The 57,671-nt window shown below is 52.0% G+C and carries 52 protein-coding genes and 1 tRNA gene (2 of these 53 only partly in view); 36 read left to right on the forward strand and 17 right to left on the reverse strand.

The features are described 5' to 3' along the window. Positions 1-511 carry the 5' portion of a DegT/DnrJ/EryC1/StrS family aminotransferase gene (locus tag ABDW36_RS18565; RefSeq protein ID WP_343703426.1) on the reverse strand. 617 nt of this gene lie to the left of the window's left edge, so only the first 511 of its 1,128 coding nucleotides appear in the window; the start codon lies at positions 509-511; the stop codon falls past the left edge of the window. 101 nt (positions 512-612) lie between these two features. Here ABDW36_RS18565 and ABDW36_RS18570 point away from each other — a divergent pair, with 101 nt between their 5' ends. After that, on the forward strand, positions 613-1,878 hold the full coding sequence (locus tag ABDW36_RS18570) for a glycosyltransferase N-terminal domain-containing protein (RefSeq protein WP_343703427.1): 1,266 nt from the start codon (positions 613-615) through the stop codon (positions 1,876-1,878). Here the strand turns inward: ABDW36_RS18570 and ABDW36_RS18575 are convergent. Beyond that, the gene (locus ABDW36_RS18575) at positions 1,848-2,672 is read right to left on the reverse strand and encodes a hypothetical protein (protein ID WP_343703428.1); all 825 of its coding nucleotides are present in this window, start codon (positions 2,670-2,672) and stop codon (positions 1,848-1,850) included. The genes ABDW36_RS18570 and ABDW36_RS18575 overlap by 31 nt on opposite strands. An 89-nt stretch (positions 2,673-2,761) precedes the next feature. Here ABDW36_RS18575 and ABDW36_RS18580 point away from each other — a divergent pair, with 89 nt between their 5' ends. Continuing rightward, the gene (locus ABDW36_RS18580) at positions 2,762-3,331 is read left to right on the forward strand and encodes a thymidine kinase (RefSeq protein ID WP_343703429.1); all 570 of its coding nucleotides are present in this window, start codon (positions 2,762-2,764) and stop codon (positions 3,329-3,331) included. A 77-nt stretch (positions 3,332-3,408) separates the two neighbouring features. Continuing rightward, positions 3,409-3,888, forward strand: a complete 480-nt coding sequence (locus ABDW36_RS18585) for a GtrA family protein (RefSeq protein WP_343703430.1) — start codon at positions 3,409-3,411, stop codon at positions 3,886-3,888. Between the two features lie 352 nt (positions 3,889-4,240). Here the strand turns inward: ABDW36_RS18585 and accC are convergent, their stop codons facing one another. Beyond that, entirely contained in the window at positions 4,241-5,731 is a 1,491-nt protein-coding gene (gene accC / locus ABDW36_RS18590) for an acetyl-CoA carboxylase biotin carboxylase subunit (protein WP_343703431.1), read from the reverse strand. Between the two features lie 37 nt (positions 5,732-5,768). On the opposite strand from accC, the gene ABDW36_RS18595 reads away from it, so the two are divergent. The 4 genes from ABDW36_RS18595 to ABDW36_RS18610 all read left to right on the forward strand — a co-directional run bounded on the left by ABDW36_RS18595 (position 5,769) and on the right by ABDW36_RS18610 (position 8,990). Beyond that, a complete protein-coding gene (locus ABDW36_RS18595; RefSeq protein ID WP_343703432.1) occupies positions 5,769-6,431 on the forward strand; it encodes a heme exporter protein CcmB in 663 nt (220 codons plus the stop codon). A 145-nt stretch (positions 6,432-6,576) separates the two neighbouring features. Further along, complete coding sequence (gene ccsA, locus ABDW36_RS18600; RefSeq protein ID WP_343703433.1) at positions 6,577-7,242, forward strand: cytochrome c biogenesis protein CcsA; 666 nt, start codon at positions 6,577-6,579, stop codon at positions 7,240-7,242. Further along, positions 7,235-7,492, forward strand: coding sequence for a CcmD family protein (locus tag ABDW36_RS18605; RefSeq protein ID WP_343703434.1), 258 nt, complete (start codon positions 7,235-7,237; stop codon positions 7,490-7,492). Before ccsA ends, ABDW36_RS18605 begins: the two co-directional genes overlap by 8 nt. 61 nt (positions 7,493-7,553) lie before the next feature. Then, complete coding sequence (locus tag ABDW36_RS18610; protein WP_343703435.1) at positions 7,554-8,990, forward strand: Glu/Leu/Phe/Val dehydrogenase; 1,437 nt, start codon at positions 7,554-7,556, stop codon at positions 8,988-8,990. Positions 8,991-9,123: 133 nt separating this feature from the next. Here ABDW36_RS18610 and ABDW36_RS18615 read toward each other — a convergent pair whose 3' ends face one another. Further along, positions 9,124-9,612 (reverse strand): type I restriction enzyme HsdR N-terminal domain-containing protein, encoded by a 489-nt coding sequence (locus ABDW36_RS18615; protein ID WP_343703436.1) that lies wholly within the window; start codon positions 9,610-9,612, stop codon positions 9,124-9,126. A 64-nt stretch (positions 9,613-9,676) separates the two neighbouring features. On the opposite strand from ABDW36_RS18615, the gene ABDW36_RS18620 reads away from it, so the two are divergent. The 4 genes from ABDW36_RS18620 (at position 9,677) to ABDW36_RS18635 (ending at position 14,105) form a co-directional block, all read left to right on the forward strand. Next, positions 9,677-10,447, forward strand: a complete 771-nt coding sequence (locus tag ABDW36_RS18620) for an AMP nucleosidase (protein ID WP_343703437.1) — start codon at positions 9,677-9,679, stop codon at positions 10,445-10,447. Further along, positions 10,444-12,174 (forward strand): ABC transporter ATP-binding protein, encoded by a 1,731-nt coding sequence (locus tag ABDW36_RS18625; RefSeq protein ID WP_343703438.1) that lies wholly within the window; start codon positions 10,444-10,446, stop codon positions 12,172-12,174. The genes ABDW36_RS18620 and ABDW36_RS18625 overlap by 4 nt, the downstream gene beginning before the upstream one ends. Before the next feature lie 66 nt (positions 12,175-12,240). Next, positions 12,241-13,290 carry a tRNA preQ1(34) S-adenosylmethionine ribosyltransferase-isomerase QueA gene (queA, locus tag ABDW36_RS18630; RefSeq protein WP_343703439.1) on the forward strand — a complete coding sequence of 350 codons (1,050 nt, stop codon included), beginning with the start codon at positions 12,241-12,243 and terminating at the stop codon, positions 13,288-13,290. A 140-nt stretch (positions 13,291-13,430) separates the two neighbouring features. After that, the gene (locus ABDW36_RS18635) at positions 13,431-14,105 is read left to right on the forward strand and encodes a 2-C-methyl-D-erythritol 4-phosphate cytidylyltransferase (RefSeq protein WP_343703440.1); all 675 of its coding nucleotides are present in this window, start codon (positions 13,431-13,433) and stop codon (positions 14,103-14,105) included. Positions 14,106-14,141: 36 nt separating this feature from the next. On the opposite strand, the gene ABDW36_RS18640 is transcribed toward ABDW36_RS18635, so the two are convergent. Next, on the reverse strand, positions 14,142-15,113 hold the full coding sequence (locus tag ABDW36_RS18640; protein WP_343703441.1) for a Gfo/Idh/MocA family oxidoreductase: 972 nt from the start codon (positions 15,111-15,113) through the stop codon (positions 14,142-14,144). Positions 15,114-15,205: 92 nt separating this feature from the next. On the opposite strand from ABDW36_RS18640, the gene ABDW36_RS18645 reads away from it, so the two are divergent. Further along, positions 15,206-17,221: a gliding motility-associated C-terminal domain-containing protein gene (locus tag ABDW36_RS18645; protein ID WP_343703442.1), complete on the forward strand. Its 2,016-nt coding sequence runs from the start codon at positions 15,206-15,208 to the stop codon at positions 17,219-17,221. 8 nt (positions 17,222-17,229) lie between these two features. Here ABDW36_RS18645 and radC read toward each other — a convergent pair whose 3' ends face one another. Continuing rightward, a complete protein-coding gene (gene radC / locus ABDW36_RS18650) occupies positions 17,230-17,979 on the reverse strand; it encodes a DNA repair protein RadC (protein ID WP_343703443.1) in 750 nt (249 codons plus the stop codon). A gap of 164 nt (positions 17,980-18,143) precedes the next feature. Here radC and ABDW36_RS18655 point away from each other — a divergent pair, with 164 nt between their 5' ends. The 4 genes from ABDW36_RS18655 (at position 18,144) to ABDW36_RS18670 (ending at position 21,183) form a co-directional block, all read left to right on the forward strand. Further along, complete coding sequence (locus ABDW36_RS18655; protein WP_343703444.1) at positions 18,144-19,091, forward strand: ribose-phosphate pyrophosphokinase; 948 nt, start codon at positions 18,144-18,146, stop codon at positions 19,089-19,091. Positions 19,092-19,127: 36 nt separating this feature from the next. Next, positions 19,128-19,718 carry a 50S ribosomal protein L25 gene (locus tag ABDW36_RS18660; protein WP_343703445.1) on the forward strand — a complete coding sequence of 197 codons (591 nt, stop codon included), beginning with the start codon at positions 19,128-19,130 and terminating at the stop codon, positions 19,716-19,718. 85 nt (positions 19,719-19,803) lie between these two features. Continuing rightward, the gene (gene pth, locus ABDW36_RS18665) at positions 19,804-20,379 is read left to right on the forward strand and encodes an aminoacyl-tRNA hydrolase (RefSeq protein WP_343703446.1); all 576 of its coding nucleotides are present in this window, start codon (positions 19,804-19,806) and stop codon (positions 20,377-20,379) included. A gap of 192 nt (positions 20,380-20,571) precedes the next feature. After that, a complete protein-coding gene (locus ABDW36_RS18670; RefSeq protein WP_119078683.1) occupies positions 20,572-21,183 on the forward strand; it encodes a fumarylacetoacetate hydrolase family protein in 612 nt (203 codons plus the stop codon). Between the two features lie 56 nt (positions 21,184-21,239). Here ABDW36_RS18670 and ABDW36_RS18675 read toward each other — a convergent pair whose 3' ends face one another. After that, positions 21,240-21,674: a MarR family winged helix-turn-helix transcriptional regulator gene (locus tag ABDW36_RS18675; RefSeq protein WP_343703447.1), complete on the reverse strand. Its 435-nt coding sequence runs from the start codon at positions 21,672-21,674 to the stop codon at positions 21,240-21,242. A gap of 69 nt (positions 21,675-21,743) precedes the next feature. Between ABDW36_RS18675 and ABDW36_RS18680 the strand changes: the two genes are divergently transcribed. Then, a complete protein-coding gene (locus ABDW36_RS18680; protein ID WP_343703448.1) occupies positions 21,744-23,816 on the forward strand; it encodes a thiamine pyrophosphate-dependent enzyme in 2,073 nt (690 codons plus the stop codon). A gap of 85 nt (positions 23,817-23,901) precedes the next feature. Here the strand turns inward: ABDW36_RS18680 and ABDW36_RS18685 are convergent, their stop codons facing one another. After that, positions 23,902-26,328: a TonB-dependent receptor gene (locus ABDW36_RS18685; RefSeq protein ID WP_343703449.1), complete on the reverse strand. Its 2,427-nt coding sequence runs from the start codon at positions 26,326-26,328 to the stop codon at positions 23,902-23,904. A gap of 85 nt (positions 26,329-26,413) precedes the next feature. Further along, positions 26,414-26,677: a hypothetical protein gene (locus ABDW36_RS18690; RefSeq protein WP_343703450.1), complete on the reverse strand. Its 264-nt coding sequence runs from the start codon at positions 26,675-26,677 to the stop codon at positions 26,414-26,416. 53 nt (positions 26,678-26,730) lie between these two features. On the opposite strand from ABDW36_RS18690, the gene ABDW36_RS18695 reads away from it, so the two are divergent. Continuing rightward, entirely contained in the window at positions 26,731-27,294 is a 564-nt protein-coding gene (locus ABDW36_RS18695) for a hypothetical protein (protein WP_343703451.1), read from the forward strand. A 42-nt stretch (positions 27,295-27,336) separates the two neighbouring features. On the opposite strand, the gene ABDW36_RS18700 is transcribed toward ABDW36_RS18695, so the two are convergent. After that, a complete protein-coding gene (locus ABDW36_RS18700; protein ID WP_343703452.1) occupies positions 27,337-28,110 on the reverse strand; it encodes a MerR family transcriptional regulator in 774 nt (257 codons plus the stop codon). Positions 28,111-28,200: 90 nt separating this feature from the next. Here ABDW36_RS18700 and ABDW36_RS18705 point away from each other — a divergent pair, with 90 nt between their 5' ends. The 4 genes from ABDW36_RS18705 to ABDW36_RS18720 all read left to right on the forward strand — a co-directional run bounded on the left by ABDW36_RS18705 (position 28,201) and on the right by ABDW36_RS18720 (position 31,932). After that, positions 28,201-28,962: an NIPSNAP family protein gene (locus ABDW36_RS18705; RefSeq protein ID WP_343703453.1), complete on the forward strand. Its 762-nt coding sequence runs from the start codon at positions 28,201-28,203 to the stop codon at positions 28,960-28,962. 120 nt (positions 28,963-29,082) lie between these two features. Further along, complete coding sequence (locus ABDW36_RS18710) at positions 29,083-30,000, forward strand: ROK family protein (RefSeq protein WP_343703454.1); 918 nt, start codon at positions 29,083-29,085, stop codon at positions 29,998-30,000. A gap of 13 nt (positions 30,001-30,013) precedes the next feature. Then, entirely contained in the window at positions 30,014-31,159 is a 1,146-nt protein-coding gene (locus tag ABDW36_RS18715; RefSeq protein WP_343703455.1) for an MFS transporter, read from the forward strand. A gap of 11 nt (positions 31,160-31,170) precedes the next feature. Further along, positions 31,171-31,932: a sugar isomerase domain-containing protein gene (locus ABDW36_RS18720; protein ID WP_343703456.1), complete on the forward strand. Its 762-nt coding sequence runs from the start codon at positions 31,171-31,173 to the stop codon at positions 31,930-31,932. Between the two features lie 58 nt (positions 31,933-31,990). Here the strand turns inward: ABDW36_RS18720 and ABDW36_RS18725 are convergent, their stop codons facing one another. Together ABDW36_RS18725 and ABDW36_RS18730 are read right to left on the reverse strand one after the other, a co-directional pair. Beyond that, positions 31,991-33,841, reverse strand: coding sequence for a M56 family metallopeptidase (locus ABDW36_RS18725; RefSeq protein ID WP_343703457.1), 1,851 nt, complete (start codon positions 33,839-33,841; stop codon positions 31,991-31,993). Positions 33,842-33,861: 20 nt separating this feature from the next. After that, on the reverse strand, positions 33,862-34,254 hold the full coding sequence (locus ABDW36_RS18730; protein ID WP_343703458.1) for a BlaI/MecI/CopY family transcriptional regulator: 393 nt from the start codon (positions 34,252-34,254) through the stop codon (positions 33,862-33,864). A 190-nt stretch (positions 34,255-34,444) separates the two neighbouring features. Here ABDW36_RS18730 and ABDW36_RS18735 point away from each other — a divergent pair, with 190 nt between their 5' ends. After that, a complete protein-coding gene (locus ABDW36_RS18735) occupies positions 34,445-34,915 on the forward strand; it encodes a group II truncated hemoglobin (RefSeq protein ID WP_343703459.1) in 471 nt (156 codons plus the stop codon). A 103-nt stretch (positions 34,916-35,018) separates the two neighbouring features. Further along, positions 35,019-35,092 (forward strand) — tRNA-Met (locus ABDW36_RS18740). Positions 35,093-35,421: 329 nt separating this feature from the next. On the opposite strand, the gene ABDW36_RS18745 is transcribed toward ABDW36_RS18740, so the two are convergent. Then, a complete protein-coding gene (locus ABDW36_RS18745; protein WP_343703460.1) occupies positions 35,422-36,618 on the reverse strand; it encodes a serine hydrolase in 1,197 nt (398 codons plus the stop codon). Between the two features lie 354 nt (positions 36,619-36,972). Here ABDW36_RS18745 and ABDW36_RS18750 point away from each other — a divergent pair, with 354 nt between their 5' ends. From ABDW36_RS18750 to ABDW36_RS18780, 7 genes are all read left to right on the forward strand, one after another. Next, positions 36,973-37,533 carry an RNA polymerase sigma-70 factor gene (locus ABDW36_RS18750; RefSeq protein WP_343703461.1) on the forward strand — a complete coding sequence of 187 codons (561 nt, stop codon included), beginning with the start codon at positions 36,973-36,975 and terminating at the stop codon, positions 37,531-37,533. Between the two features lie 164 nt (positions 37,534-37,697). Continuing rightward, positions 37,698-38,639, forward strand: a complete 942-nt coding sequence (locus ABDW36_RS18755) for a FecR domain-containing protein (protein WP_343703462.1) — start codon at positions 37,698-37,700, stop codon at positions 38,637-38,639. Between the two features lie 255 nt (positions 38,640-38,894). Then, positions 38,895-42,158 (forward strand): TonB-dependent receptor, encoded by a 3,264-nt coding sequence (locus tag ABDW36_RS18760; RefSeq protein WP_343703463.1) that lies wholly within the window; start codon positions 38,895-38,897, stop codon positions 42,156-42,158. Positions 42,159-42,304: 146 nt separating this feature from the next. Further along, entirely contained in the window at positions 42,305-42,805 is a 501-nt protein-coding gene (locus tag ABDW36_RS18765) for a discoidin domain-containing protein (RefSeq protein ID WP_343703464.1), read from the forward strand. A 37-nt stretch (positions 42,806-42,842) separates the two neighbouring features. After that, positions 42,843-43,946 (forward strand): PKD domain-containing protein, encoded by a 1,104-nt coding sequence (locus ABDW36_RS18770; protein WP_343703465.1) that lies wholly within the window; start codon positions 42,843-42,845, stop codon positions 43,944-43,946. A gap of 41 nt (positions 43,947-43,987) precedes the next feature. Next, the gene (locus tag ABDW36_RS18775; RefSeq protein ID WP_343703466.1) at positions 43,988-47,092 is read left to right on the forward strand and encodes a TonB-dependent receptor; all 3,105 of its coding nucleotides are present in this window, start codon (positions 43,988-43,990) and stop codon (positions 47,090-47,092) included. 11 nt (positions 47,093-47,103) lie between these two features. Beyond that, positions 47,104-48,819, forward strand: a complete 1,716-nt coding sequence (locus tag ABDW36_RS18780; protein WP_343703467.1) for a RagB/SusD family nutrient uptake outer membrane protein — start codon at positions 47,104-47,106, stop codon at positions 48,817-48,819. A gap of 82 nt (positions 48,820-48,901) precedes the next feature. Here ABDW36_RS18780 and ABDW36_RS18785 read toward each other — a convergent pair whose 3' ends face one another. From ABDW36_RS18785 to ABDW36_RS18800, 4 genes are all read right to left on the reverse strand, one after another. After that, positions 48,902-50,020 (reverse strand): serine hydrolase domain-containing protein, encoded by a 1,119-nt coding sequence (locus ABDW36_RS18785; protein WP_343703468.1) that lies wholly within the window; start codon positions 50,018-50,020, stop codon positions 48,902-48,904. A gap of 188 nt (positions 50,021-50,208) precedes the next feature. Then, on the reverse strand, positions 50,209-50,991 hold the full coding sequence (locus ABDW36_RS18790; protein WP_343703469.1) for a TlpA disulfide reductase family protein: 783 nt from the start codon (positions 50,989-50,991) through the stop codon (positions 50,209-50,211). 93 nt (positions 50,992-51,084) lie between these two features. Beyond that, positions 51,085-51,483, reverse strand: coding sequence for a hypothetical protein (locus ABDW36_RS18795; RefSeq protein ID WP_343703470.1), 399 nt, complete (start codon positions 51,481-51,483; stop codon positions 51,085-51,087). 97 nt (positions 51,484-51,580) lie between these two features. Continuing rightward, positions 51,581-52,459 (reverse strand): AraC family transcriptional regulator, encoded by an 879-nt coding sequence (locus ABDW36_RS18800; RefSeq protein ID WP_343703471.1) that lies wholly within the window; start codon positions 52,457-52,459, stop codon positions 51,581-51,583. Positions 52,460-52,638: 179 nt separating this feature from the next. Here ABDW36_RS18800 and ABDW36_RS18805 point away from each other — a divergent pair, with 179 nt between their 5' ends. From ABDW36_RS18805 to ABDW36_RS18825, 5 genes are all read left to right on the forward strand, one after another. Beyond that, a complete protein-coding gene (locus tag ABDW36_RS18805) occupies positions 52,639-53,859 on the forward strand; it encodes an enolase C-terminal domain-like protein (protein WP_343703472.1) in 1,221 nt (406 codons plus the stop codon). Positions 53,860-53,865: 6 nt separating this feature from the next. After that, positions 53,866-55,500, forward strand: a complete 1,635-nt coding sequence (locus tag ABDW36_RS18810; RefSeq protein WP_343703473.1) for a sodium:solute symporter — start codon at positions 53,866-53,868, stop codon at positions 55,498-55,500. Positions 55,501-55,516: 16 nt separating this feature from the next. Further along, a complete protein-coding gene (locus tag ABDW36_RS18815; protein ID WP_343703474.1) occupies positions 55,517-56,839 on the forward strand; it encodes an alpha-L-fucosidase in 1,323 nt (440 codons plus the stop codon). 9 nt (positions 56,840-56,848) lie between these two features. After that, positions 56,849-57,262: an L-rhamnose mutarotase gene (locus ABDW36_RS18820; protein WP_343703475.1), complete on the forward strand. Its 414-nt coding sequence runs from the start codon at positions 56,849-56,851 to the stop codon at positions 57,260-57,262. 85 nt (positions 57,263-57,347) lie between these two features. Continuing rightward, positions 57,348-57,671, forward strand: partial view of a glycoside hydrolase family 95-like protein gene (locus tag ABDW36_RS18825; protein ID WP_343703476.1) — the start only. It continues 1,899 nt past the right edge of the window; 324 of the gene's 2,223 nt are visible here — the first part of the coding sequence; the start codon lies at positions 57,348-57,350; its stop codon lies off the right edge, out of view.

Genomic DNA, 57,671 nt, shown 5'->3' on the forward strand with positions numbered 1-57,671 from the left:
CCTTTGTGGTATAATGGCTGCCAATGGCTTGTGCATTGTCTTCGATCACATACAGCCCGTGGCGGTTGGCGATATCCATGATAGCTTCCATGTTGGCGCTGTGGCCGTACAGGTGCACCGGTACAATGGCCCTGGTTTTGGGCGTGATGGCCTTTTCTATGGCCTGCGGGTCTATGCAGTAGGTTTGCGGGTCAATATCCACAAATACCGGTTTGAGGCGCAGCAGTGCAATCACCTCAGCGGTGGCAATAAAAGTAAAAGAAGGAGTGATCACTTCATCGCCAGGTTCCAGCCCCAGCGCCATCATGGCTATTTGCAGCGCATCGGTGCCATTCGCGCAATTGATCACATGCTTTGAGCCCAGGTATTGGCCCAGCTCCTGGGCAAACTGTTGTACCGGGGCGCCGTTGATAAAGGCGGCGCTTTCCAGCACGTCCTGGATGGCAGCGTCAACCTGCGGTTTAATTTTGCTGTACTGGCGTTTCAAATCCACCATCTGAATAGGAACCATGAAGGATATCTTTTTTTGAGTCCGCAAATTTACAAATTTTGAGTTAGGCAGTAGGACTATCTTTGTGAGGTAACCGATTTACTGAGTTAAGGATCAATTCTGTGGATTTATCGCTTTTTTTATATAACACCGGCATCCGCCTTTACCAGGCCGCCGTACGTCTTTCAGCTTCCATAGGGAAGAACAGGAAGGCGCAGCAGTGGCTGGATGGCCGCAACAATAGCTGGCCCGCCCTGAAAGCGGTGGTGCAGGGCCCTGAGCCCGTCATCTGGGTGCATGCCGCCTCACTCGGAGAGTTTGAGCAGGGCCGGCCCGTGCTGGAAGCCATGCGGAAGGCCTACCCGGCACATAAAATATTGCTGTCCTTCTTTTCCCCCTCCGGCTACGAAGTAAGGAAAAACTACCCCGGGGCGGATTACGTTTGTTACCTCCCGCTTGATACAGCCGCCAATGCCGCCGCTTTCCTGGATATTGTGCAGCCCCGGCTGGCGGTTTTCATCAAATACGAGTTCTGGTACCATTACCTGAGCGCCCTGTATGCCCGGAAAGTGCCCGTGATACTGATTTCCGGCATCTTCCGCCAGCAACAGGTGTTCTTCAAATGGTACGGCGGCCTCTTCCGCAGGCTGCTCCGGCAAATGGACCATCTGTTTGTGCAGAACGAAGCTTCGCTGACGCTGTTGCATAACATTGGCATTCAGCATGTAACGCTGGCGGGAGATACCCGTTTTGACCGCGTGTGGGCCCTGCGGCAGCAACCCGTGGCCCTGCCGGAAATAGAAAGGTTCATTACCGGCCCCAAAGTGCTGGTGGCCGGCAGCACCTGGCCGGCAGATGAAGAGCTGCTGGCGGCATGGTGGTACGATGGCGGGCAGGAAGGCCGTCAGCTGATCCTTGCCCCGCATGAAATAAATGAGGCCCACCTCCGGGACATTACCCGCCTTTTCCCTGACGCGGTGCTGTATTCCGCCTTTGCCGGCGGGCAGGCCCCCGGAAGCCGTGTATTGGTCATAGATAATGTGGGCATGCTGTCCGCACTTTACCGGTACAGCAGCATCTCTTATGTAGGGGGCGGTTTCGGGAAGGAAGGCATCCACAACCTGCTGGAGCCGGCCACGTACGGCAAGCCGGTGCTCATTGGCCCCATCTATCACCAGTTTAACGAGGCGGAAATGCTGGTACACCTGCGCGGCGCCATAGTGGTAACAGACGTGGCTTCATTGCGGCGCAGCATTGAAGCGCTGAACGATGCGTATTATTATCAGCAGGTAACAGAAATAACCGGGCGTTTTGTAGAAGAACACCAGGGCGCTACGGAAAAGATCATGCGGTATATTCAGGAAAAACGTTTCCTGACGAGTGAATAGAAGTGCTTCACCAGCTGGTCATTTTCGTTCCAGCCCAGTTTGATCTTCAGCTCCCGCTCTATCCAGTACACGGCTTCCTGCAGGGAAGTGCTCTCATTGATGGTTTTAACAGAGCGTTCGTACATGGTTTTATCTCCACGGAAGAGCTCTTGTATGAACTGGAACTTGTCGTTGATGCCGATGGCGTTTTTCAGGTCGTTCACGCCCATGCCGCCCAGCTTTTCTCCCAGCTCTATTTTGCCGGCGGAGCGCAGGGAATCATTGAGAGAAGGGGCGTGTTTGCCCACCAGCTCATTCAGTTCCTGGCGGATGTTGCCGTTGTCTTGCCCGTTTTTTGGCGGAGGGGGTGGGTCAAAGAGAGTGGCGGCTACCGGTTTTTCCTTCACCGGCACCCGGTCTGGCGCATATCCGTTCCCGTTTGCGGCGGGCGGGGCTTCTTGTGGAGCTGTTGCTGAAGGCGCTTTCTCCGGCGCGGCCGCGGCAGGTGCGGAAAATGCTTTTTCCGGTGGCGGGGGCGGTGCGGCAGGCGCAACTGGCGTTGGCTCCGGCGCAGGGCGGGATGTTGCCGCTGCTTCCGGGGGCGGAGCGGGCGCCGGCTTCTCCAGCACAGGCGCATGAGCAGGCATAATGACCGCTACATGGCCATTGCCCCTCAGTTCCTGCTGCTTCTGCATATTGCGCTGGTGGAGTATTTCCGCCTGCAGCAATTGTGTATAGTAGGATATGGTTTGCAAACCCGCATTGGAATTTTTTAATTCCTGCAGTTTGTCAATTAATGCACTTATCTTTTCCATGCCTTAATTGTTAACGCCGTCTGTAAGAAATTATTTTATTTGCACTAAGTTATACTTTTTTAACAACTTAATAATCAAAATACTATAATATGTTTATTGAACCTTCTCTTACAGGAGGTCGCCGGGGATGGATAGAAGTGATCTGCGGGTCTATGTTTTCCGGTAAAACGGAAGAGCTGATACGCCGGCTCAAAAGGGCGCGTATCGCCAACTTGTCTGTAGAGATCTTCAAACCGGCCATAGACACCCGCTATGATGAACAGAACATCGTCTCTCATGATGAAACAAAGATACTGTCTACGCCGGTGGAAAGTTCCCAGCAAATATTGTTGCTGGGGCAGGGGGTAGATGTAGTAGGCATAGATGAGGCGCAGTTCTTTGACATGGAGCTGCCCGCGGTATGTGACCAGCTGGCCCAGAGCGGCATCAGGGTCATTGTTGCCGGGCTGGACATGAACTACCAGGGAATGCCCTTTGGCCCTGTGCCGGCGCTGCTGGCCCAGGCGGAATACATCACCAAGCTGCATGCCGTTTGCGTGCAATGCGGCAATATTGCCTCCCATTCTTTCCGCAAAAGCGCCAACACCAGCATGGTGCTGCTCGGAGAAAAAGACCTGTACGAGCCGCGTTGCCGGTATTGTTATCACAACGTACCCTGAGAACATGCATATTGTTAAAATCCACCTGTAATCCCCTTTATTTAGCAATTCATTCGTAGCTTTGCCGCGTTTTCAGCATGAAGCAGTTGATCATCGATATACTGGCATTTTTTTACAAGCCTTTTGCGAAAATCATGCCTTTCCAGACCTTCCGCTACCTGGCCTGCGGGGGCGGCAACACGCTGCTGGATATTTTCCTGTTCTTTATCTGCTACAATTTTGTCCTCAACAAAGAAATGGTGCATCTGCCGTTCATTACGGTAAGCCCGCATATTGCGGCCGTGCTGCTGGCGTTTTTTGTTAGTTTTCCCACCGGTTTCCTGCTGAACAAATACATTGTATTCTCCGAGTCTAACCTCCGCGGGCGTACGCAGCTGGTGCGCTACTTCATACTGGTAGGCGTTTGCCTGCTGTTCAACTATGTGTTTATGAAGGTATTTGTGGAATATTGCCGGTTTTACCCCACCATTGCCAAAATTCTCACCACCATACTGGTGGTATGTTTCAGCTACATCACACAAAAGAAATTTACGTTCAAGGTAAAGGCGGAACCCTGAGGGGCGTTTGTGCCTTGCCGTAAACAGCCCTTCAGGGTGCTGTTTTTGCAGGCCTGTGCCCGCTGATGTATATCCGGAGCAGACCTGTTTTCCTTGACTGTAGCGGGTTTGAGAGGTGTTTTACGACTAAGATGCCCATCTGGGGCCGTTTTGAACGAAGAAGTAACGAAGGAGTAACGAACAAGTAACGAAGGAGTAACTTTTCGGTACTTGTTCGTTCGTCTCCGGGGGAAGGTTCGTTATTCCTTCGTTCAAAAAGGTGTTTATCCCGGTCTTTTCCGCTGTTTCCATCAAAAAACGTTCTGAGGGCGGTTATTGCAGCCTGGTACCGGGTAAGGCCGCTCCGGGGGACCTACCGCAGTTTTCTCCGCTGTTTCCACCGGGAGAGGCCATTTTGGGCCCCATTGGCCACGGGCGTTTGCGGTTTTACCGCTTGCTGCCACAGCTGCGCCGCCAGTATGGCCGCCGCCTTTTCTTCGGTCTCATTTTGCCCGGTGAGCGCCTGGGGGGTGAAGTACTTGCCAATGAAATTGGTATCGAACTGGCCGTTGATGAAAGCGGGGTGTTGCAGCGCCCATTTGCCGAAGGGAAGGGTGGTACGGATGCCGGTAACATGGTATTCGTCTATGGCCCGCAGCAGCCGCAGCCTCGCTTCTTCGCGGCTGGCGCCCCAGGCAATGAGCTTGGCTATCATGGGGTCATAAAAAATGGGGATGTCCATGCCCTGCTCGTAGCCATCGTCTACCCGCACGCCGTAACCCTGCGGGCGGATGTAAACGTCCAGGCGGCCGGTGTCTGGCAGGAAGTTATTGGCGGGGTCTTCCGCGCAGATGCGCAGCTCTATGGCGTGGCCGTTGATCTGCAGCTGCTGCTGGGTGATGGAAAGCTTTTCGCCGCGGGCTATCCTGATCTGCTCTTTTACGAGGTCAAGCCCGGTGATCATTTCCGTAACCGGGTGCTCTACCTGCAGGCGGGTGTTCATTTCCAGGAAATAGAAATTCAGCTGCTCGTCTACCAGGAACTCTACGGTGCCGGCGCCGTAATAGTCACAGGCCCGGGCCACATCTACCGCGCATTTGCCCATGGCCTCCCGGATGGCCGGGGTGAGCACGGAGGAGGGGGCTTCTTCTATCAGTTTCTGGTGGCGCCTTTGAATGGAGCATTCCCTTTCAAACAGGTACACACAGTTGCCATGCTGGTCTCCCAGCACCTGTATCTCAATATGGCGCGGTGCGCCCACATATTTTTCAATGAATACGGCATCATCCCCAAAGGCGCTGAGGGCCTCGCTTTTAGCCAGGCGCACCTGCTCTTCCAGCTCAGATTCCTGCTGTACCACCCGCATGCCTTTGCCGCCGCCGCCGGCAGACGCTTTGATCAGGATGGGGAAGCCGGTCTTTTTCACCACTTCTCGTGCTTCATCGATGCTGCGGAGCGGGGTTTCCGTGCCGGGCACCATGGGTACGCCAAAGCGTTGGGCGGCCTGCTTGGCCGCCAGTTTGCTGCCCATTACCTCAATGGAAGATGGGGAAGGGCCTATGAATACCAGGCCGGCGTCTTTCACCGCCTGTGCAAATTTTGCGTTCTCGCTGAGAAAGCCGTAACCGGGGTGTATGGCATCCGCACCGGTGCTCCGGGCCGCGGCTATGATCTTGTCTGCCAGCAGGTAACTCTGGCTGCTGGGGGCCGGGCCTATGCACACTGCTTCGTCTGCATACTGCACAAAAGGCATGTTCCGGTCTGCTTCTGAAAACACCGCTACAGTGGCTATTCCCATTTCCCTGGCTGAACGCATCACGCGCAGCGCTATCTCTCCGCGGTTGGCAACTACAATTTTTTGCATACGCGAATATAAACCAAACGAAGTTATCTTTGCCGGCGTGAAAAGTTCTCTTTCCCGCATAGCGGCCCTGGTCAAAAAAGACCTCCTGCTGGAGTGGCGGCAGCGCCATGCCCTGTTCGGCATACTGCTGTACGTGTTTTCCACCGTGTTCGTGATCAACCTGATGGTAGGCCAGCCGGAGGAAAGGATATGGAACGCCATGTTCTGGGTAGTGCAGCTGTTTGTATGCGTAAATGCCGTGGCCAAGAGCTTTTTGCAGGAAAACCGGGGCCGCCTGCTGTATTATTATTCGTTGGTGCATCCCCGTTATTTTATCACGGCCAAGCTCATTTATAACCTGCTGCTGATGACGGTCATGAGCCTGGTATCTTACATCTGCTGCATTATTTTCCTGGGCAACCCCCTTATTCACCCCCTGTATTTCCTGGGCGTGGTGGTGCTGGGCGGCATCAGCCTGTCGCTCCTTTTTACCATGCTGGCGGCCATTGCCGCCCAGGCCAGCCAGAACGCGGCCCTGATGGCCATCATGGGGTTCCCCCTCATTATGCCGGTGCTGATGCTGCTGGCCAATATTTCACGCAGCGCTTTCATACCCGTTGTGCAGCCGGGCCTGCCGGGCATGTTCCTGCTGCTGGGGGGCATGGACGTGCTGGTGATAGCCCTGGCCCTCATCCTTTTTCCCTATCTCTGGAAGGAATAGCCATGCTTTTTTTAACAAAAAGGCGCCGGTGATAGCAATTTTTCAAGCATTCCGCATTCCGCGCCGCTAAACATCAAAATCCCTTTTTCGCTTTGCCGTTAACGCTAAAACCTGTAGGTTTGCCTCCACATATTTCTTTAGAACAATGGCTAAACATTGGTGGAAAATTCTGGCGGTAGTACTGCTGCTGTATGTTATCATCGGCGGTTTTTTGATAAAAGTGCCTTCCATCGGCAATAACCAGCAGGCGGCGCGCAGCATTTTCTTTCACTTGCCCATGTGGATGAGCATGTACACGCTCTTCTCCATCTCAGTGGTCAATTCCATCTGGTACCTTTCCTCCAATGACCTCCGGCGGGATATCCGCGCTTCCAGCGCAGCCAGCGTGGGCGTGCTCTTTGGGGTGATGGGCTTCCTCACCGGCATGCTGTGGTCTACCTACACCTGGGGCGGCACCATCGTAAATGATCCCAAACAAATGACCACCGCCATTGCCCTCGCCATTTACATGGCTTACCTGGTGCTCCGGCTTTCCTTTACCGATCTTGACAAAAGGGCCCGCGTATCCGCCATCTTCAACGTATTTGCCTTTGCCTTGCTGATACCGCTTACCTATATCATCCCGAGAATGGTGGAGTCTTTACACCCCGGCAGCGCCAGCAGCCCGGGTTTCAGCTCCCAGGATACGGCCGGCACCATTAAAATGGTACTGTGGCCTGCCTTCATCGGGTGGACCTTGCTGGGCATCTGGATCTATACCTTAAGGAACCGTTTTAAAAGACTCGAATTAAAAAATATTCTTCATGGCTAACAGATGTAGCTTTTTACTTTTTGCCGGCCTGATGTTTCTCTGTACCGCTGTTTTTGGCCAGGATACCACCGCCCGCGTTATAGACGGCGCTACCCAGCAGCAAAACACCGAAACCGGCGCCGTCAATGAATTTTTCAGGAGCAACTCAAAAATTTATGTGGCCGTAGGCCTGCTGGTGATCATTTTTATTTGCATCATATTATACCTGATAAGGCTGGACCGCCGCCTTACCAGGCTGGAGAAAGAATAAGCAGGCCATACCCCGTAGCAAAGCACCAAAACACCAAAACAACATATCTAAACCGTTTTTTATGGCTAAAGCAAAAGCGCTGACGCAGGAGCAGCACTATAACTTTTTCCACAGCGTGGAAATGAGTTTCGACAAAGCTGCGCAATTTACCAAATGGAGAAACGGGATACTGGAGCAGATCAAGGCCTGTAACGCAGTATACCGCATCAAATTCCCGGTAAGAGTGGGAGAGAACATAGAAGTAATTGAAGCCTACCGGGTACAGCACTCCCACCACAAACTCCCCTGTAAAGGCGGTATCCGTTTCAGTGAAGAAGTAAACCAGGATGAAGTGATGGCCCTGGCCGCCCTGATGACCTACAAATGTGCCATCGTAAACGTGCCTTTCGGCGGCGCCAAAGGCGGTATCAAGATCAACCCCCGCAACTACAGCCCCTTCCAGCTGGAAAATATTACCCGCCGCTACACTGCCGAGCTCGTGAAAAAGAACTTCATTGGCCCCGGCATAGACGTGCCTGCGCCTGACTATGGTACGGGCGAAAGGGAAATGAGCTGGATACTGGATACCTATATGAGCCTGCGGCCCGGTGAAATAGACGGCTATGGCTGCGTAACGGGCAAGCCCGTATCCCAGGGCGGCGTTCGCGGCCGGAAGGAAGCTACCGGCCTGGGTGTGTTCTACGGCCTGCGGGAGCTTTGCAATGTAAAGGAAGATATGAAACGCCTGGGCCTGGAGCCTGGCCTGGAAGGCAAAACCGTGATCGTGCAGGGTATGGGCAACGTGGGCTACCACGCCGCCAAGTACTTCCACGAGGCGGGCGCCAAAGTGATCTGCCTGATAGAATATGACGGCGCCATCTACAACTCCAAAGGCCTTGACCCGGACGCCGTGCTGAAGCACCGCAACGAAACCGGCTCTATTGTTGGCTTCCCCGGCGCCAAAAACCTCAAGAAAAATACGGACGGCCTGGAGCTGGAGTGTGATATTCTCATTCCCGCCGCCCTGGAAAACGTGATACATGAAGAGAACGCGCCCCGTGTAAAGGCCAAGATCATCGGGGAGGCGGCCAACGGCCCGCTTACACCGGAGGCAGATGAAATACTGGCCAAGAAAGGCGTAATTGTGGTGCCCGACATGTTCCTGAACGCCGGCGGGGTAACCGTATCTTACTTTGAATGGCTGAAGAACCTCAGCCACGTACGTTACGGCCGCCTGGGTAAACGGTTTGACGAGAACATGAACATTCACATCCTGGGCCAGATAGAGGAGCTGACGGGCAAGAAGGTGTCTGAAAAAGAAAGAAAATTCATTGCTCACGGCGCTGATGAGGTAGACCTGGTGTACTCCGGCCTGGAAGAGACCATGATCACCGCATTGCACGAAGTGCGTGAAAAATCACTGGAGCATAAAAAGATCAAGGACATGCGCACGGCCGCGTACGTTTGCGCCATAGACAAGGTGGGCGCGGCTTACGAGCAGCTGGGTATTTTCCCCTGATGCCAATATTTTTTTCAGGAAGCGGGCGTGGCGCAGCTGTGCGGCATGCCCGTTTTTTGTGGTGGTTGAAGGAGCGGCGCATTGTTCACTATGAGAACGCCCGGCATTACGCCTTGCCCGATGCGAACATCCTTCAGTCCTCTACCATTGGCGGGTCTTTTTCTTGCGGCGGCGCCACCGCCGGGTAATCAGGCAGGTCTTCCACAAACTCCCAGTTGCCTTCCGCCGGGTTCAGCTTGCAGCACCAGGTATGCGCGCCGTTGGTAATGACCAGGAACGGCGCCGGCAGCGCCATATGGTACCTGACAATCTGCTCCAGCACCGGCATGCCCAGCGGCACGCCCATCTCCTTGCATTCAACTATCATCCATGGTTCCGCCTCGCGGGAGTACACCACAATGTCACAGCGCTTGCGCAGCTCGCCCAGGTTCATCTCCTTTTCAATGCTCATCAGCGCGCCGGGGTACTCGCGGCTTTTCACCAGGTAGTTGAGAAAATTCTGGCGCACCCATTCTTCGGGCGTAAGCACCACGTACTTCTTGCGGAACGGGTCAAAAATCATTTCCTGACCCTGCTGGGCTACAATACGGAAATCAGGCGGGGGAAAACTGATGCTGATCATACCGTAAAACTACTGAACGCTGGCTGATTCGTGAAAAAACATTACATTCACTTGTCAAAAGGCTATGAAGACGAAAGAAGAGATAGTAGCTAACTGGCTTCCCCGTTACACCGGAGAGAAGCTGGAGAACTTCGGTTCCCATATTCTCCTGACCAATTTTTCCAACTACGTTACCATGTTCGCCCAATGGAATAAAGCCCGCATTATTGGGGTGGATAAACCTATGCAATGCTGCACCGCGGAAGATATCACCATCATCAATTTCGGGATGGGAAGCCCAGGGGCGGCCACGGTGATGGACCTGCTGAGCGCCATTATGCCGAAAGCGGTGCTCTTTTTGGGGAAATGCGGGGGACTGAAGAAGAAAAACAGCATTGGAGACCTGATATTGCCCATTGCGGCCATCCGCGGGGAAGGCACCTCTAATGACTACTTCCCGCCGGAAGTGCCTGCCCTGCCGGCGTTTGCCTTGCAAAAAGCCATTTCTACCACCATCCGGGAATATGGCTGCGACTACTGGACGGGCACCTGTTACAGCACCAACCGCCGGGTGTGGGAGCATGACGGTGATTTCAAGAAATACCTGGAGCGCATCCGCGCCATGGCCATTGACATGGAAACGGCCACCATCTTTTCCGTAGGGTTCTATAACAAGATACCTACCGGCGCCTTGCTGCTGGTGTCTGACCAGCCCATGGTGCCGGAAGGCGTAAAAACGGAAGAAAGCGATAAAAAGGTGACGAACGAATATGTAGAGCGCCATCTGAAAATTGGGGTAGACTCCCTCAAGAATCTCATCAACAGTCACCAAACCGTTAAACACCTGCGCTTTTGAGCCATTCCCAGCCTTTTATTTCCATCCGCAACCTGGCGGTCACTTTCCGTTCTGAAGAAGAAACGGTGACGGCTGTCAATCATATTTCGCTGAACATCATGCCCGGTGAAATACTGGGTATTGTGGGCGAGTCTGGCTCCGGCAAATCCGTTACGGCGCTCAGCCTGATGCAGCTGATACAGGCTCCCGGCCGCATCAGCGCCGGTGAGATCATATACCAGCCGCCGGGAAAGCCCGCCGTAGACCTCCTGAAACTACCCGCCGCCAGCATGCGGGAGTACCGCGGGGCGGAAATAGCCATGATCTTCCAGGAGCCCATGACCTCCCTGAACCCGCTGCATACCTGCGGCCGCCAGGTGGCGGAGGCCATCCGCCTGCACAAAAGCGTGCCTGAAAAAGAAGCCAGGCGCCAGGCTATTGCTTTATTTGAAAGGGTACGCATTCCCCACCCGGAGGAGGCGTATGATAAATACCCCCATGAGCTGTCCGGCGGACAGAAACAAAGAGTGATGATAGCTATGGCCATCAGTTGCGGCCCGCGGTTGCTGATCGCAGACGAGCCAACCACTGCGCTGGACGTTACGGTACAGAAAACCATCCTGGAACTGCTGCGGGAACTGCAGCAGGAAATGGGGATGAGTGTGGTGTTTATTACCCATGACCTGGGAGTGATTGCAGAAATAGCTACCCGCGTGGCCGTGATGTACAAAGGGAACGTAGTGGAAGAAGGAGCAGTGGCAGATATTTTCAACCATCCGCAACATCCGTATACCAAAGGCCTGCTGGCCTGCCGCCCGCCGCTTGACCTGCGCCTGCGCCGCCTGCCGGTGGTGAGTGATTTCCTGGAAGGAGGCCGCGCTGCCGATGTGGATGCTTTTGTGCGCTCGCTGGTGCTGCCGGAGGAAGACGTTCGTACCCGGGCCGCCCTGCTGGAAGAGCGCCCGCCGCTGCTGAAAGTGGAAGGCCTCAGCACCTGGTTCCCGCGCCGGCGCAGCCTGTTGGGTAAAGTGCGGCAGTGGACGAAAGCAGTAGATGATGTGAGCTTTGAAGTGCGCGAAGGGGAAACCCTGGGCCTGGTAGGAGAGTCCGGCTGCGGCAAAACCACCCTCAGCCGCACGCTGCTAAGGCTGATAGAGCCCACCCATGGCCGGATATTCTATAAAGGGCGTGACCTCCTGAGCCTGTCCGCCGCAGATATGCGGGAGATGCGGCGGCACGTACAACTGATCTTCCAGGACCCCTATTCTTCCCTCAACCCGCGCATGACGGTAGGGCAGGCCATCATTGAGCCCATGCAGGTGCATGGCCTGTATGCCAGTGACCGCGCCCGGAAAGAAAAAGTGCTGGAGCTGCTGGAAAAGGTGAACCTGCGCCCGGAGCATTACCACCGCTACCCCCACGAGTTTTCGGGCGGGCAGCGCCAGCGTATTGTGATAGCCAGGGCCCTGGCGCTGAACCCGGAATTCATCATCTGTGACGAGTCTGTTTCCGCGCTGGACGTCAGCGTACAGGCCCAGGTGCTTAATTTGCTGGTGCAACTGCAGCAAGAATTTAACTTTACGTATATATTCATTTCTCATAACTTATCTGTGGTACATTTTATGAGTGACCGCATGATGGTGATGAACAAGGGTAAAATTGCCGAAATGGGGCCGGCAGGGGAGGTATACCACCGCCCGCAGTCTGCCTACACCCGGCAGTTAATTGCCGCTATACCCGGGCGGTAGACTTTTTTTGACGAAGTGCGGTATATTCCGTACCTTCGCCCACCTTAAATTCATTCATACCGTAATATGAAATTATCACAATTCAAGTTCGATCTCCCGTTAAACCTGATCGCACAGCACCCTTCAAAAACAAGAGACGAGAGCCGTTTAATGGTGGTAAACCGTGCCACCGGCAAAATTGAGCACAAGGTTTTCAAAGACATTCTTGGTTATTTTAATGACAAGGACGTGATGGTGGTGAACAACACCAAAGTGTTCCCTGCCAGGCTCTATGGCCGTAAGGAGAAGACCGGCGCAAAAATCGAAGTGTTCCTGCTGCGTGAGCTGAATAAACAGAACCGCCTCTGGGATGTAATTGTTGACCCCGCCCGCAAGATCAGGGTGGGCAACAAGCTGTACTTCGGGGACGATGAAAGCCTGGTGGCCGAAGTGATAGACAACACCACTTCCCGCGGCCGTACCATCCGTTTCCTGTTCGAAGGCAATGATGAGGAGTTCAAAGCCGTGCTGGACAGCCTGGGGGAAACACCGCTGCCCAAGTACATCAAACGCAAGCCCGAAGAAGAAGACAAAGAGCGCTACCAGACGGTGTACGCCAAGTACGAAGGCGCTGTGGCCGCACCCACCGCCGGTTTGCACTTCAGCCGCGAGCTGATCAAACGCCTGGAGATCAAAGGCGTGAAATTTGCCGAAGTAACCCTTCATACCGGCCTGGGCACCTTCCGCCCCATTGAAGTGGAAGACCTCAGCAAACATAAAATGGACGCGGAATATTTCCACATAGATGAATATGCCGTGAAAATTGTGAACAAGGCCAAAGAAGAGAACCGCAAGATCTGCGCTATCGGCACCACCACGGTAAGGGCCGTAGAATCTTCCGTAACCGCGCAGAACCACCTGAAAGCGGCAGAAGGCTGGACGAACACTTTCATTCACCCGCCTTACGATTTTTCTATTCCCAACGCGCTGGTAACCAACTTCCACCTGCCCAAAACAAGCCTGCTCATCATGGTTTGCGCTTTTGCAGGGTATGACCTGATCATGGACGCCTACCAGCAAGCCATCAAGGAAAAGTACCGTTTCTTCAGCTACGGCGATGCCATGCTGATCATCTAAGGCATTATACAGACCGGAAAAATTTTAGGGCAAATAGCAGTAATGCTGTTTGCCCTTTTGTTTTAAATATGCTTACTTCGTGCTGCGGCGCAGTGAAACGCACTTATGCTGGTCCGCAGTTCCTAAATCATACTTCGTCATTGAAACAGAAGATAGCCGTTATTGTTGCCGGAGGTTCCGGCCAGCGCATGGGCAGCGCTACTCCCAAACAGTTTCTCGCGCTGGCGGGCAAGCCCGTATTGTACCACACCATTGCGGCGTTCAGGGCGGCGTATGAGGATATGCATATTGTGCTGGTTGTACCGGAGGCCCACCAGTCTCAAATAGCTTATGTGCTGGCGGCATTTGACCGGCCCCCGTCCGTTACGCTGGTAACCGGCGGGGAAACCCGTTTTCATTCCGTGCGCAACGGACTGCAGGTGATAAAGCAGGAGGCTGTGGTGTTTGTGCATGACGGCGTGCGCCCGCTGGTATCTCCTTCGTTGGTCCGTACCTGTTATGAACAGGCGCTGGTGCACGGGAGCGCCGTGCCGGCCATTGCGCTGAAAGACAGCATCAGGGAGGTAGACGATGAGGGGAACATGGCGGTAGACCGTGCCCGTTTCCGCATTATTCAAACTCCGCAAACCTTTTTATCGGACTTGCTGATACCGGCCTTTGAGCAACCTTATGATCCGTTGTTTACAGATGAGGCTACCGTTGTGGAAAGAACGGGGCATGCCATTCACCTGGTAGAAGGGGAGGAGCACAATATCAAAATTACCCGGCCGGCAGACCTGGCCATTGCAACGGCGTTTTTACAGGGCGCGGAATAACCTGTTATAAGACTGACCGCAGCACGGCGTTCCAGCTTACTCAGACTGCCCTTTGCTGATCTTCTGCAATATCTGGTGCGCAGCTTCCAGCGCCTGGAAACCATCTATCACGTTCACAGCTACCGGTTTGTTTTCCAGGATACTGTCCCGGAACAGCTCCAGCTCCATGCGGATGGCGTTGGATTGTTTGATTTCCGGGTTGTCTATGGCAATGGTCTTTTTGCCGGAGTTGGTGGCAATGTCTAATGTAAAGAGGCCTTCGTCTTCCGGCGTTTTCAGTTTAATGATCTCTGTTTTTTTATCAAGGAAGTCGATGCCGATGTAAGCATCTTTCTGGAAGAGGCGCATCTTGCGCATTTTTTTGAGGGAGATGCGGCTGGAAGTGAGGTTGGCCACACAGCCGTTGTGAAACTCTATGCGTACGTTGGCAATGTCAGGCGTATCGCTCATAACGGCCACGCCGCTGGCGGAAATGCGGCTGATGCTAGATTTGACGATGCTGAGCACAATGTCTATATCATGTATCATCAGGTCCAGTATCACGCTCACGTCTGTGCCGCGGGGGTTAAATTCCGCCAGGCGGTGTACCTCAATGAACATAGGTTTCAGGTCATATCCCTTCAGGGCCAGGAAGGCCGGGTTGAAGCGTTCTACATGCCCTACCTGGAATTTGATGCTGGCCTCATCTACCAGCTTTACCAGCAGTTTGGCTTCTTCCATGGTATTGGTCATGGGCTTTTCCACAAAAACATGCTTGCCGTTACGGATAGCCATTTCACACAGGGCAAAGTGCTGGGTGGTAGGGGCCACAATGTCTACGGCGTCAGATGCGGTGATGAGTTCTTCCGCCGAGGTGAAGCGTTTGATCTTGTATTGCTCCTGCACACCCTCCGCATTGGCATCATTCGGATCAAAAAAGCCGGTTACCTCAACATCTTTCATGGTAGCCAGCTGAGATAAGTGGATCTTGCCTAAATGCCCTACACCGAACAAGCCTATTTTGAGCATGAGTGGTTTTTTTTGTGGAAAATTCCTGCAAATGTAACAAAAGCGACCGTTATTACTTTATATAATAATTCTATATTGCCCTTCTGTTTTACATGCATCGTTTTGTTTTCACCATATTAACCCTTTTATGGGCTGCACAGCAGGCTATTGCGCAATGTTCCACGCTGGGGCAGTCTCCGCAGAGTGCTTTCCCTGTTTGCGGTACGCGCGCGCTGCAGCAGGTACAGGTGCCGCCTTGCCCGGGAAGGGACATGCGTATACGGGGATGTAACCGACCTGCGCCTTTCCGCGATGTGAATGCCTTCTGGTATAAATTTACCTGCTACGATGCCGGCACGCTGGGTTTTTCCATTACACCGGCCGACCCTAACGATGATTATGACTGGCAAGTGTTTGACGTAACCGGCCGCAACCTGAATGAAGTTTATACCAATGCAAATACCCAGGTATCCGGTAACTGGAGCGCCATTCCGGGAGAAACAGGCGCTTCTGCGGCAGGTACGGTGCAAATTGCCTGTGACGGCTATAGCGAGCCCAAATGGAGCCGGATGCCCACGCTTATTGCCGGCCATCAGTATCTGCTCATGGTCAGCAACTTTTCAGAATCCCAAAGCGGGTATGCCCTGTCTTTCCAGGGAGGCACCGCCAATATCACCGATCCCTTGCCCGGCGCGTTCAAAGAAGCGGCATACCGCTGCCTGAATAACCGGATCGGCGTCAAACTCAATAAACGTTTCCAGTGCTCCACCCTTACCGCTTCCGGCAGCGAATTTGAAATTGTAGGTGGCGCCGCTGTGGTGACAGGCGCCCAGGCGGTAGGCTGCAGCAGCGGCTTTGATATGGATTCCGTGGTGCTGGAGCTTGACCGGCCCCTGCCTGCAGGCAACTATACCGTGCGCATACGCAATGGTACCGACAATAACACCCTGCTGGATGCCTGTGACAATCCCGTTGCCGTGGGCCGCGACGTGGCTTTTACCGTGCCCGTTCCGCAATATGTGCCTTTTGATGTCCGAAGCATCCGCCCGCCGGGCTGCCAGCCGGACAGGATAATGGTACGCCTCTCCGGCCCTGTCCGCTGCGCTTCCATAGCTGCCGATGGCAGCGATTTTGTACTGGGCGGCACCGGGCCGGCCGTGCGCATCGTAGCCGCCAACACCTTCTGCAACGATCAGTTGACAGACAGCGTAGAACTGATATTAAGCAACACCATATACGAAAACGGCAACTATTCCATCACGCTTGCGCGCGGCAGAGACGGCAATACGATTGTTAGCGAGTGTGGTCTGGAAACGCCGCCCGGCGGCAGTGTGCCCTATATCACCGCAGATACCGTTAACGCCCTTTTCTCCTACCGCACCCGGCTGGATTGTGTGTATGACACCATTTTCCTGCAGCACAATGGCGCTCATGGCGTGAACAGCTGGCAATGGTCTTTCGAAGATGGCTCTGCCATGACCGGGCCGGCACCGGAAAAAGTGTACACCGTTTTTGGCGCCAAAACCGTTACACTATCTGTCAGCAACGGTGTTTGCCAGGATGAGCATACCGAACAGATATTGCTGGATAACGAGTTGAAAGCTGACTTTACCATTAATACCCCGGTGCTTTGCCCGCTGGACATGGCGTCTTTCACCAATAACAGCATCGGCCATATTGTTTCCCATAACTGGGATTTTGCCTACGGCCCCGGCTCGCGCATGATAACGCCGGAGCCCTTCCGTTTCCCGCTGGAAGGCCGGGAACGTACTTACCAGATCAGGCTGATAGTGGAAGACAACCTCCAGTGCCGGGATACGGTGGTGCATACCCTCAAAACGGTGCCCAGTTGCCGTGTGGCGGTACCTACGGCCTTCTCTCCCAATAACGACGGCCTGAACGATTTCCTTTACCCCATCAATGCATACAAGACCGCTGACCTGTATTTCCGCGTTTTTGCCCGCAATGGTCAGCTGGTATTTGAAACCCGCAACTGGACGCAGAAGTGGGACGGCAAGATCAACGGCTCCCCCGCAGGCGTAGGTACCTATGCCTGGGTGCTGGAGTATACGGATACCGAATTGGGCACCCGTGTGTTCCAGAAGGGCGTGACTACGCTGGTACGCTAGGCAATATGCTATAACAGCCCATCTTCCCGTAAGCTGAAATACCCTGTATCCGCTACTATCAGGTGGTCCATTATTTCTATGTCCAGCAGGCGGCCTGCCTCTTTCAGGCGGTGTGTCATGGCTATATCTGCATGGCTGGGCCGCAGGTTGCCGGAAGGGTGATTGTGGCAGAGCAGCAGGCGGGTAGCCCTGTGAAGCAGCGCGGCCTCAAACACCAGCCGCGGATCTACGGTGGTGGAGGTTCTTCCGCCAGAGCTGATGCAACCATAACCCAGCACCTTATTGGCATGGTTCAGGTAAATGGCGTAAAAGCTTTCCTGCTGTTCGTCTTCCAGCAGGGGCTTTAGCAATGCCGCCGCATCTGCGCTGGAGTACAGCACCGTTCTGTTGCTGGCCAGCCCCGCTGTTTGCTTTCTGCGTGCCAGCTCCAGGGCAGCCAGTACAGTAACCGCCTTGGCCTCTCCGATACCGGGAAATTGTTTCAGGTGGTGCGGCCCCAGCCGCCCCAGCTCCGCCAGGTCGTTGCCGCAAGACAGCAGGATGGACTGGGCCAGCTCTACGGCAGACTGGTCTTTATTGCCCGAATTGATCAGGATAGCCAGCAATTCAGCATGGCTGAGCGCCCGGGGCCCTTTGCAGAGCAGCTTTTCCCTGGGCCGGTCATCTTCCGCCCATTCGCGGATGGGCGGCAAGCTCCGCCCGGTACCAGCCAGGTACTTGGAAATAGGGGGTAAAAAAGCAGGGGTAACTTCCATCATCACCTTTATGTTTCTCCGAATATACTAATAATATTAGCAAATTATGCCACTATTTTTAGCATTTCCTCTTCATTAGGCTACCACAAAGGTTTTAGGCAGTCATGGGATTTTTTTTTCGTCTTATCTCATATAAAGTCATAGTTTTGCAACCTCTTTTCTTCATCATGAATCCACAGGTAAAAATCTTCACAGGTAACAGCAATCCTGAGCTGGCAGCGCGTATTGCAACCAGGTACGGTAATGGTTTGGGTAAAGTGAATATCCAGAAGTTCAGCGACGGTGAATTTCAGCCGGTCTTCCTTGAAAGCATCCGCGGCGACTATGTTTTCCTCGTGCAGGGCACCAACGCCCCCACAGAGAACCTTATGGAGCTGCTGCTGATGATAGATGCTGCAAAAAGGGCCTCTGCAGGGTACATTACAGCTGTAATACCCTATTTCGGCTTTGCCCGGCAAGACAGGAAAGACAAACCCCGCGTGGCCATCGGCTCCAAGCTGATTGCCAACCTGCTCACCGCAGCGGGAGCTAACAGGGTGATTACCATGGATTTGCATGCTCCCCAGATACAGGGGTTCTTTGATATTCCGGTAGACCACCTGGACAGTTCGGCTATTTTTATTCCTTATATAGAGAATCTGAAGCTGAAAAACCTTACCTTTGCGTCCCCTGACGTGGGTTCTACCACCCGGGTGCGTGAAGTGGCAAGCTTTTTCAATGCGGAAATGGTGATCTGCGACAAGCATCGTAAAAGGGCCAATGAAATTGCGTCTATGGTGGTGATCGGTGATGTAACGGATAAAGATATCGTACTGATCGATGATATCTGTGATACCGCCGGTACGCTCACCAAATCAGCCGCCCTGCTGATGGAAAAAGGAGCAAGAAGCGTAAGGGCATTCTGTACACACCCTGTATTCAGCGGTAATGCGTATGAGAATATTGAAAATTCTGTGCTGGAGGAACTGGTGGTATGTGATACCATCCCGCTGAGGAAACAAAGCGCTAAAGTGAAAGTGATCAGTGTGGCAGACCTTTTTGCAGTGGCCATCCGCAACATGCACGAAAACAAGTCTATCACAAGCTTGTTTGTACATAGCCAGCGCAGAATGTAAGCAGTGTATTTTTTTATTTCTATAAATGTTTAAACAATGAAAACAATAACCATCGAAGGACAACTCAGGAGCGAATTCGGCAAACAAGCCACCCGCCTTCTCCGTTCTGAGGAAAAAGTGCCTTGCGTTATTTATGGGGGTGCGGAAACAATCAGCTTTTCTGCTGATGCCACTGCATTTAAACCGCTGGTGTACACACCTGATTTCCAGCTTGCTGAGATCAAGATTGACGGAAAAACTTACCGTTGCATTCTGAAAGACCTGCAGTTTGACACCGTTACAGACGAGCTGACGCATGTTGACTTCCTGGAGCTGACAGAAGACAAAAAAGTAGTTGCCACCCTGCCGCTGAAAACCGTGGGTTCTTCCATTGGCGTGAAAAGCGGTGGTAAGCTGGTAGTGAAAATGAAAGCGCTGAAAGTGAAAGCTCTCCCGAAAGACCTGGTAGAGAGCCTGGAAGTAGACATCACTAACCTGGACCTGAACGAGAACATCCGCGTGGAAGACGTAAAGGCTCCCGGCATCGAGATACTGAACTCTCCCCGTATCCCGGTTGCTTCTGTGGTGATGACCCGTCAGCTGAAACAGGAAGAAGCTGCTGCAGAGAAGGAAGCCAAGAAAAAATAAATAGGCGAAATAATTATATTAAAGAGCCCGGCGTAATATCAGCCGGGCTTTTTATTTTTGGCATCCCGAATCAATCGTTTATGTTATGAAGTACCTTATTGTTGGATTAGGAAACATTGGAGCGGAGTATCAGCATACCCGTCACAACATCGGTTTTGACGTGGCAGACGCGTTGGCCCGCAAACACGGCGTGAGCTTCCGCAGTGACCGGCTGGCAGACGTGGCGGAGATCAGGTGGAAAGGGAGGGTATTGGTGGTGATCAAACCCACTACCTACATGAACCTGAGCGGAAAAGCCGTGAAATACTGGATGGACAAGGAGAAGATACCGGTAGAAAATGTGCTGGTGGTGCTGGACGAACTGGCCCTGCCGCTGGAAGTGCTCCGCCTGAGGCCCGGCGGCAGCGATGCAGGCCACAATGGCCTCAAAAGCATACAGGAAGCTATTGCCACCAACCAATATCCCCGCCTCCGTTTCGGTATCGGCAACGACTATCCGAAAGGCCGGCAGGTAGATTATGTGCTGGGGAAATGGAGCAGCAAGGAAGAACCCGTAGTGCTGCAAAAAACAGATAAGTGTGTGGAGATCATTGAGAGTTTTGCAAGCATTGGGCTGGAGCGCTCCATGAACAATTATAACAAGCTTACTTTTCCATTATAGAAGTAAATTGTATATTTCATGCCTAAAAGGTACCCTACCTTTACCGCTATAGGTCATGATCCGTGTACCAACGATTCGCTATATCCTGCGGAAATACTGCAGTTATCCGGATGATAGTGCGTACGTTGGACAATGTATTGTGGACTATGGGTCAAACCATAGGCTTTATTAACCTTACAAAATACACGCATTATGAAAATTATCTGCGTTGGAAGAAACTATGCCAAACATGCAGAAGAATTGAAAAACGAAGTGCCCTCCGATCCCGTGATTTTCATGAAACCGAAGAACGCCTTGCTGCAAAACAACCATCCCTTCTATTATCCGGAGTTTACGGACAACCTGCACTATGAATGTGAACTGGTGCTCCGGATCTCAAAAAACGGGAAACATATACAGGAGCGTTTTGCTTCCAAGTATTATGACAGCATGTCTGTTGGTATAGATTTCACTGCGCGGGACCTCCAGGAAAAACAAAAAGCCAAAGGGCTTCCCTGGGAAATTGCCAAATCTTTCGATAATTCTGCCGTGGTGGGGAAGTTTATTCCTATTACCGAAACAACAGACCTGAAAGACACCAATTTTGTTTTGTACAAGAACAAGGAACTGGTGCAGCATGGGAACACCAAAGATCTCCTTTTTAACTTCGACAAACTGATTGCCTATATTTCCCGGTTTTTTACACTGAATATCGGTGACCTGGTGTTTACCGGCACCCCGGAAGGGGTGGGCGCCGTTGAAATTGGCGATACGCTGGAAGCATTTATTGAAAATGACAGCCTGCTTGAATTTATGGTGAAATAACCATATAAAAAGGCCGGTTGAAAAGCAGCTTTTTTTCAGCCGGCCATTTTTCCCTGTCAGGGAATGTTGCCGTAAATTACGTCCAGGATGCGGGTCAGCTCCTGGTAATCTTTCTCCGTCAGGTCTTTCCAGCCCGTTTTCCGCATTTCCAGCACCATCGGGCGTACATCTTTATACTTGTTCACCCCGGCCGGCGTCAGTTGCACGTATACCTTCCGGCGGTCGTCTGTAGACCCCTGCCGCTCCACCAGCTCCTTCTTCACCAGTAATTCAATAATGCGGGATACCGTGGTAATATCTTTAGACGTGAGCCTTGCCAACTCATTGTGAGTGATGCGTTTGTGTTTATAGAGGTTTTCTATCAGCAGCCACTGGTCTACCGTAATATCTTTCCCCTGCGCATCAAAATTCTTCTGCCAGTAGTTCCGTATTTTTTTCAGGGTGGCATCCAGCTTAAAAAAAGATGGATTACTCACAAAAGTGTCGTGCATATTGATTAATTTGCAGTAGCAATAGTTGTTATAGCAACTATCCGGTTTTGACCGCCAAAACAGTTTTACGTGCTTAAAGATAACATAAGCGTACCTACTTTGAAAGCCACCATTACACACCGGGAGCAAGACGCCGATTTCCAGGCGTTGCTGCGGCAGGCTTACCGCATGATGTGCCTGGCACGGAACATGGCTGTAAAATACGAAACCAACCGTGCTGTCTGCAAATATGTGCATTCCACTTCCGCCGGGCATGAAGCCATCCAGGTGGCGGCCGGGTTGCAGCTACAGCCGGGGGACTATGTGAGCCCTTATTACCGGGATGATTGTATGATGCTGGCCATGGGCTTTTCTCCCTACACGCTGATGCTGCAGTTGCTGGCCAAGGGAGAAGATCTGTTCAGCGCCGGCCGTTCTTATTATTGCCATCCCTGCAGCAGGGACGCTGACAAGCCCGTAATTCCCCACCAGAGCAGCGCTACCGGTATGCAGGTAATACCCGCCACCGGCATGGCCCAGGGGCTGCAGTACCTTGAGCAGACGGGGCTGGCAGACGCCGGCAGGCAACCCGTGGTGCTTTGTTCCCTGGGAGATGGCAGTGTTACGGAAGGGGAGGTGAGTGAGGCCCTGCAGTTTGCCGTGCTGAAAAAACTGCCCATCATTTACCTGGTGCAGGACAATGACTGGGGCATATCCGTGACCGGGGCGGAAGCCCGCGCCATGGATGCTTATGAGTATGCAGGCGGCTTTAAGGGCCTGGAGAGAATGAGGGTAGACGGGAGTGATTTTGAGGCGGCTTACCACGCCATGGGCTCCGCTATCAGGTATGTACGCGCGGAAAGGATGCCGATGCTTGTACATGCCGCCGTGCCCCTGCTGGGGCATCATACATCGGGCGTAAGAAAGGAATGGTACCGTACAGAAGAAGACCTGGAGAAACATGCGGCCAGAGACCCCTTGCTGCTGTTGAAGAACCGGCTGGCCAATACCGGTAAAATAGAGCAGGAAGCGGCAGCCGAAATAGACCTGGCTTTTGAAATGGCCTGCAACAGCCCGGAGCCTGACCCCGCTACCGTCAGGAACCATGTATTTGCACCCACACCGGTGAAGGAGGAAAGCGGAACACGTACGCCCGCTGGTGGCAGTAAAGTGGTGATGGTAGATGCGGCCCTGCACGCCATAGAAGAGATCTTGCAACAATTCCCGGAAGCCATCCTTTTTGGGCAGGACGTTGGCCGGCGCCTCGGCGGCGTATTTCGCGAAGCGGCCACCCTGGCGGAAAAATTCGGAGATCACCGGGTGTACAATACCGCCATACAGGAAGCATATATCATCGGCAGCACGGCGGGCCTCTCTGCTGTAGGCGTGAAACCCATCGTGGAAGTACAGTTTGGCGATTATATCTATCCCGGTTTTAACCAGCTGGTGTCTGAAATTTCAAAAAGCTGCTACCTCTCCGCCGGCAAATTTCCGGTGCAAACGCTCATACGCGTGCCGGTAGGCGCCTATGGCGGCGGAGGCCCCTATCACTCCGGCTCTGTGGAAACCACTTTGCTGAGCATCAAAGGCATCAAAATAGCGTTCCCTTCCAATGCGGCAGACCTGAAAGGCCTCATGAAGGCGGCCTTTCTTGATCCCAACCCGGTAGTCATGCTGGAACACAAAGGCCTCTACTGGTCAAAGGTACCGGGCACGCAGGAGGCCATGACCATTGAGCCCGCTGCAGACTACATATTACCCTTCGGCAAGGCCCGCATTGTACAACCGGCGGAAGACGGCGTATGTGTAGTGACTTACGGCATGGGAGTTTACTGGGCAAAAGCCGCGGCGGAAAGTTTTCCCGGCAGGGTTGAGATAGTTGACCTGCGCACGTTGTTCCCGCTGGATGAAGCGCTGGTATTTGACACGGTGCGCAAGCACGGCAAATGCCTGGTGCTCACGGAAGAACAGCTAAACAATTCCTTTGCCCAATCACTGGCCGCACGTATTTCGGAAGCCTGCTTCCGCTGGCTGGACGCGCCGGTACAGACCATGGGCGCGTTGGATTTGCCGGCCGTACCCCTCAACATAGCCCTTGAAAAAGAAATGCTCCCCAATGCAGGCAAGGTGGCGGAAAAAATCAGCAACCTGCTGGCTTACTGAAAATATTGATACCTGCCTTTTTGAGAAAAAATAATCCCCGGCTGCTATGGCCGGGGATTTATATGTAAAAAGCTTATTGACTTTATCAGAACCGGAAAGCAGCACTGGCAGACAGCCTTCTGGGCAATTGCTTTTCAACGGTGGTCCACCCGCCGAAGTATTCCTTGTTGGCTATGTTATCCAGCCTCAGGCCCAGGCGGTAAGACTTGGCCTGGTAGAAAACGGTGGCGTTCAGCACGGTGTAGGAGGGCAGGGTGAAGATGCCCGTAACGGCATCGTTGGTGGTCACGTTCTCGCTGGCATAGTTGCCGCCGAAACCTGCGCCCAGGCCTTGCAAGGGGCCGCCCGGCGTAGTGTAGCCTATCCAGAAGTTGGCCAGGTGCTCAGGGCCGGCGCTGGTAGGCCTTCTGCCTTCAAGGTTGGTGGAAGCTTTCACCATTTTGCTGTTGTTGTATCCGTAGCCGGCAACAATGTTGAGGCCGGTAACCGGGGTGGCTGACAGGTCAAGCTCAACGCCTTTGCTTTTCTGTGTGCCGTCTTGTATAGTGTAATTGTAGTCTACCCCGTCATTACCTTTGCCGGTTACCTGGCGTGTCATGTTAGACACTAGTATGTCGTAATAGCTGGCGGTGAAGTTCAGCTTGTGGTTAAGCAGGTCAAGCTTCACGCCGCCTTCGATCTGGTTGGCTTGCTGCGGCTTGTATTTGATGTCAAGGCCCAGGGCCGGGTTCGGCTGTGCGGCCGTTACGTTCCTGAAACCATTCATGTAATTGGCAAATACGCCTACCTTATCTTTCACGATCTGGTACACAAGGCCAAACTTCGGAGATACGGCGGTTTGGCTGTAGTTGCCGGTGAGCGTACCGTTCAGGAAGTTTTTGGTGCCTTTGTTGTCAAAATGGTCTACCCGTAAGCTCAACATGGCAGACAATTCTTTGGTGATATTCAGTACGTCTGAAATATAGGCGCTGTAGGTGTTGATGGTTGCGGCATTTTTTGTGTGGCCGGTGGTGAGTGTGGCCAGTTTCGCGTCTACCGCGGAACGGGTAAGCTGTCCGTATTGCGGGTCTTTTGTGTTCACCGCGCTTACATAGTCAAATATGGCATAAGGTGAATAGTTGTTGGTGGTTTGCTGGCTGAGGAAATCCAGTCCTACTACCACCCTGTTCCGCAGGCCGCCTATCTTGAAATCTCCGATGAAATTCTGCTGGATGTCTGTGGTGATAGCCTGCGAGTTTTGCGTATATACAAAGCGGTTAAGCAAAGTATCGTTCGGGGCGCCGTTGGCATCCATGAACATGACATAGGAATAGTACCCGTCGCTTTTGCGGACGCTATGGGCGGCTACCGTCTGGGAAGTCCACTGGTCAGACAGCTTGTAGGTGATCAGGCCGGTGAGGTTAACGGTGGGAGTTTTGTAGCTGATATCGTTGCTGGTGAATGAGCGGTTAAAGTCCATCCCCAGTTCTGCCGGAGTTCTGGCTATCAGTTGGCGCTTGCGGTTGAGAAATACCATCAGCGCGTTGGTGCTTTCGGCACTGTAGATCTCTGTATTGATATCGAACGTCAGCCTGTCGCTTGCCTTGTAAGTAAAGCTGGGCGCAAAGAAGAAAGACTTTTTAAAACCTGCGTCCTGGAAGCTGCCTTCGTTATGATAAGCAGCGTTGACCCGTAGCAGCGCCGTCTTGTCTTCGTTCAGCGGGGTGTTCACATCCGCTGTTACGCGGTTCAACCCATAGCCGCCGCCGGTGTAGCTGATATCTCCACCAAAATAATCGTACGGTTTTTTGGTAACAATGTTGATGAGCCCGCCAAAGGAGATGAGGCTGCTGCCGAAGAGCGTACCGGAGGGGCCTTTGATGGTTTCAATGCGTTCTATGTTGGCCGGGTCTACGCCGCCGTTGGTAAGGCCGGCAATGCCGTTGATAATGGTAGGCTGCACGCTGAAGCCCCGCATGGTGAAGTAGCCGGCGCCGTCACCGGGGCGGCCGGTAGATGACCAGAGGCGGCTTACGCCCGGGGCATTTTTCAATGCATCGTCAAAGGTAACAATACCCTGTTCGCGGATCAGCTCCTTGTTCACTACATTGTATACTTGCGGGTTTTCAATGTTTTTGATGGGAAGACGGGCTACAAAATCGCTCTCCTTTTTACCCGTGCGTGCCTGGTTACCCTTAATGATCACTTCCTTGAGCTGTGTGTCAGACACTTCCAGCTGGATGCTGACAGTAGCGGTTTCTGACCCGCTGACCCTTACTTCCTGCTCTGCCGTCTGGTACCCTACCAGAGACACCTGTACGGTGTAAGTGCCGGGCTGCAGGCGGCGGAAGGTAAATTCCCCTTTCAGGTCAGTTACCACGCCCCGGTTGTTATTTTTGACCAATACACTTACGAAAGGCGCAGGTTGCCCGTCACTGGTGCGTACGGTACCTTTAATAGTTCCTGTAATATTTTGAGCTGCAATGCTTTGTGCACAAAAAAGCAGCAGAATGAACGGTATGAATTTTTTCATGCCGCAAAATTCTAACGAAAGAAGGGCTGCCGTTTACTCAAACGGGAAAATTATTTACGAAATCCGGAAAAAGATGGGCGAATTGTCAGCGGGCCAGTAAAAAAAGCGCAAATATGCCTATGCCCACCGTGCCGCCCAGGACGCTGGCAATGGCGTCTTTTATTTCGTAATGTCCTTTGCCGGTCAGCAGCGAGATCAGTTCAAACCCGTAACTAATGGCGCATACGGCCGTGAAGGCCAGCAAGTACATAAGGGGAGGGTACAGGTACCAGGCTATAGCTTGCAGCACAATTCCCATAGGGATGCCTGTTAGGAAGTGTTTCCATTTGTCAGGAGCGATATTGAGCATATCTGCAATAATACTAAGTTTCGGCTGGTATGGTAATTGTGTTCTTGAAATTGATGAAAAAGCTAATGTATATACTCGCATGCGGCGCCCTGCTGGCCTGCGGAAACAGCAAAAGGGAAAAGCAGCCACAGCAAACGGCAGTACCTCCCACAGAAGATTCCGCGGTTCAGACCACCGGCGCCAATCCGCCACCGGTAAGCACGGACGAGCAGCAGTTCAGAGCGTTTTTCGGCACGTTCCAGAACGCAGTGGCCGGTACGCATGATACGCTGTTGCAGGGCATGATCCGTTTCCCCCTCCCGGTAGACAATACAGGTACGGAATTAAAACAGGCGGAATTCAAAAGCCGGGAAAGCCAGATATTCAACGGGGATGTGGTCAGGTTGCTGCCTACTGCAGGTGATGCCCACATTACCGAGATCGGGGAAGACAATTCCACCGCTTATTATAAAAAACTGCGGGCAGGTACAGACCCCGGTACGGGCATTTATGAGGTGCATATGGAATACCCTGACCAGAACAGCAATAAACAGAGCTTTTTCACTTTTGTATTTGGCAAGGTAGGCGGACAATATAAACTGATAGGATACCACCGGAACCTGCCGGTGAAAGAATAACGGAGCTGCCCTCCCGCGGAGGGAGGAGGCAGCCCGTTTCTTTTATTTTGCCGGGTGGGCGGCATACCACTTCATACCTTCGCTGATGAAGGCGGCGTATGCCGGATCTGTTTTGCCGTCCGGTGTTTGCGTGTACCGTTCATCGTCTACATACAACTGCGCCAGGCCTTTGTAAGCCGCCAGCCGTTCTTCTTCCGGCACTGCATTTCCCCAGAACCGCCTGATCAGCTCAAAATGCGTGTGTATCACTTTCTGCACTTTGGGGTGAGAAGGGGGCAGGTGCATTACTTCCTGCAGAGCCGTGCGGATGTTCACAAATTCGTCTTTCAGTTTCAGAAAAGCCGCTTTGTCCATTTTACGAAGATTGTTCTCACTGTTTTCTACCGCTTGCCGGCCCCATTTGGCAACCGCTTCCTCGCGGTAGGTGTTTCCCTCCGGGAAACCTTCATATAGCTCTTTATCTGTCAACATAACTGGTCCTCCTTTTAAAGTTGAAAGTGTTTTGTCAATAGTTTTAATTAAAACGGAAATGCGCTTACGCCGTGCCTGCAGGGCTTTTTTATGCTCTTCAAGGGCAGCGGCCGGCTCAAAGCCCGGGTCGTCAAGTAGGGCCGCTATGTTTTCCAGTGAAAGGTCAAGCTCCTTGTAAAACATAATTTGCTGCAACCGGTACAGTTCGTAAGCGCCGTACACGCGGTACCCCGCCGGGGTACGTTTTCCGGGCTTCAGCAAACCGCAGGCGTCGTAGTGGTGCAGTGTGCGCACACTCACCCCCGCCAGCGCCGCCAGTTGCTTAACGGTATAAGTTTTTTCCATAAGGCAAAGGTAGGGTATCACGTTACGTAAGGGTCAAGGGGGTTTGATTCTTTCGTAATCCTTTTTATCTTGTCCATAATATTCACGACCATGAAAAATTCCACTTTGTCTCTTTGTTTGCTGCTGTTATGCAGCTTTTCTTCCTTTGCCGGAGAGTTTTACCAGGTAAAGATCTACCACCTGAAAACGGAAGCCCAGGTGGCGCGGGTAGACAGTTTTTTGAGTACGGCATTTCTGCCGGCGCTGCACCGCGCGGGTATCAGGCAGGTAGGGGTATTCAAGCCCATTGAGCAAGATACGGCAGACCTCAAGGTATACGTGCTCATTCCCTTCAAATCACTGGAACAGTTTGAGCGCCTGCCAGCCATACTGGAGAAGGACGCGGCGTACAAAAAAACAGGCAGCAGTTATATTAATTCAGATTATACAGACGTGCCTTATGCCCGCCTTGAATCTGTTCTGTTGAAATCCTTCCGTGATATGCCTAAAATGGAAGCGCCTAAACTGACCGGGCCCCGGAAAGACCGGGTGTACGAGCTGCGGAGTTATGAAGGGCCCACTGAAAAGTATTTTCTGAATAAAGTGAAGATGTTCAACGATGGGGACGAGATAGGCATTTTCAGGAAACTTGGGTTCAATGCTGTATTTTATGGTGAAGTGATAGCCGGCAGCCGCATGCCCAACCTGATGTACATGACCACGTTTAATGATCAGGCAGACCGGGATGCGCATTGGAAAGCGTTTTCTGCAGACCCGGACTGGAAGAAACTTTCCGGCATGCAGGAATACAAAAACAATGTGTCCAGGTCAGACAAGTTTTTCCTGCGGCCCACCGAGTATTCCGATATTTGATCAGGCAGATCGTTATCCTGCCTTTACAGGGCCGGCCAGCAGTGATGGCCGGCCCTGTCTTCTTTTTTCATGCCGGGTAACGGAGCTTCCTTTTTTATTTGTCATATATAGAGACATGTTATGAAAGCACTAGCGATAGATCTCGGAGGTACCAAAATGGCCGTGGCCGTTTTTTCGGAGGATGGCGTCATCCTCGAAAAGCATGTACATCCCCTGGGTTCCCGCAGCGGGGAGGCCGTGGGGGCCATGATCACTGAAGCCGTACAGAACATGCAAAAACACGAGTTCCACGCTGTGGGCATAGCAGTGCCCGGCATCAGTCGCCGGCAAACAGGCACCGTATGGGCGCCCAATATTCCCGGATGGGAGAATTATCCGTTGCTGAAAGAAGTCAATGCTGTGGCCGGCCCTCTGCCGGTGCGCATAGAAGGAGACCGTTCCTGTTATATTATGGGCGAGGCCTGGAAGGGGGGCGCCCAGGGATGCAGCAATGCCATTTACCTGGCCGTAGGCACAGGCATTGGCGCCGGTATTATGGCAGACGGATGTTTGCTGCACGGCGCTTCAGACATTAGCGGCGCTATAGGCTGGATGGCGCTGCAGCGGCCTTTCCTGGATGAATACACCGCATGCGGCTGTTTTGAAAGTATGGCTTCCGGCGAAGGTATTGCCAAAGTGGCGGCTGCCCTGGCCGGCAGGGAGGCCGGCTACGCGGGGCCGCTGAAAAAAGACCAGCTGCAGGCAAAGGATGTATTTGACGCATATCAGCAGAAAGACCGTATAGCCTTTACAGTTATTAACCAGTGCATTGAGTTGTGGGGAATGGCGGCTGCCAACCTGGTAAGCCTGTTCAACCCGGAGAAGATCATATTTGGCGGAGGCGTATTTGGCCCGGCAGTACAGTTTTTACCGGCCATTGCAGCTGAAGCGGCGCGGTGGGCGCAACCTGTAAGCATGGAGCAGGTGCGGTTCGAAGCATCAGCGCTGCACAGTGATGCCGGCCTTTACGGTGCGGCCTGCCTCGCATTTCATGCATAACCTGTTAACACGTATGTACAACAAACGGATCGTATTCATGGCGGCCTGCCTGGGCCTGTTGCTCTTTGGCGTTACTCTCATTACGCTGGGCGCCGTGGTGCTTGACCTGCGGCAGAAATTCAGCCTGGACGGTATTGCGGCGGGTACGCTGTTTTCCATTATGCCCATTGGCATACTGGCCGGTTCCCTGTTCTTCGGGCCGGTGAGTGACCGGTATGGTTACAAGTTGTTGCTGGTGCTCTCCTGCCTGGGGCTTTGCGCCGGCTTCCAGGGTATTGCGCATGCGGCATCTCCGGACATACTGAAGGCCTGCATTTTTGTGTTCGGCCTCTCGGGCGGGGTAGTAAACGGCGCCACCAATGCGGTGGTGGCAGACATTACTGTTCGCGGTAAAGGCGCTTCCCTGAGCCTGCTGGGCGTTTCGTTCGGCATTGGCGCCCTGGGCATGCCGCAGGTGCTGGCGGCATTGCGCCAGTATTACGCCTGGAATGAAATTGTGTCGGCCGTTGGCTGGCTTACGCTCATCATGGCCGTTTTGTATGCGGTTATTAAATTTCCGCCACCCAAACACCTGCAAGGCTTCCCGCTGAAACAGAGCGGCCGGATGTTCGGGGACCTCACCCTGCTGCTGATCGGTTTTTTCCTCTTTTGCCAGAGCAGCTTTGAGGCCATTATCAATAACTGGACCACCACCTACCTTACCGCCGGAGACCATATGGAAGAAAGCAGGGCACTTTATGCACTGTCTTTATACATTGCCGGCTTCACCGTGATGAGGCTGCTCACCGGCAGCGTGTTCCGCACCGTGCCCCCCCGTCATATGCTCATTGTGTCTTTGCTGCTGATGCCCGCCGGCATTTTACTGTTGCAGACCGGCAGCACATTTGCGGTGTCTGCCGCAGGCCTCATTCTGCTGGGCGCTGGGCTGGCAGGCGGCTTCCCCATTATGCTGGGCTTTGTAGGAGAGCGGTATGCCTCTCATTCCGGTACGGCATTCAGCTTTGTGCTGGTGATTGCCCTCATCGGCAATATGCTGGTGAACTACATGATGGGGCTGGTGGTGCAGCACTACGGCGTTCAGCACCTTACCACCGTGGCGCTGGCGGAGTGGCTGGCCATGCTGTTATTGTGCAGCACCATCGTAAGAAGATTACAATAAACCGTTTTCATATGCTTGCAAAACAATGGCTCACCAATGCCAGGAACGTAATGGCACAGATCGAAGACACACAGCTGGACAATATCCGGAAAGCTGCGGAAGTAATGGCAGACAGCATCGCCGCCGGCCGCTGGGTCCATACCTTCGGCTGCGGGCATGCCACCATTCCCATTGAAGAGATGTACCCGCGTATCGGCGGCTTTGTTGGGTTCCACCCCATGATAGAACTGCCGCTTACCTTCTTTACCCGCATTACCGGGGAAATGGGCGTGCACCAGTTTGTGTTCCTGGAAAGAGTAGAAGGTTACGGGGTAGAGATCATGAAAGGCTACAACTTTGACCCCCGCGATACCATGTGGCTCTTTTCGCACTCTGGCATCAATAACGTGAACATCGATGTAGCGCTGGAAGCCAAAAAGCGCGGCATGAAAGTGATTGCCTTTGGCTCTGCCGCGGCTGCGCAAGGCAAGCAGACACGCCACTCCAGCGGTAAAACTATTTTCGAAGTGGCGGATATTGTGGTGGATTCCTGCGCTCCTATAGAAGATGCATCTGTACCGCTTAAAAATCACCAGGATAAAATAGGGCCCGTTTCAACCATGGCCTTTGTAACCTGTGTGTGGATGACGGTAACTACAGTAGCGGAAATCCTGGCAGACCGCGGGGTGCAGCTGCACATCCATCCATCACATAATGTACCGGGAGACGGTACGGCGCGGCAGCGGCTGGAAGCGGCGTTGGCGGCTTATAAAGAAAGAATTGCCGGTGTATAGCAATAACATAAAAGGTCCGTTATATGACGGACCTTTGTTTTACTACTGAAAATTGAGACTAGCAATCTATTTGTTTAGGCAGAATTAAACTGTTGTAGAAACTTGCCGGCAGCTTTTCTTCAAGTGGTTTGTCAGCAGGTGATTGAGCCTTCCGTTGCGGCTTTTTTTGCGGCGGCTCAACGTGCTTTTTGTCGGCGTCTGCCGGTGCTGTTTTAAACTTGCGGGGGAAGGGTTTGGTTTCCCATTTAGCAGCCGCTTTTTTATATTCTAGTACTGGCTTTTGATAATAGGTCTTGTCAAACCCGGACAGCTTGTAGGCCAGTTTAGGCCGGGAGGAATCTGGGGGGTATCTCCAGTTACTTTTCTTCGGGTACTTGTCCGGCGCTTGCCGGTAACGCATCTGAACCCTTTTTTTTTGCCAGCTTGAGTCTGTCAGGCTGGTTTCCCCCTTTAGCGGCTTACGTTGATCTTTTTTAAATACGGGATGAGTGGTGTCAAGATTAAAATTGAAATTTTTATTGAATTTAGTAGAGTCCAGCTGGTATTCATATTTGTATGAATAGTTGAACTGGTTGACCTGTTTGAAGCTGGAATCGATTTTCAATTCCACGGTAGCGTCTGTTTCTGTGAAGAAGACCGTGTTGGCCTGGTAATTCAGATCATATTGTTTGAGTTGAGTATTGGGTGCGAAGTTGAATGCGGTATTTATCAGCGCCGAGTCTTTAAGCAGGCTCCTGTCGAAGTGCAGCGTGGTATCCAGCTGATAAGAATAATTGAACGTAGTGGCTGATGTTTGCCTGCCGGGCACTACTGTATCTTTGTTTTGCATGGTGGCAGGCGGCAGCACGGCTTTGCCCGCGGCTGGTTTGTAAATCACAAAAGATTGTACGGGGGCTTCCTGTACAGGTTGCGGCGCCGGAGGTTCCGGTATCATGCTGAAGGCAGAAATCACCACCAGCCCGATGATCAGTATTGATTTTTCCATAACTCCCAGTTTTTGATTTTCCTGCGTCAGCATTCGTTTAACGCGGTTCAGTAAATGATGTTTTTTGTGGATGATGGCCATCTGTAGCCCGTTTGCAGGCGTATGGGCGGCAAAGGCCACGAGGGCATGCAGGTAGCTGCCCTGCTGCGGCGTGTATGCCAGGGCTACGTCATCACAGCAGGCCTCCCGTTCGTCCCGCAGTCTTGCCGATATCCAGAGCAATGCAGGGTTGAAAAAGAAAATGCTCTCTACGAAGCTTTGTACAATATTTACCAGGTAATCTTTCCGGCGGATGTGCGCCAGTTCATGCAGCAGCACTGCTTCCACCTGGTCTGGAGGCAGCTGTGCCAGCAGCCCCAGCGGTATAAAAATGCAGGGTTTCAGGAACCCTACGGTGAGAGGTACCTGTACCAGGCCGGACTCAACCAGCTTCACCACCCTGCGGATACCTAACAGGCCGGCAAGCTGTTCTGCGCGGATTTTCCAGCTTTCATCAGGCTCATGCACCTGGTGGCGGCGGATGTGATGAATGTGGTAAAAGCCCATGCCCATCCTGAAACATTTGAAGAGGAATACAATACCCCATACAAGCATAATAAAAGGCGCATGTGTATTGAGATAGTTTACCAGCATGTCCCAATAACCGGCAGTGGTAAGCGCTGCCGGCGCAGCAGCTGAAACGGCGGCAGTTGAGACCGGTGTGGACGCTGGTTCGCTTACCGAACGCAGTTCCGTTACCAGCGTGGCAAAGGCCGCCAGTACGCAAAGCACCAAAATGCCTCCCAGCAGGTTGTAACGGCGCCGGGCAGAAGAGCGGCGGGTAAGGGCTAATACCACTCCAGCTATAATGGCTGCCAGCAGGCCTTGCCAGATAGAGTGAAGGAAGGTGCGGCAAATAGCCGGCAGTATTTCGGAGGTGAACATGAGGTAGTGGTTTGAAGTGATTATTTATCTATCTTCTTCAACAATTCCCGGATGGCATCCAGTTCTTTTTTGGATGTTTTTTTATTGCCCAGCAGCTGCATCATCAGGCTGCTGGCAGAGCCGTTATACAGTGTGTCTACAAAACGTTCCAGCAAATGGCCTTTGGTGGAATGTTCTTCTACTGCTGCGCTGTAAATATGTTTCATCTGGCTTTCGTCCCGTTTCAACCAGCCTTTTTCCACCATTATTTGCATCAGCTTGAGGGTAGAGGTGTACTGCACTTCCCTTTTCTGTTCGTTCAGCACATCATTTACCGTCCGCACGGTGGAAGGGCCCTGCTGCCATAATACCTGGAGTATTTCCAGTTCAGATTTGGTAGGCTCCGTGCTATTTTCTTTTTTATTCGGCTTCATAATTTAAAGGTAGGAAAAATTTCGTACGAAACAAATATTACCTAAGCCTGTTTCAGTATCTGAGCCGTTGAAATTTCGTGCAAGGCTATTGTGTTTCGGGATTTTTGTGTTGATTATCAATTTATTAAATGTTGGGATCGCCGCCAGCTTATCCAGCAAAAAATGCTTTGAAATTCCTTACATTCAGGGTATGAAAAACATACCATCACTGTATGAATGGGCGGGTGGCCAGCCTGTTTTTGAGCGGCTTACGGAGGTGTTTTATGCCAAGGTGCTGAAAGACGGGTTGCTGGAGCCCGTTTTCCGCCACATGAGTGCGGACCATAGCCGCCATGTGGCCCATTTCATTGCGGAGGTATTTGGCGGCCCGCCCGTTTATACGGGAGAAGACGGTGGCAGCCATGCCACTATGGTACGCCATCACCTGGCCAAAATGCTCACCGAAGCGCAGCGCCGCCAATGGATCAGCCTGCTGCTGGACAGTGCGGACGAAATAGGCCTGCCCGCAGACCCTGAGTTCCGGTCTGCTCTGGTGGGGTACCTGGAGTGGGGGAGCCGTATAGCTGTGATCAACTCACAAACTGACAGTAATCCTGTGAACGAGAGTGAGCCGATGCCGAGGTGGGGCTGGGGCGAGCCCGGCGGCCCTTATCAGCCGTAATGCAGCACCATAAGGAGACGAAAACTTTTTTGCCTTAACTTTTGACTTTTAAAAGTTTAGCCTGTATCTTTGCACTCCCGATTTAGAAATAAGCGGGATTTTTGGCGAGGTAGCTCAGGTGGTTAGAGCGTTGGATTCATAACCCAAAGGTCTCGGGTTCAACTCCCGATCTCGCTACACGACCCGATAACAATTGGTAATCAATTTGTTGTCGGGTTTTTCTTTTTAGTTTTATTTGAAATGAGAATACCAATTCCCATTTACTTTCTCAATGTAAATATAATCGGCATAGCGCTGCATGCCGCGGTGAGGTATGAGCTGAAAGCTTTTCCGCACAATGTACCGGTAAGCCCCTCCGGGGATATCGTTGCCAAAAATCTCCGCGGACAGGCCCTACAAAAAGGAATTGCACCGCATTTTGGGAATGAACGAAAACGAACTATCTTCCGCTGCAAAAAGGGATGAACAAACGTTCATCCCTTTTTTTATTTTGAAGGAGCCGCCGGTTAGTACGTCCATGCATTTTCATACGCTTCAATGATCACATCCTTTACCACGCCGATGTCGTTTGAGATGGAGTTCGTATTCCACGCCAGCTGTACATTGTTGGGGAAATGCGCGATCATCGTGTTGGTGCCGCGGAATTTGCTATCGTAAGCCATGCCGGCTTTAAAGTAGTAGGTGCCATGCCGTCCCCTGTATTTGCTGTCGAAGCCCATGAGCTTGTTTTTCATTCGCTGTAACATTGCGTCGGACACGATTTTTTTTGATTCCGCTGCTGCATGAACAAGCGCGAGTTCCTGTGCACTCATATACCAATTGCCCGCGCCGCCCGATTTATAGTTCGTATAAATTGAAATGCCGTGGTAAACAGGCTCCGAATAATTGTAGTATAGCGTTTGGCTGCTCCCGGGGGAATTTGGGTTCCAAACAGGGCCCAGGTTGTTCCAGGGGCCGAGGTCTACCAGAGAGTAATTAGATATGCCGGCAGGATAGAAGATCGCCTGGCGGACGTAGCTCCGGTAGAACTGCGATACGGCTTCATCTGCATTGTTATCTGACATTGCCGCGTACCAGCCCGCGCCGTTTACGATGCAGGCAAGCAATACCCGGCAAAGATGGTAGTTTACCACGGTGTTTTTAAAATAAGCATCGCCGTAACCCGTGGTAGGCGTTTGCATGGTGGTACGCAGTGAAGTATAATCGTAACCGATGTACTTCAGTCCGGATGTGTGAGATAGGAGGTGAGCAACGGTGATTTTCCTGTTTGCTACGGGAATGTTCCAGTTGAGAGGCAGCAGCTGCCATATATAGGCGTTTTCGTCCATGCCTTTGGCTTCCAGCGCTTTTAAAACTGCGAGCGCGGTAATGGTTTGTGTGGCCTCCGACGTTCCCTGGCGTGTAGTAGGCAAATAGGGATGATGCCCGTCCATCAGCCGCCGCGAATCGCCCCCCGTGATTGTTGTTACCACCTCTCCGTTTTGTGCAATCGCGAAGCCATAACCGATTGTTTTGCCCCCAAAACTTTTCATAAGGCTCTGGGTGAAAAGCGATTGGTTGAATTTGAGGGTAGTACCCGGTCCTTGGGCAAGAGCACCGCCTAATTTCTCTTTGGGGATGATATTCTCCGGCTTTTCACATCCGGCCAGCAGGGCGCCGGCGAACAGCAGTGTCGTGGCGGATCTTTTCAGTAAAGTTTTCATTTGTGTGGTTTGAGGTTCATGCGGCAAAGATGCGGCGCGCCCGGAAGAGGAGGGGGACTGTTTTAATGAATAGGGGTATTGGGTTAACAAAAACAGAATGCGAATTTTCAGGAAAATATCGAAATTTCCCGTTTTCTTTTCCCCCGGAAACCTACGCCAAGTCAGCAGCTACACGAACGAACCCATTAATTCTCATAGCAAGATATTTTGAGACCACGGTGGGGCGCCTATTTAGCAACAACCGCCTATTTTCCCTCCATTCTCTTGTTTTTCTCCCCAAATTGCTACTTTTGATACATATCAATCAAAATTAGGACCTTGCCATCCCCTGCTGCCGATATCGAAAAAAGCCTCTTGTCGCAGATCGCCGAGGGAAATGAACGTGCGTTCAGGCAACTTTATGACCTGTACTGGGCAAAGTTGTACAACTACCTGATCCGGATCATCAAGTCTCCTGAGATCACGGAAGAGATCGTGATAGATATTTTCCTGAAATTATGGACCGGCAGGGAACTGCTGCACAATATTCAGCATCTGGACGGCTTCCTGAGAAAGGTGGCTTACAACAAAGCCATGGATTTTTTCAAGATAGCCAGTCGCGATGAGCAGCTGAAGCGGATCGTTGCCCGTGAAATGGAAATGGAGGAGACCAGCGGCGCTGATCACCGGCTGCTTGATGGTGAATCGAGAGGCATACTCCAGCAGGCCATTCTCCAGTTATCTCCCCAACGCCGTCTTATTTTCACGCTTAGCAGGGAGAAGGGGTTAACACATGAACAGATCGCCCGGCAGTTGAACTTATCCCGCAATACCGTCCGCAATAGCATGGCAGAAGCCCTGAAATCCATTCGCCAATACCTCAAAAGCAATGATATTGAACCGCTGATAGCGCTTGGCGTGTTCTTTTCCTCTTGATCTACACCTTCTCTGAAAAAAATCCGGACAACCGGATAGTACTATCTGTATTTTTTAGCCGTCTTATAATTATGTCATCCAATCCAATCAGGTTAAAATATCTGTTCGAAAAGTATTTACAGAACAATTGCAGCAAAAGCGAATTGGACGAATTTTGGCAATTGATGTCTCAGCTTTCGGAGAACGACCTGGTGAGCGAAGAGATGACCGCTTTATGGGACAAGATGCCGCCGGAACATCAACCATCCGGAAGGACAGATAAAGAAAAGATCTATGCAAGCATCCGGGAAAGGGCGGTTGCGCAGCAAATAGACTACAACAGGCTGCATCAGAAAAGGCTGCATAAGCCGCTGATACGAACTCTAAAAATAGCGGCAGTATTATTTGCCTGTGTGGCGCTGGCCTGGTGGCAATGGGGCAGGAAAGAGCGACATGCCGCGCCACCGCTTGCAGCGGGGCATGCTCCTTCTCATGTACGCCAGGTGATCAGTTTGCCAGACGGCACCACCGCTATATTGAATAGCGATAGCAAACTGGATTATCCGCCCCTGTTCTCAGGGAACAGCCGCGATGTGTACCTGACAGGAGAAGCTTATTTTGATGTGCAGCAGCAGCCGGGGCGGCCTTTTGTAGTGCATACCGGGCAGTTTGCCACCACGGTATTGGGCACCCGGTTCAATATCCGGAACTATCCCGGAGAGGAGGACGTGGTTGTAACTGTTGCCAGCGGCAAGGTGAAAGTGTCTGGAAAAGAAAAGACACTGGGCATACTTGTCCGCAATGGCCAGATCATTGCAAATAAATCATCGGGAACGGCTTTACAGCGGGAAGTGGACGTGCGGCAGGTGACGGCCTGGAAACGGCAAAACCTTTTCTTCAAGAACATGACACTGGGAGAGGCCGTTGCCGTTCTTAACGATCATTATGACGTGACCATCCGGTTCCGTAACAATGAGCTGCGTCATTGCAGGTTTACAGGCACATTTTTGAGTGATAACAAGCTGGAGCAGGTGCTGGATGTGATCACCTCGGTAACGGACATCAGGTGGCAAAGGGAAAAAGATACCATCTGGCTGGATGGCAACGGCTGTACAGGAAAAGAATAAGCATATACCGAAAAAAAGGCTACACTGACTTGGGATCAGCGTAGCCCGGCGTTTTAAGTGTTTTGAGTACTTGAAAACTTCTCCAAGTTATGAAATTATTCATTATGGAGTTGTATGGCGATGCCGTGCTCCGCCAGGATGTCTCCTGAAAATGTGTATCTAATGCGCCTCGGTCCTCTATTACCTGTATTACTCTTTCTTTTCGTCAATCTATTACTGACGATGCCTGTGAATGGTCAAAATATTAAAAGTACGATGGTTACGATCAGCTTAAAAGATGAGCCGCTGGTAGCAGGTTTTCAGCAAATAGAACGGCAGACCGGTTTCAGGTTTGCTTATGTGGACGCGCTTGTGAGCCCGTACCAGCACTGGAACCTGCCCGTTGCTACACGCTCCGTGGAGGAAACGCTTGACCTGCTGTTGAACAATACCTCCCTCGTTTACAAAGTGAACCAGAACAGTATTGCCATACTACAGAGAAAAAAAAGTGCAGACAGCAGTTGCACGGTGCGCGGCAGAGTGTTTAACGAGGAGGGAATACCGTTACCGGGCGCAACGGTCATTGTAAAGAACAGCGGCCGCGGCGCCACAACGGATACAGCAGGGAACTTCACATTGGAGCAGGTTACGCTGCCAGCCCGGTTGCAGGTGCGCATGATAGGCTACGTTGCGCAGGAAGTGGAGCTAAAGGAAAAACGTAAGGCTCCTTTTTATATCTCGCTCAAAATCGATACAAGATCGCTAGACCAGGTAGTGGTGGTGGGATATAGTGCGCAAAAGAAAAGGAATATTATCAGCGCCATTGCCACTGTGCCGGGCACCGAAATACAAAAGGCGCCAACTTTAAATATCTCCAATGCCTTTGCAGGAAGAGTGCCGGGTGTACTCGCTACCACTACAAGCGGCCGGCCGGGCATTGGCGCATATTTCAGGATCCGGGGAAAGGTATCGCTCAACGAGCCGGGCCCGCTGGTGGTGATAGACGGCATTGTACGGAATGACGAGTATGGCAACATCAACCCGTATGAGGTGGAAACCATTTCAGTGCTGAAAGATGCGGCCGCCGCGGCGGTATATGGTGCGAGAGCGGCGGGAGGCGTGATACTGATCACTACAAAGCGGGGAACAGCGGGTAAGCCGGAAGTTACCTGGAACGGCTCCACCGGCACGGAAAGCCCTACACGGTATCCGCGCCTGATGAATGCGTACGAGTACGCTGCCTTATGGAACCAGGCCAGCCTGAATGCCGGCTATGATCCCGGTAATCCTGTTCATGCCAGCAGGTTCTACTCTGCACAGCAGCTGGAGGATTTTAGATCCGGCAAAGCGGGTACCGACTGGTGGAAGACCGTTTTTTCAGAGAAAGGTGCTTTATCGCGGCAGAATATTTCCATCAGGGGTGGCTCTGAAAACATCCGGTATTTTGGTATGCTGGGAACTGCGTACCAGCAGGGGTTATGGGATTCCTACAATTTCAGGCGCATCAACCTGAGGTCTAACGTGGACATGCGTGTCAACGCAACGCTCACCGCAGGGCTCAACCTGGAAGCAAGGCGCAGCACCACCCGCGCCGCTGGGCTGGATGCGTATAATATTTTCGAACATACGGTACAATCACCGCCCACCATCCCTGCATATACGGCCAGCGGTAGGTTTTATGACGCCTTGATCCCCCATCCGCTTGCGGATATCAAAGAAAGCGGAAAGAATATGCAGCGTGATGAGGTGTTTCAGGGAACGATATTCTTTGAGCAGCAACTGCCTTTTATTACCAAAGGCTTATCAATAAAAGGCACCGCGGCAGTGGTAAGACGCCAGTATTTTCAGAAGTGGTGGAGAACACCCTACCTGTTGTACCGGGAAGATAGCCAGGGGAATATCACCGGCGTGCGGTCTATCGGCATTGGAGACCAGGTGAGCACCTCGTTGTTTGAGGAGTCCCGGCAGTTCATCAACAACACCTGCAACATTTCGCTGAATTATGTGAAAACCGCCGGGAAGAGCGAGATCAGCGCGCTTGCCTTATATGAGCAGATTGGGCAGAACAGCGATTACTTTAACGCCAGCCGGCGGCAGTTCCCTACCAACTGGCAAGATTATTTTTTTGCCAGCGGCCCGGATCAGCAATCTATAGACGGAAGATCGGCCATTGATGATGCAAGGCGCTCGCTGGTAGGTATCGTGAATTTCACGTATAACAACCGGTACCTGGCAAATGTTACTGTACGTTATGATGGTTCTTACCGCTTTCCTCCCGGGAAAAGATGGGGGCTCTTTCCTTCTGTTTCGGCAGGATGGCGCTTGTCCGAAGAGCCATTTTTGCGCGACGCTGGGTTTTTCAGTGATCTGAAATTGAGGGCCTCCGCAGGCATCACCGGTAACGATAATGTTGGTGCATTCCAGTACCTCGATGAATATTTTTTTTCACAGGGGCAGGTGCCTGGAAGTTTTCCGCCGTTCTATGCGCCGGTACTGGATAATGAGCCTGCTATCGTATTGTACAACGGTGTATACGCCAACCGGAATATCACCTGGGAAAAGCTGCGCACGGCCAATATAGGGGTAGACGCAACGGTGCTGAAGGGCAGACTGGAGCTGAATTTCGATTATTATTTCCGCACAACTACCAATATGTTGTGGGACAAGGCACGCTCCGTTCCCGCAACATTTGGCAGAAGGCTGCCCAAAGAAAATTATGCGGAGATGAAAAGTAACGGATGGGAACTGGTACTGCATTACAATGGCCAGACGCGGGCGCTGCAGTACAACCTGGGCGTGCAGGGCTCTTTTGCTGCCAATGAGATCACAAGAATAGACGATCCCGTAAATGGCCCTTCCTGGGAAAAGCGGCAGCGCAGGCCAATCGGTTTTCAAATAGGATACCGGGCGGCAGGTATTTTCCAGTCTGAAGCGGACGTGGAGAAATGGTATGGTGGAATGCAATTTGGCCGGAAGCAGGCGCCGGGGGATATCAGGTATGAGGATGTGAACGGAGATGGCCAGATCACGGACCAGGACCAGGATGTGATCAGCCCATACGATGTGCTGCCACAGCTCACTTACGGCATTTCAGGCGGCCTGCAGTGGAAAAATTTTGACATGGATTTTTTATTCCAGGGCGCGGCCAGGCGGTCATTGATGCTGAGCATGGAAGCCATCACGCTTTTCCGGGGCGGCAAATACAACTCATTTGCGTACCTGATGGACGCATGGCAGCCCGAAAACCAGGATGCAAAGTATCCCCGTGCCACTATAGACGCCAGTTTTAACAATAGCCGGTATTCCACTTTCTGGTTGAGGGACGCATCATATCTAAGGCTAAAAACGATCAATATCGGCTATACGTTCAACTGGAACTGGCTGAAAAAAAATAACAGGAAGCTACGTATTTACGTTGCCGGGGCAAATCTCTTTACCTGGAGCCCTTTGAAAGAGTTTGATCCGGAGGCGGAGAACGGGATGGGATATTATTACCCGCAAATGAAAAATTTCACGGCAGGCGCAGGGTTTTCATTTTAGGCAGCGCAGGAACGCGGGCAACAATACGCTAAAATCAAGGATCATTTTACCAGTGCAGATCATCATGCGGTCTGCGCCTGGCCATCTATTGCGCATACTTTTTTAATCAGGCATGTTAAACAACCAAATATTAATTCGCACCAGTTATGAAAAAGAAATTGTTCTACGCATCAGGGATCATCCTGTGCTCCCTTTTCTCCAACTCATTGTTAGCGCAGGTAACAGACGTTACCGGCAAAGGTGGTATAAAAAAAGCCCAGTTTGTTCCGGACAAAACTGAAGAAGATATAGACAAGCTGTTCGACAATAATAAGAACACCAAGTATTGCTACGGCTTTTCCAGCAACCTGTGGGTGCAGTACCAGCTGCCCGAACCGGCCATCGTAAACCAGTACGCGTTGTCGTCTGCAAACGATGTTCCTGAAAGAGATCCCAGGAACTGGAAGCTGCTCGGGTCTGTGGACGGGAAAAAGTGGGTGAAGCTGGATAACCAGGCCAAAGAACGCTTTGACGAAAGGATGCAGACAAAAATCTACTCCTTTGAAAATACAACACCCTATACCTACTACCGCCTTCAAATTACAGCCAACAACGGCGATCAGGCCACGCAGCTGTCCGAATGGCGGCTGTTTTACGAGAAAAAATAGACGGTGACCGGTCACCACTTACCTAAATAATGACAATATGAAAAAGATCTTTACTGCAATGTCCCTGCTTTTGCTCGCCTCGGGAATATTGGAATCCTGTACCAGGGGGATAGATGTGTCTCCTTTTACGCGGGTGGTTGCCGTTGCGGATTTTACGGCTACCATTCAGGCTCCCAATAACCTCACGGTGAAGCTGGCAAACAAATCGAAGAACGCGAAAAGCATCACCTGGGATTTTGGTGACGGCAGCCCCGTTTCCAACGAAGCGGAACCAACGTATACCTACGCCGCTCCCGGTGATTATACCATCAAGTTGACGGTAACAAGCGTTACGGGTATTGAGTCTACTACAGAAAAGACCGTTACCACCAGGCCGGTAGACATTATTCCGCAGATCAACTTCACCTATGCGGAAGACCCGGTAAACCCGCTGAAAATAAAGTTCACCAACCAATCCGTGAACGGCATATCCTTCACCTGGGATTTTGGAGATGGCAGCCCTGTTTCCACGGAGGAATCACCGGAGCACCTGTATGCGGCAAATGGCAGGTATAACGTGGTGCTGACCGCAAAAAGCGTGACGGATAACGAGAACAGAAGGACCATCAGCATCAGGGTACCCAAACTAACGGCGCCGGAAATGATACCAATCGCTAATCCGGGTTTTGAGATGGACCCTAAAGACAGTTATGTAGTCACAGGCTGGGAACCGGTGAAGGTAAGTTATCCCGGCAGCCCGGGATGGGGCGGCTTTTTCATCGCGGAAAGCCCGAAGTCTGGCACGCGCTGCCTGCTTTTCTGGACGCCGTCTGTAGACCCCGGGAACGGTCACAAGTATGAGCTGGCCTATGTAGGCTCCGTTACCCAGCAGATCACCGGGCTGGAAGATGGCAAATACACTTTTAAAGTATGGATCAGCTCTACAGACATGGAAGGGATGTACCTGATCGCCAACGGCGGCGGGGCAGAGGTAAAAAAAGCGGTAGGCAGCAACAACGGGTATACTCAGCTGAGCATTGACTTTAACGTAGTTGGCGGAACGGCCAGGATCGGGTTTATGATGGACAGGCCGAAAGATATAGGAGATAACTGGAGCCCGAATTTCCAGGCGGATGATGCAGAGCTCTGGATCAATCCGTAACCGCCCGGTAAAGCAAATTTCGCATTCATCAAAAAACAATTATGAAAAACAGATTAGCCGCATTTATATTTTCCCTGCTTGTCATGGCTGGCCATAGCCAGGCGCTTGCAGGCGTAAGGGAAACGCTTCCGGCAACCGCCGTACCGCTGGCAGACATTGCCGTGAAAGGCACGGTCACCGATAAATCAGGAAAGGTGCCGGGCGTTACAGTATTGATCGAAGGTTCCAATAAACACACCATTACAGATGAAAACGGGAGCTATTCCATTACAGTTCCTGCCAACGGGGTATTGGTGTTTTCCATTGTGGGCTATAAAACCCAGCGGATACCCGTCAACAGCCGGGAAAGGGTAGATGTTACCATGACGGAAGAAGTTCGCGGGCTGGATGAAGTGGTTATCAAAGGATATACCTCGCAAACAAGGGCAAACCTGACCAGCGCTATCTCTACTGTTTCGGGAGAGGAGCTGAAGCAGACCGCCACCTCCAACATAACCAACGCATTGGCGGGGCGCGTTACCGGCGTGCTGGCCACCACACAGTCCGGCCGGCCGGGTATCGGCGCCTGGATACAGATACGGGGCAGAAGCTCCGTAAATGAGCCCGGGCCATTGATCCTCGTTGATGGGGTGGTAAGAGAAGATTTTGGCAATATAGACGCGAACGATGTAGCCAGCATTTCCATTCTGAAAGACGCATCGGCCACGGCCGTGTACGGAGCCCGGGCGGTTGGCGGCGTGATACTGATAACCACCAAACGCGGGCAGATCGGCAAGCCGTCTATCACCTACAGCGCTTCCACCGGTATTGAAAGACCCACTAAATACCCGGACATGATGAATGCGTATGAGTATGGGGTTACACGCAATCAGGCGCAGCTGAACGGAGGCTTTGACCCTGCCAATCCGTCACAGGCAAGCAAATTCTTTACGGCTGAGCAGCTGGAAGGCTTCAGGACCAACAGCACAGACTGGTTTAAGGAAACCTTTAAAGGCAACAGCACGTTGAGCCAGCACAACATATCTGTAAACGGCGGCACGGAAGCAGTAAGTTACTTCGCGTCTATGGGTTACACGAACCAGAACGGCATGTGGGACCAGTATAATTACCAGAGATACAATCTCCGTAGCAATGTAGACGCGCGGATCAGCAGTACCTTGAAAGTGGGGCTAAGCATCGATGCCAGCAGGGCCAATACCAATGCAGCCGGCCTCGATGCCTACCCGATCTTCATGCATGCCATACAAGCCGCTCCGATCTACAGGCCGTACAACTCTTCCGGACAGTTTAACCACCTCAACGGCCAGCCCAATCCCGTGGCTGAAACCAGTGAAACCGGGTACGACAGGAACCGTATTGAAACATTCGGCGCTACGCTTAACGCCGAACAGAAGCTGGACATTCTCACAACGGGCCTCAGCCTGAAGGGCACCGTTTCCATCATCAGGAATTCCACCTTGCATAAAGTCTTCAACACGCCCTACATGGTGTATAAAGACAACGGCGAGGCAAGCCTGATCAACGTCAACAATCTGAATAAAACGCAGCTCGATCAGAATGTGAGCGAAGCCAACCAGCTTACTATGAATGCTTCGCTGAACTATGCGCGGCAATTTGGAAAACATAATGTTTCAGCAATTGCATTGTATGAGCAGCTGGAAAACAAGGGTTTTATGATGGGCGGGCTGAAGCGGGATTTTGTGTCGTCCATAAAAGACGAATTGAACGCCAGCGGCCCGCTGGAGCAGTCGCTTTCGGGCACCTCCACCATTGGCGATGCGCGGAGGTCTTTTGTGGGGATACTGAACTATAGCTATGATAACAGATACCTGCTGGAGGCATCCGCCAGAAGGGACGGCTCTTACCGCTTTGCAAAATCCCAAAGGTGGGGGCTGTTCCCCGCCGTATCGGCCGGTTGGAGAATATCGGAAGAATCTTTTTTCAGGGAAACAAAAGCTTTCGATTTTATTGACAACCTGAAGATCCGTGCGTCCGTAGGTGAAACGGGGAACGACAAGATATCATCATTCCAGTTTATGGATTCCTATAACTATATGCAGGGAAAATATCCTAACATCTGGCCGGATTTCTTTCCACCGGTGATAGAGAACGAATCGCAGATCAACCTCGTGTCCGGTGTTTTCCCGAATTATAACCTTACCTGGGAAAAACTGGTCTCAAAAAATATAGGGCTGGACGCCACGCTTTTTAATAACCACCTGGGCATTGAGGCGGACTATTTTTTCCGGACTACCAGGGACATGCTCCGGCCTCGCATCCTGTCAACCCCTGCTACATTCGGCCGCAGGTTGCCGGATGAGAACTATGCCGAAATGAAAAGCAAAGGTGTGGAGGTAACGCTTTCGTACCGTGGAAACATCAATTCTTTCGGGTACAATTTCCGGTTCAATTTTTCATATGCTACCAACAAGCTCACCAAACTGGATGTGCCGGAAGGCATTGCAGACTATCAGAACAGCCTGGGCCGCCCGCTGAACGCAATGGTGGGATATGTAGATATGGGCCTGTTCCAGGACCAGAAGGAGGTAGATGACTGGGTAAACCAGTTTGGTGCCAAACCCAGCGTAGGCGATATCAGGTATGCGGACATCAGCGGAGACGGGGAAGTGACCGAAGCGGACCAGATGCAGATCAGCAATAATTCCGGCGCGCCGTTGATGGTGTTCGGCTTTTCTTCGGAGCTGCGCTGGAAAAACTTTGACGCCAACATTTTCTTGCAGGGGGCTGGTAAACGGACCATTATGCTGGGAGAGGAGGCAATGGTGTTTTTCAGAGCTGAAATAAACAATAGTTTTGCTTATCTTAAAGACTACTGGACGCCGGAGAACCCGGATGCAAAATATCCCAGGCCAACGATAGATTACAGCAACAACAACTCGCGCAGCTCTACTTTCTGGATGAGAGATGCCGCTTACCTGAGGCTGAAATCGGTGAACATCGGCTATTCTTTGAATACGCTTCCCTGGATGAGAAAGCACGGCATGAAGCTCAGGGTATATGTTGCAGGCACCAACCTGCTTACCTGGAGCCCCTTCAAGGAGTTTGATCCGGAGCTGGGCGATGGTACAGGCAGATCTTATCCGCAGCAGCGCAACCTTTCATTGGGCCTTAATTTTTCATTCTAAAGACTGTTTTTATGAAACATATATCACTGAATATATTGCTCCTGGCCTGTGCGTCCGTTCTTTTCAGCGCATGTGACAAAAATCTGCTGGACCAGAACAATCCGGATGCCATCACATCAATAGACCTGTGGAAAGACCCCAAGCTCATTGGCTTGTACCTGAATACGATCTATGGCGACCGGCCAGGCTGGAACTATAACTTTTACGACAACATAGCAGACGATTCCCGCAGCAACTGGACCGGGAATGAACCTAACAATCACATCTACGACCAGTGGGTGGACGGGGATGTTGGGGGTTACACCGCATACTGGAAGTACGAGGAAGTGGTAAGGATCAACGACTTCCTAGCCAACATAGATGCCGCACAAATGGATGACGCCACTAAAACCCGCTACAAAGGGGAGGCCCGGTTCATGAGAGCCTTTCTTTACTTTGAAATGGTACAGCGTTATGGCGGCGTACCGGTCATTACGAAAGTACAGCATATTACAGACGACCTAAGCGTTCCGCGGAATAGCCTGAACGATTGTTTTAAGTTCATCATTGCCGAACTGGACCAGGCTGCCACCGAGCTGCCGCCGGATGCGCCGCGCGGCAGGGTAAGCAAAGGCGCGGCAATGGCCTTGAAGGGAAGAGTGGCCTTGTATTGGGCGAGCCCGCAATATCTTACCACGGATGATAACGCCCTGTACAAAGATGTGGAAACCATCAATTCCAATACACAGGGGGCCGGAGCGGCCGAACGCTGGAAAGCAGCTGCAGATGCCAACCAGGCTGTAATAGCGTTGGGCGCGTATGATCTCAATCCCGATCTGAAAGCGCTCTGGCTGGACAAATCCGCCAATAACAAAGAGGCCATATTTGAGGTGCAGTACAAAAAAGGATTCAAATCCCATGGCCTGGATGCGCTGGTGAAGCCGCCCTACCTCGGCGCCGGAGACGGCGGGCAACGTTTCCCTTTACAGGAGCTGGTAGATGCTTTCCCCATGAAAAATGGAAGGCTGATCGGGGAAGCCGGTTCCGGCTACGTTTCCAGCGATCCCTACGCGGGCCGTGACAATCGTTTTTATGCCGCCATCGGTTACAACGGCGCCAGAACCTGGGGGAACAAAGGAGGTGCGCTCACCCAGATATCGCTTGAAACTTTTGAGGGTGGCCGCGATTACGGGAATATGGACGCAGGCAACACCCTTACAGGATATTATACATTAAAAGCGCTGGATACCCAGAACATCAATTACTCTTACCGTGCCGGCTCAGACCAGCCATGGCTTGAAATAAGATATGCAGAGGTACTGCTCAATTACGCGGAAGCAGCCAATGAATACTTGCCCGCGCCGGACCAGTCGGTGTATGACGCCGTAAATAAAGTACGGGCCAGGGCCGGGATCACAACAACGCTAACGGCAGGTAGTCTTTCAAAAGACCAGATGCGCAGCCTGATCAGGAACGAACGTTACGTAGAGTTCTGCCTTGTTGAGCAAAAGCGGTACTGGGATCTCAAACGCTGGGGCGTGGCGCACGAGAAGTTGAACAATGTAAAATATCGTAGCGTATACATCACCAAAACCGGCAACACCTTTACTTATGACTATCCGGAGCGCGACCCGCGGCCGCTCAGGTTTGATAAAAGAATGTATTGGTTCCCCATTCCGGGTTCCGAGCTTACCAAAAATCTCAAACTGATGCAAAATCAAGGCTGGCCGCTGCCTCCCGGCCGCTAGTATATCCCTGTATCTATGTTAAATATCCCCGCGCGTTATGCCGGGGATATTCATTTAAACCATTCGATCAGGAACAATTAATTTACCTCCAGGCCCCGTCATACGCATTCTTGATCACATTCTCCGGGTCGCCAATAACTGTTTTCCGTGAATTGGTATGCCAGGCTACCTGTACGTTATTGGGGAAATGCATAATAACGGTGTAAATGCCACGGTCCTGCTCGTCTGCCCATAACCCGTTCTTCCAGTAATATTCTCCGTGCTTGCCAACTATTTTGTTATCAAATCCCATCAGCTTGGTTTTCATGCGTGTCAGCATTTCTTTGGATACCAGCTTGCCCGCTTCTGCAGACAGCAGCACCTGCGCCATTTCAGGCGTATTCATGTACCAGCCGCCGGCGCCGGCTTCCAGGTATGAGGTGTATTTCATCATGCCGTTCAGTGTGGGTTGGGAATAGTTGTAATAGAGCGTCATGCTGCGGTCAGGGCTCTTTTCGGTAATAGGCCCCGCATCGTTCCAGGGGCCGATGTCTATTTTGCTGTAATTCGGCAATCCTGACTTTTTGAATATCTCTTCGCGGATGTAAGTGCGGTAGCCCTGCGCCGTTTCTCCGGCAGCAAATCCGGGCAACCAGGAGAAAGAATCCTTCCCTTTCACAATACAGGGAATCAATACACGGCATAACAAGTAGTTCACATTATTGTAAGCGTAAAAGGACTGATCGTCGCCAAAGCCCGTGGTGGCGGTTTGCATGGTCTTCACCAGGTCGCTGTAGTAGTTGCCAAAGAAGGTAAGGCCAGACTTGTGCGCCAGCAGGTGAGAAACCTTGATCTTCCTGTTGGCCGGGTGAACGGTCCAAATAGTAGGCAGCAGGTCTGCCAGGTAAGCATCTTCATCCAGCCCCTTTGCTTCAAGCGCTTTCAACAAGGCCAGCGCCGAGATGGTTTTGGTACAGCTGCCGGTTGCTTGCCGGGTGGTTACCAGGTAGTCTGTTTCGGGCATGTCAATGTCTTTCCTGGCAAGCCCGCCTTTGTCGTACTTCACGATCTTTCCGTCTTGCGCAATGGCAAAAGAAAAGCCTACGGTTTTACCTTCAAAACTTTCTTTCAGATTTTTGGAGAAGAGGGCAACGTCAAATCCCTTGTTAACGAAGTCGTCAGGTTTTTCACAAGCTGTGAGCAGGGTTCCTGTCAGTGCCAAGGAAAGGCCTGCGTTTTTAAGTAAAGTTTTCATTTTGTAAAGTGTTTTTGAGGTTCGGAAGCAAAGATGGGGTAGGGGAACGGGGTATCTATAAGAGGATTAACGAATGCAGATTTCGGGTTAACGAAATGGCAAAATGTATGGCTCCCGCAAAGTGAGCCAGATGGTGGTTTTCGCCCGGAACAGTGCTAAAGCTTCAACAGCTTTTTGATCTCTTCTGACAGCTGGACTACCTTGTTTTCTCCATAACCCGTAGACACGTACCTGATAACGCCGTTCTGATCAATCAGGAAATTTTTGGGGATGCTTGCCTTGCCATATTTATTCCATACAGTTTTGTCAGGGTCTAACGCTGCATTAAAATCGATGCCTTTCTTTTTCAGGTCTGCCATGGTTTTTTCTACCAGGTGCCTGGCTTCCCCTATGGAAATGGGAAGGAAAACAAATTCTTTATTCCTGAACGGTGTAAGGATCCGGGAAGGGATTTCATGAAATTCCATAATACATGGAGCGCACCAGGTGGCCCAGAAGTTGACCAGCACCACTTTCCCTCTGAGATCAGACAGCCTGATTTTTCCGCCACTTAGCATTTCTACGGTAAAGTCTGCCGCCGGGTCATTCTTTTTAAGAATGTACCCTTCATCAACCGGGTGCACTGGCTGTACCGCTGGTTTGGGCTGGCTGTCCCTTTGTTTCTTTTCTTCTTCTGTAAGCAGGGTGATCAGCATGATGAACCGCCTGTCATCTCCCACGCGCGGGCCAAGTTTTTCCCTGAGCCTGCTCATCTCTTCTTCAGATACGCCTTTATGCATGGCTTTAATGTAACCGGTTTGGGCATAGTGGTTTACTTTGTCCATGGAAACAATAGAATCATTGACGATGATGACATATTCCGGTTTCTGAATGGTTGTTTCCTGTGCCTGCAGCAGGCATGTTATAAAACAGAAAACAACGACAAGGATTTTTTTCATTCCAGGTGTTTTGTATGGCCTATTGCGGCAAGTAGTTACGAATGCATCGTAAATTTACGAAATATTCGTAAATATATCTGGTTAATTGTCTCGTTATTGATTTGACCGCTGTACGGTGGTATCTGCGGGGCGGGGCAGGGTACTGTCAGCAGGCTGGGTTTGCGTACTGTCTGGATGTGTTGTTTGGGCGGTATCTCTTGTTTTTCCGGTCAGAATGCTGTCTGCCTGCGTGGAGGTGATACGGGTGTTGGGAGCATCGCGCTCTTGCCGGGTGAGCGTGCCCATCTTCTCCATTTCCTTTCTTTCTTTTTTGCTGAAGAGGTTTTGCGGATTTTTTTGTTTTCTCAGGCCTTCTTCAAAGCGGTACTCGGCACCCAGCCGGGGAGGCTGGTATATACGTTCCTTCCGCTGAAAAGCGCCCCTGAACCCGGAACAGCTATACAACAGCAGTATCAGACAAAAAGCGGTTACTATCTGCAGGGGGAAACGCATGATTTACATGATATGGTTATGACTCTGGAAGTTTAACGCAGCAGGGGGCCGGTTTATTGCCTGGCTTTCCCGCAGGCGCTGCTGGAAATGCTGTAGCTCAAACCGCCAGCATCTTCAGGTATTCCCGCGGCGTTACTTCCTTGATTTCCTTGAAAAAGCGGTTGAAGTTAGAGAGGCTGTTGAAACCGCAGTTATATGCAAGGTTAGCGATCTGGGTGTCTCCATCCGCCATCAGCTTGCAGGCATGGCCCACCCTTACCTCATTGACGAACTGTACAAAGGTTTTCTGGGTGCGACTTTTAAAATACCGGCAAAAGGCCTGTTTGTTCATATTTACCAAACCGGCTACATCGTCCAATTGAATATCTGTTTTGAAATGGCTGAACACGTATTTGAAAACCTGGTTGATGCGGTCGTTGTCTTTTACCTGGTAGGTATTCACATAACCCTGGCTGGCCAGCAGCTCATATTCCCGTGTGCGGGCCAGCAGGTCGAGAATTTTCATGAAGGAAACGAGGCGGGTGAAATCATGCTGGGAGAGCATTTCTATCAGCAGTTTTTTCAGGGCCTGTTTGGTGTGCCCGGAAAACTTCATGCCGCGGCGGGCTTTTTTCAGCACTCCTTCCACCTGCTTTGCCATGCCGAAAAGCGTAAGGGCTTCCAGCAGCTTTTCGGGGTCAAAAAACAGGGCAATGGAGCGGGCGTGGGGCTCTTGCTCTCCGTTCCCTTTCTCAAAATAACGCTTGTCGTTATGCCATACATGCGGAATATCAGGGCCCAGGAGAATCAGCTCATCACTGCGGAATGTTTCAACGCTGTCACCAATAATGCGTTTGCCTTCGCTCTCCATCACGTATACCATCTGGCATTCCTTATGAAAATGAAATTCGGTGGAAAAATAGGGAAGGTCTATCACCCGCATGGCAAACACGTTCATCTGGGCATCTTCCTGTATCTTGGCAAAGATCGGTTTCATATTAGCGTAATATGGTTGACTTCTTGTAGGTTATTGCTAATATACGGTGTTTTTAGCTTGAATATTGACCCTGCATGCTAAAATCCGGCAAGAACTGGTCATTGTTCATGTAGTTTTCCCCTGCGGAGGTATTTAGATTTGTATATGCCTTGTGTGGCAACAATCTGAATTAAACCGGTATGATCAATAGAACAGACGTCAGAGATGTAAGATACAACCTGGAGAATGGCGCAGGCAGCGATGCCGTACATAAAAACCCGCAATATGCCTACGCTGCGGCAATGCTTGCGGACGATACCGGTATAACAGGAACGGGGCTCGCTTTTACGCTGGGAGAGGGGAATGATCTGGTATGCAGGGCAGCCGGGTTTTACGCAGACCGGCTAAAGGGGCAGGATATTGAAGATCTGATGCAGCACTTCGGCCAAACTTTTAATGCCCTTTCTAACGAGCAGCAGTTCCGTTGGCTGGGCCCTCACAAAGGCGTAGTGCACCTGGGGCTGGCCGCCGTTACCAACGCCTGTTTTGACCTCTGGGCCAAAAAGCGCGGCGTGCCGCTCTGGAAGTTGCTCACAAACCTTACCCCGGAGCAGATCGTGAACATACTCGACCTCAGTTACCTGGAAGACGTGCTTACCCGCCAGGAAGCGCTGGATATGCTGAAAGAGCAGGCGGCTTCCGCGCCTTCCCGCCGCCGCATCGTGGAAACGGGCTACCCCGGCTATGACACCTCTGTTGGATGGTTTAACTATAACGATGAACAAGTGCGCGAAAACTGTAAAAGGGCGCTTGACAAAGGGTTTAAAGCCATGAAGCTGAAAGTAGGCGCCGCAGACCCCCTCCGCGACGTTCGCCGTGCCAACATTGTGCGGGAAACGGTAGGCAGCACGGTAAAGGTGATGCTGGACGCTAACCAGCAATGGACGCTGCCACAGGCCATTTCCGTCTGCCGGGAGCTGAAGGCCATGGACCCTTACTGGGTAGAAGAGCCCACACATCCTGACGATGTGCAGGCCCACGTTACGCTTGCAAAGGCGGTAGCTCCGGTGAGGCTGGCAGTGGGGGAGCACGTACCTAACCGCATCCTGTTCAAAAACTATCTGCAGGCGGGCTGTGCCGGCTTTATCCAGGTAGATGCCGTAAGGGTGGGAGGGGTGAGCGAGTTCATCACCATCAGCCTGCTTTGTAAAAAGTATGGCGTTCCCGTGGTGCCGCATGTAGGAGATATGGGGCAGCTGCACCAGCACCTGGTATTGTTCAATCATATTGCCATGGGGCATGAAGCATTGTTCCTGGAACATATTCCTCATCTCAAACAACATTTTGTGCACCCCGCCAGGGTAGAGAACGGTGTATACCTTACTCCGCAGGAGCCCGGCAGCAGCTGCGATCTTAAATAGTGCAAGATGATAGGTACTACAGACATCATTATCACTATAACTTATATACTCTTTATTGTCACAATAGGGCTGTGGTCCGGCACCCGCAAGCAGCGGGGCCGGAGCGGCCCTTCAGGGGAGTACTTCCTTGCTGGCAAAACCCTCCGCTGGCCCATGATTGGACTGGCGTTGTTTGCTACCAATATTTCCTGCCTGCACCTCGTGAGCCTTGCCCAAAGCGGGTTTGATTCCGGCCTGCTCAACGGAAATTTTGAATGGATGGCTGCCTTTACGCTGGTACTGCTGGCACTGTTCTTTGTACCGTTCTACATCCGTTCCGGTGTTTCCACCTTGCCTGATTTCCTCGAACGGCGGTATAACAGGGCCTGCCGTGACTGGCTGGCTTTTGTTTCCATTGTTTCAGCGGTCATCATCCATATTTCATTTTCCTTCCTGGCCGGCGGCATTGTGTTGGAAACGTTGTTCGGCATCAACATGTACACCAGTATCATTGTCATTGCGGCGCTTACCGGGCTATACACTATCATAGGCGGCTTGCGGGCGGTGGTGGTAACGGAATCTGTTCAAAGTGTAGTGCTCATTGCCGGTGCGGTGATCATCACCGTGGCGGCCTGGAGTAAAATGGGCGGCTGGCAGCCCATGACGGAAGTGCTCAGCCATCACAATGCGTTGGACAAGCTGAGCATGATACGTCCTGTAGGAGACGCCAGCGGCATGTCATGGATAGCCGTGTTCCTGGGTTACCCCGTGCTGGGTATCTGGTACTGGTGTGCAGACCAGACCATTGTACAGCGGGTGCTGGGAGCCAGGGATGAAAATCACGCACGTGCGGGCGCCCTGTTTTGCGGCTTCATTAAAATACTGCCGGTCTTCATTTTTGTATTGCCGGGGCTGTTTGCCTATGCGCTGTACCAGTCAGGCTCCCTGGACCTTACTTCCCTGCAGGAAGGAAACGCGGTGAATACAAAAGGCATTTATACATTGATGATCACGCAGTTGCTGCCCGGCGGCCTCATTGGCATACTTGTGGCCGCCCTGCTTTCCGGGCTCATGAGCCAGATTGCCGGCGCGCTCAATTCTATTGCTACTCTTGCCAGCTTTGACCTGTACAAACGCTTCCGGCCGGAAACAACTGACGAAAAGCTGGTGAAAGTAGGGCGCTGGTCTTCCGCCATTGCGCTGCTGGTGTCTGTTGGGTTACTGCCCTTGCTGAACCGCTACCAGAGCCTGTTTGAGGGTATCAATGACGTAATAGCACATATTGCGCCGCCCATTACCTGTGTGTTCCTGCTGGGCGTTTTCTGGAAGAAAGCATCAGCGGGTGCCGCGCAGCTTACGCTGTGGGCGGGCTCTTTGCTGGGAGCGGTGGTATACGCGGTAAACAAGCTGTACCCTGCCAACGTATTGGGCCAGGTGCCTTTTATGATGATGGCGTTTTACCTCTTTGTGGTTTGTGTGGGAATGCAGGTAGCGCTCTCTTATGTGTACCCGGTGGTGCATACCGCGCAAAGCAAAACCCTGTACTGGAAATCTCTCCGGGAGCCGCTGCAAAGCCGGGGTTGGAGCGGGTTGGGTAATTACAAGGTGCTGTCGGTCCTGCTGATATTGATCATGGCAACGCTGTATTGGTTCTTTAAATAATGAAAACGGAATAGTTATGTTGAAGAAAGTTACCTGTCTGATAGTATGTTTGGCTGCAGGCTTGCTGTGCGCAGAAGCCCAACAGGCTCCGGGTGCTGTTAAAACAAGCGCTGCTGCCATAAATAATTTCATGAACATGCGGTTCGGCATGTTCATCCACTGGGGGCCGGTGAGCCTCCGCGGAACGGAAATAGGCTGGTCTCGCGGAAACCAGGTGCCGAAGGAAGAGTATGACAGTCTGTATAAAGAATTCAATCCCGTGCTGTTCAATGCTGACGCCTGGGTGAAAATAGCCAAAGACGCAGGCATGAAATACCTGACCATCACCGCGCGCCATCATGATGGCTTCTGCCTCTGGCCAACGGCATACACCAGCTACAACATTATGTCTACCCCCTATAAAAAAGATATTGTGGGCGAGCTGGCCCGTGCATGTAAAAAGCAGGGCATCAAATTCTGCATTTATTACTCGGTGCTGGACTGGTACCACCCGGACTACCCGGTTCATTCTCCCGGGAACCAGGCCATAGACCCGAAGGCCGACATGAGCCGCTATGTGGTTTTTATGAAAAACCAGCTGAGGGAGCTGCTCACAAAATACGATCCTTACATGCTCTGGTTTGATGGGGCCTGGGAGGCGCCATGGACAGATGAAATGGGCCGGGACATGTATGCCTACCTGAAAGGCATCAGGCCGGGCGTTATCATCAACAATCGCCTGGGCAAGGAGATGACCGGCACGTCCACCACCAAAAAAATAGATGTAAGCAAGATGGTGGGCGATTATGATACCCCCGAGCAGGTTGTGGGCCGCATGAATATGGAAACACCCTGGGAAAGCTGCTTTACCATTTGCAGCCAATGGTCATGGAAACCCAATGATAAAATGAAGTCATTAAAAAACTGCCTCAGCATCATTTCAAAAACCGCCGGCGGTAACGGCAACCTGTTGCTGAACGTGGGCCCTATGCCGGATGGCCGCATCGAAGCCCGGCAGGCAGCGCGCCTTAAAGAAATAGGCCGGTGGCTGCAACGCAACGGGGAAGCCGTATACGGCACTCTCGGTGGCCCATGGGAGCCGGCCGAAAATTATGCTTCTACGAGGAAGGGTAACAAGGTATTCCTGCACGTATTGCAAACAGACCTGCCGGAACTGGAGCTGAAGAACATCCCGGGTAGAAAGGTGCTGAAAGCGGCTGTGCTGAACGGCGCCGACGTGAAGGTATCCCGGCAGGGAGACACCCTCCGGGTACAGCTACCTGCTGATGCGCCAGACGGTGCAGGTTACATTATTGAGCTGGAGCTGGATGACAATGCAGCATCCCTTCCGGTGATATAAATGCGTTTTATGAAAAAGCAATGGTATTTTCCTGCGTTGGTCAGCTGGTTGCTGGTAGCTGCTTGCAGCCCGCAAAAGGCCGGTGTGCAGCGGTTTGGCATGGTAACCGGTATCAGGCCGGACAAAATTGCCTATTACAAACAACTGCATGCGGCTGCATGGCCGGGTGTACTGGAGAACCTCAACGCCTGCAACATTCACAATTATTCCATTTACCTGAAAGAAATAGAGGGGAAACATTACCTCTTCAGTTATTTTGAGTATACTGGCAGTGACTATGAAGCGGATATGAAAAAGATGGCGGCAGATACCACCGTTCAGCGCTGGTGGAAAGAAACAGCCCCTACCCAGCTGCCCTTGCCTGACGCTGCGGCTGCAGGGCAAACCTGGAGCAATATGGAAGAGGTGTTTTATCAGCCTTAAGCAACTGACAGCAACAATATTTGAATACTGAACCTGGAACGGGCCCCCCGACTCTTCGGGAGGCATTCCTTCTAAAAGACATGTTATGATGAAATACGTTTGGATATGGCTGCTATTGCCCGCGCTGGCCGCTTCAGCGCAGCCGGGGCCGGAGCATAATCTCCGGTTTGACAGCCTGGCCACCCGCTGGGATGAAGCCATGCCCCTGGGCAATGGCCTGCTGGGCGCGCTTGTCTGGAAAAAGGACGGCAAGCTGCGGTTGTCTGTAGACAGGGTAGACCTCTGGGATGACCGCCCCATGCCGGGTATAGACCAGTTCAACTTCAACTGGGTGGTACAGCAGGTGAAGAAAGGGCAATATGATACCGTCCAGAAAATGGGTGATGCGCCTTACGAGCGTAACGCCGCT

The organism is Chitinophaga sp., from assembly GCF_039596455.1.
GTDB lineage: Bacteria > Bacteroidota > Bacteroidia > Chitinophagales > Chitinophagaceae > Chitinophaga.

What these genes read in the sequence shown, in the direction of transcription:
- ABDW36_RS18670 (WP_119078683.1), top strand. Translation starts at nt 20,572, where the DNA reads ATGAAAATTATCTGCGTTGGAAGAAACTATGCCAAACATGCAGAAGAA.
- ABDW36_RS18700 (WP_343703452.1), bottom strand. Translation starts at nt 28,110, where the DNA reads ATGGAAAAAACTTATACCGTTAAGCAACTGGCGGCGCTGGCGGGGGTG.
- ABDW36_RS18695 (WP_343703451.1), top strand. Translation starts at nt 26,731, where the DNA reads ATGAAAAAGCTAATGTATATACTCGCATGCGGCGCCCTGCTGGCCTGC.
- ABDW36_RS18580 (WP_343703429.1), top strand. Translation starts at nt 2,762, where the DNA reads ATGTTTATTGAACCTTCTCTTACAGGAGGTCGCCGGGGATGGATAGAA.
- ABDW36_RS18610 (WP_343703435.1), top strand. Translation starts at nt 7,554, where the DNA reads ATGGCTAAAGCAAAAGCGCTGACGCAGGAGCAGCACTATAACTTTTTC.
- ABDW36_RS18585 (WP_343703430.1), top strand. Translation starts at nt 3,409, where the DNA reads ATGAAGCAGTTGATCATCGATATACTGGCATTTTTTTACAAGCCTTTT.
- ABDW36_RS18755 (WP_343703462.1), top strand. Translation starts at nt 37,698, where the DNA reads ATGTCTCAGCTTTCGGAGAACGACCTGGTGAGCGAAGAGATGACCGCT.
- accC (WP_343703431.1), bottom strand. Translation starts at nt 5,731, where the DNA reads ATGCAAAAAATTGTAGTTGCCAACCGCGGAGAGATAGCGCTGCGCGTG.
- ABDW36_RS18620 (WP_343703437.1), top strand. Translation starts at nt 9,677, where the DNA reads ATGAAGACGAAAGAAGAGATAGTAGCTAACTGGCTTCCCCGTTACACC.
- ABDW36_RS18765 (WP_343703464.1), top strand. Translation starts at nt 42,305, where the DNA reads ATGAAAAAGAAATTGTTCTACGCATCAGGGATCATCCTGTGCTCCCTT.
- ABDW36_RS18735 (WP_343703459.1), top strand. Translation starts at nt 34,445, where the DNA reads ATGAAAAACATACCATCACTGTATGAATGGGCGGGTGGCCAGCCTGTT.
- ABDW36_RS18645 (WP_343703442.1), top strand. Translation starts at nt 15,206, where the DNA reads ATGCATCGTTTTGTTTTCACCATATTAACCCTTTTATGGGCTGCACAG.
- ABDW36_RS18725 (WP_343703457.1), bottom strand. Translation starts at nt 33,841, where the DNA reads ATGTTCACCTCCGAAATACTGCCGGCTATTTGCCGCACCTTCCTTCAC.
- ABDW36_RS18760 (WP_343703463.1), top strand. Translation starts at nt 38,895, where the DNA reads ATGGTTACGATCAGCTTAAAAGATGAGCCGCTGGTAGCAGGTTTTCAG.
- ABDW36_RS18815 (WP_343703474.1), top strand. Translation starts at nt 55,517, where the DNA reads ATGTTGAAGAAAGTTACCTGTCTGATAGTATGTTTGGCTGCAGGCTTG.
- ABDW36_RS18615 (WP_343703436.1), bottom strand. Translation starts at nt 9,612, where the DNA reads ATGATCAGCATCAGTTTTCCCCCGCCTGATTTCCGTATTGTAGCCCAG.
- ABDW36_RS18810 (WP_343703473.1), top strand. Translation starts at nt 53,866, where the DNA reads ATGATAGGTACTACAGACATCATTATCACTATAACTTATATACTCTTT.
- ABDW36_RS18690 (WP_343703450.1), bottom strand. Translation starts at nt 26,677, where the DNA reads ATGCTCAATATCGCTCCTGACAAATGGAAACACTTCCTAACAGGCATC.
- pth (WP_343703446.1), top strand. Translation starts at nt 19,804, where the DNA reads ATGAAGTACCTTATTGTTGGATTAGGAAACATTGGAGCGGAGTATCAG.
- ABDW36_RS18745 (WP_343703460.1), bottom strand. Translation starts at nt 36,618, where the DNA reads ATGAAAACTTTACTGAAAAGATCCGCCACGACACTGCTGTTCGCCGGC.
- radC (WP_343703443.1), bottom strand. Translation starts at nt 17,979, where the DNA reads ATGATGGAAGTTACCCCTGCTTTTTTACCCCCTATTTCCAAGTACCTG.
- queA (WP_343703439.1), top strand. Translation starts at nt 12,241, where the DNA reads ATGAAATTATCACAATTCAAGTTCGATCTCCCGTTAAACCTGATCGCA.
- ABDW36_RS18640 (WP_343703441.1), bottom strand. Translation starts at nt 15,113, where the DNA reads ATGCTCAAAATAGGCTTGTTCGGTGTAGGGCATTTAGGCAAGATCCAC.
- ABDW36_RS18685 (WP_343703449.1), bottom strand. Translation starts at nt 26,328, where the DNA reads ATGAAAAAATTCATACCGTTCATTCTGCTGCTTTTTTGTGCACAAAGC.
- ABDW36_RS18720 (WP_343703456.1), top strand. Translation starts at nt 31,171, where the DNA reads ATGCTTGCAAAACAATGGCTCACCAATGCCAGGAACGTAATGGCACAG.
- ABDW36_RS18710 (WP_343703454.1), top strand. Translation starts at nt 29,083, where the DNA reads ATGAAAGCACTAGCGATAGATCTCGGAGGTACCAAAATGGCCGTGGCC.
- ABDW36_RS18775 (WP_343703466.1), top strand. Translation starts at nt 43,988, where the DNA reads ATGAAAAACAGATTAGCCGCATTTATATTTTCCCTGCTTGTCATGGCT.
- ABDW36_RS18730 (WP_343703458.1), bottom strand. Translation starts at nt 34,254, where the DNA reads ATGAAGCCGAATAAAAAAGAAAATAGCACGGAGCCTACCAAATCTGAA.
- ABDW36_RS18605 (WP_343703434.1), top strand. Translation starts at nt 7,235, where the DNA reads ATGGCTAACAGATGTAGCTTTTTACTTTTTGCCGGCCTGATGTTTCTC.
- ABDW36_RS18780 (WP_343703467.1), top strand. Translation starts at nt 47,104, where the DNA reads ATGAAACATATATCACTGAATATATTGCTCCTGGCCTGTGCGTCCGTT.
- ABDW36_RS18660 (WP_343703445.1), top strand. Translation starts at nt 19,128, where the DNA reads ATGAAAACAATAACCATCGAAGGACAACTCAGGAGCGAATTCGGCAAA.
- ABDW36_RS18705 (WP_343703453.1), top strand. Translation starts at nt 28,201, where the DNA reads ATGAAAAATTCCACTTTGTCTCTTTGTTTGCTGCTGTTATGCAGCTTT.
- ABDW36_RS18770 (WP_343703465.1), top strand. Translation starts at nt 42,843, where the DNA reads ATGAAAAAGATCTTTACTGCAATGTCCCTGCTTTTGCTCGCCTCGGGA.
- ABDW36_RS18575 (WP_343703428.1), bottom strand. Translation starts at nt 2,672, where the DNA reads ATGGAAAAGATAAGTGCATTAATTGACAAACTGCAGGAATTAAAAAAT.
- ABDW36_RS18795 (WP_343703470.1), bottom strand. Translation starts at nt 51,483, where the DNA reads ATGCGTTTCCCCCTGCAGATAGTAACCGCTTTTTGTCTGATACTGCTG.
- ABDW36_RS18715 (WP_343703455.1), top strand. Translation starts at nt 30,014, where the DNA reads ATGTACAACAAACGGATCGTATTCATGGCGGCCTGCCTGGGCCTGTTG.
- ABDW36_RS18790 (WP_343703469.1), bottom strand. Translation starts at nt 50,991, where the DNA reads ATGAAAAAAATCCTTGTCGTTGTTTTCTGTTTTATAACATGCCTGCTG.
- ABDW36_RS18820 (WP_343703475.1), top strand. Translation starts at nt 56,849, where the DNA reads ATGAAAAAGCAATGGTATTTTCCTGCGTTGGTCAGCTGGTTGCTGGTA.
- ABDW36_RS18675 (WP_343703447.1), bottom strand. Translation starts at nt 21,674, where the DNA reads ATGCACGACACTTTTGTGAGTAATCCATCTTTTTTTAAGCTGGATGCC.
- ABDW36_RS18805 (WP_343703472.1), top strand. Translation starts at nt 52,639, where the DNA reads ATGATCAATAGAACAGACGTCAGAGATGTAAGATACAACCTGGAGAAT.
- ABDW36_RS18800 (WP_343703471.1), bottom strand. Translation starts at nt 52,459, where the DNA reads ATGAAACCGATCTTTGCCAAGATACAGGAAGATGCCCAGATGAACGTG.
- ccsA (WP_343703433.1), top strand. Translation starts at nt 6,577, where the DNA reads ATGGCTAAACATTGGTGGAAAATTCTGGCGGTAGTACTGCTGCTGTAT.
- ABDW36_RS18655 (WP_343703444.1), top strand. Translation starts at nt 18,144, where the DNA reads ATGAATCCACAGGTAAAAATCTTCACAGGTAACAGCAATCCTGAGCTG.